Source organism: Paraburkholderia sp. A1BS-2L, assembly GCF_051125205.1.
Lineage (GTDB): Bacteria > Pseudomonadota > Gammaproteobacteria > Burkholderiales > Burkholderiaceae > Paraburkholderia.
Map to the genome: position 1 here is coordinate 1,313,989 of NZ_CP120428.1, position 57,102 is coordinate 1,371,090.

Annotated in this window: 50 protein-coding genes and 1 pseudogene (2 of these 51 cut by a window edge); 37 read left to right on the top strand and 14 right to left on the bottom strand. The window is 64.5% G+C overall.

Annotation, left to right across the window (positions count from 1 at the left end; translation table 11 throughout):
- From folD to fixL, 3 genes are all read right to left on the bottom strand, one after another.
- On the bottom strand, positions 1–752 hold the 5' portion of the coding sequence (folD, locus tag P5W98_RS05895) for a bifunctional methylenetetrahydrofolate dehydrogenase/methenyltetrahydrofolate cyclohydrolase FolD (protein WP_434718473.1). The gene continues 103 nt to the left of window position 1, outside the view; only the first 752 of its 855 coding nucleotides appear in the window; its start codon is at positions 750–752; its stop codon lies off the left edge, out of view.
- Positions 753–1,028: 276 nt separating this feature from the next.
- Entirely contained in the window at positions 1,029–1,679 is a 651-nt protein-coding gene (gene fixJ, locus P5W98_RS05900; RefSeq protein ID WP_129561776.1) for an oxygen response regulator transcription factor FixJ, read from the bottom strand.
- Positions 1,676–4,192 carry an oxygen sensor histidine kinase FixL gene (gene fixL / locus P5W98_RS05905; protein WP_434718474.1) on the bottom strand — a complete coding sequence of 839 codons (2,517 nt, stop codon included), beginning with the start codon at positions 4,190–4,192 and terminating at the stop codon, positions 1,676–1,678. The genes fixJ and fixL overlap by 4 nt, the downstream gene beginning before the upstream one ends.
- 296 nt (positions 4,193–4,488) lie before the next feature.
- Here fixL and aceE point away from each other — a divergent pair, with 296 nt between their 5' ends.
- From aceE to lpdA, 3 genes are all read left to right on the top strand, one after another.
- Positions 4,489–7,185 (top strand): pyruvate dehydrogenase (acetyl-transferring), homodimeric type, encoded by a 2,697-nt coding sequence (aceE, locus tag P5W98_RS05910; RefSeq protein ID WP_421023698.1) that lies wholly within the window; start codon positions 4,489–4,491, stop codon positions 7,183–7,185.
- Positions 7,186–7,265: 80 nt separating this feature from the next.
- Positions 7,266–8,912: a dihydrolipoyllysine-residue acetyltransferase gene (gene aceF, locus P5W98_RS05915; RefSeq protein WP_434718475.1), complete on the top strand. Its 1,647-nt coding sequence runs from the start codon at positions 7,266–7,268 to the stop codon at positions 8,910–8,912.
- 101 nt (positions 8,913–9,013) lie between these two features.
- Positions 9,014–10,789 carry a dihydrolipoyl dehydrogenase gene (gene lpdA, locus P5W98_RS05920; protein ID WP_434718476.1) on the top strand — a complete coding sequence of 592 codons (1,776 nt, stop codon included), beginning with the start codon at positions 9,014–9,016 and terminating at the stop codon, positions 10,787–10,789.
- 232 nt (positions 10,790–11,021) lie between these two features.
- On the opposite strand, the gene P5W98_RS05925 is transcribed toward lpdA, so the two are convergent.
- Positions 11,022–11,597 (bottom strand): phasin family protein, encoded by a 576-nt coding sequence (locus tag P5W98_RS05925; protein WP_421023701.1) that lies wholly within the window; start codon positions 11,595–11,597, stop codon positions 11,022–11,024.
- 735 nt (positions 11,598–12,332) lie between these two features.
- On the opposite strand from P5W98_RS05925, the gene pbpG reads away from it, so the two are divergent.
- Positions 12,333–13,514, top strand: coding sequence for a D-alanyl-D-alanine endopeptidase (gene pbpG / locus P5W98_RS05930; protein ID WP_434718477.1), 1,182 nt, complete (start codon positions 12,333–12,335; stop codon positions 13,512–13,514).
- Between the two features lie 185 nt (positions 13,515–13,699).
- Here pbpG and P5W98_RS05935 read toward each other — a convergent pair whose 3' ends face one another.
- Positions 13,700–14,503 carry an IclR family transcriptional regulator gene (locus tag P5W98_RS05935; protein WP_035531082.1) on the bottom strand — a complete coding sequence of 268 codons (804 nt, stop codon included), beginning with the start codon at positions 14,501–14,503 and terminating at the stop codon, positions 13,700–13,702.
- Positions 14,504–14,738: 235 nt separating this feature from the next.
- On the opposite strand from P5W98_RS05935, the gene P5W98_RS05940 reads away from it, so the two are divergent.
- The 12 genes from P5W98_RS05940 to iscX all read left to right on the top strand — a co-directional run bounded on the left by P5W98_RS05940 (position 14,739) and on the right by iscX (position 24,394).
- Entirely contained in the window at positions 14,739–15,461 is a 723-nt protein-coding gene (locus tag P5W98_RS05940) for a (Fe-S)-binding protein (RefSeq protein WP_434718478.1), read from the top strand.
- Positions 15,462–15,577: 116 nt separating this feature from the next.
- Positions 15,578–17,014: a lactate utilization protein B gene (locus tag P5W98_RS05945; protein ID WP_434718479.1), complete on the top strand. Its 1,437-nt coding sequence runs from the start codon at positions 15,578–15,580 to the stop codon at positions 17,012–17,014.
- Positions 17,015–17,181: 167 nt separating this feature from the next.
- Positions 17,182–17,430, top strand: coding sequence for a hypothetical protein (locus tag P5W98_RS05950; protein ID WP_421023705.1), 249 nt, complete (start codon positions 17,182–17,184; stop codon positions 17,428–17,430).
- 126 nt (positions 17,431–17,556) lie between these two features.
- Complete coding sequence (locus tag P5W98_RS05955) at positions 17,557–18,039, top strand: low molecular weight protein-tyrosine-phosphatase (RefSeq protein WP_421023706.1); 483 nt, start codon at positions 17,557–17,559, stop codon at positions 18,037–18,039.
- A 152-nt stretch (positions 18,040–18,191) separates the two neighbouring features.
- Entirely contained in the window at positions 18,192–18,725 is a 534-nt protein-coding gene (gene iscR / locus P5W98_RS05960; protein ID WP_421079360.1) for a Fe-S cluster assembly transcriptional regulator IscR, read from the top strand.
- Positions 18,726–18,797: 72 nt separating this feature from the next.
- Complete coding sequence (locus P5W98_RS05965; protein WP_421023707.1) at positions 18,798–20,021, top strand: IscS subfamily cysteine desulfurase; 1,224 nt, start codon at positions 18,798–18,800, stop codon at positions 20,019–20,021.
- Positions 20,022–20,116: 95 nt separating this feature from the next.
- Positions 20,117–20,521 (top strand): Fe-S cluster assembly scaffold IscU, encoded by a 405-nt coding sequence (iscU, locus tag P5W98_RS05970; RefSeq protein ID WP_028216879.1) that lies wholly within the window; start codon positions 20,117–20,119, stop codon positions 20,519–20,521.
- A gap of 169 nt (positions 20,522–20,690) precedes the next feature.
- The gene (gene iscA / locus P5W98_RS05975) at positions 20,691–21,014 is read left to right on the top strand and encodes an iron-sulfur cluster assembly protein IscA (protein WP_421023708.1); all 324 of its coding nucleotides are present in this window, start codon (positions 20,691–20,693) and stop codon (positions 21,012–21,014) included.
- Positions 21,015–21,121: 107 nt separating this feature from the next.
- Positions 21,122–21,658: a Fe-S protein assembly co-chaperone HscB gene (gene hscB / locus P5W98_RS05980; protein ID WP_213296298.1), complete on the top strand. Its 537-nt coding sequence runs from the start codon at positions 21,122–21,124 to the stop codon at positions 21,656–21,658.
- A 128-nt stretch (positions 21,659–21,786) separates the two neighbouring features.
- On the top strand, positions 21,787–23,658 hold the full coding sequence (gene hscA, locus P5W98_RS05985; protein ID WP_421079361.1) for a Fe-S protein assembly chaperone HscA: 1,872 nt from the start codon (positions 21,787–21,789) through the stop codon (positions 23,656–23,658).
- A gap of 170 nt (positions 23,659–23,828) precedes the next feature.
- Positions 23,829–24,170 carry an ISC system 2Fe-2S type ferredoxin gene (gene fdx, locus P5W98_RS05990; protein WP_035531100.1) on the top strand — a complete coding sequence of 114 codons (342 nt, stop codon included), beginning with the start codon at positions 23,829–23,831 and terminating at the stop codon, positions 24,168–24,170.
- 26 nt (positions 24,171–24,196) lie between these two features.
- Positions 24,197–24,394: a Fe-S cluster assembly protein IscX gene (gene iscX / locus P5W98_RS05995; RefSeq protein WP_421023710.1), complete on the top strand. Its 198-nt coding sequence runs from the start codon at positions 24,197–24,199 to the stop codon at positions 24,392–24,394.
- Between the two features lie 86 nt (positions 24,395–24,480).
- Here iscX and P5W98_RS06000 read toward each other — a convergent pair whose 3' ends face one another.
- From P5W98_RS06000 to P5W98_RS06020, 5 genes are all read right to left on the bottom strand, one after another.
- Positions 24,481–25,218: a glycine zipper 2TM domain-containing protein gene (locus P5W98_RS06000; RefSeq protein ID WP_421079362.1), complete on the bottom strand. Its 738-nt coding sequence runs from the start codon at positions 25,216–25,218 to the stop codon at positions 24,481–24,483.
- Positions 25,219–25,494: 276 nt separating this feature from the next.
- Complete coding sequence (gene lysS / locus P5W98_RS06005) at positions 25,495–27,030, bottom strand: lysine--tRNA ligase (protein ID WP_421079363.1); 1,536 nt, start codon at positions 27,028–27,030, stop codon at positions 25,495–25,497.
- A gap of 123 nt (positions 27,031–27,153) precedes the next feature.
- A protein-coding gene (gene prfB, locus P5W98_RS06010; RefSeq protein ID WP_129561797.1) for a peptide chain release factor 2 occupies positions 27,154–28,258 on the bottom strand; the annotation gives its coding sequence in 2 pieces (ribosomal slippage) (positions 27,154–28,176 and positions 28,178–28,258; 1,104 coding nt in all).
- Between the two features lie 105 nt (positions 28,259–28,363).
- Positions 28,364–30,070 (bottom strand): single-stranded-DNA-specific exonuclease RecJ, encoded by a 1,707-nt coding sequence (recJ, locus tag P5W98_RS06015; protein WP_434718480.1) that lies wholly within the window; start codon positions 30,068–30,070, stop codon positions 28,364–28,366.
- A gap of 57 nt (positions 30,071–30,127) precedes the next feature.
- Positions 30,128–31,282, bottom strand: coding sequence for a regulator (locus tag P5W98_RS06020; protein WP_434718481.1), 1,155 nt, complete (start codon positions 31,280–31,282; stop codon positions 30,128–30,130).
- Between the two features lie 165 nt (positions 31,283–31,447).
- On the opposite strand from P5W98_RS06020, the gene P5W98_RS06025 reads away from it, so the two are divergent.
- From P5W98_RS06025 to ftsB, 9 genes and pseudogenes are all read left to right on the top strand, one after another.
- Complete coding sequence (locus P5W98_RS06025; RefSeq protein ID WP_421023716.1) at positions 31,448–32,701, top strand: lipoprotein-releasing ABC transporter permease subunit; 1,254 nt, start codon at positions 31,448–31,450, stop codon at positions 32,699–32,701.
- The gene (lolD, locus tag P5W98_RS06030; protein WP_421023717.1) at positions 32,694–33,425 is read left to right on the top strand and encodes a lipoprotein-releasing ABC transporter ATP-binding protein LolD; all 732 of its coding nucleotides are present in this window, start codon (positions 32,694–32,696) and stop codon (positions 33,423–33,425) included. The genes P5W98_RS06025 and lolD overlap by 8 nt, the downstream gene beginning before the upstream one ends.
- Positions 33,426–33,477: 52 nt before the next feature.
- Positions 33,478–34,266, top strand: a complete 789-nt coding sequence (locus P5W98_RS06035; protein ID WP_421079364.1) for a TatD family hydrolase — start codon at positions 33,478–33,480, stop codon at positions 34,264–34,266.
- Positions 34,267–34,375: 109 nt separating this feature from the next.
- A pseudogene (locus P5W98_RS06040) lies at positions 34,376–36,953 on the top strand (DNA internalization-related competence protein ComEC/Rec2).
- An 82-nt stretch (positions 36,954–37,035) separates the two neighbouring features.
- A complete protein-coding gene (locus P5W98_RS06045; RefSeq protein ID WP_421043941.1) occupies positions 37,036–37,839 on the top strand; it encodes an alpha/beta fold hydrolase in 804 nt (267 codons plus the stop codon).
- A 177-nt stretch (positions 37,840–38,016) separates the two neighbouring features.
- On the top strand, positions 38,017–39,678 hold the full coding sequence (locus P5W98_RS06050) for a CTP synthase (protein WP_421043940.1): 1,662 nt from the start codon (positions 38,017–38,019) through the stop codon (positions 39,676–39,678).
- Positions 39,675–40,529 carry a 3-deoxy-8-phosphooctulonate synthase gene (kdsA, locus tag P5W98_RS06055; RefSeq protein WP_421023722.1) on the top strand — a complete coding sequence of 285 codons (855 nt, stop codon included), beginning with the start codon at positions 39,675–39,677 and terminating at the stop codon, positions 40,527–40,529. Before P5W98_RS06050 ends, kdsA begins: the two co-directional genes overlap by 4 nt.
- Positions 40,530–40,797: 268 nt before the next feature.
- A complete protein-coding gene (eno, locus tag P5W98_RS06060; RefSeq protein WP_028216897.1) occupies positions 40,798–42,081 on the top strand; it encodes a phosphopyruvate hydratase in 1,284 nt (427 codons plus the stop codon).
- Between the two features lie 101 nt (positions 42,082–42,182).
- Positions 42,183–42,605 carry a cell division protein FtsB gene (ftsB, locus tag P5W98_RS06065; RefSeq protein ID WP_421043939.1) on the top strand — a complete coding sequence of 141 codons (423 nt, stop codon included), beginning with the start codon at positions 42,183–42,185 and terminating at the stop codon, positions 42,603–42,605.
- 93 nt (positions 42,606–42,698) lie between these two features.
- Here the strand turns inward: ftsB and P5W98_RS06070 are convergent, their stop codons facing one another.
- From P5W98_RS06070 to P5W98_RS06080, 3 genes are all read right to left on the bottom strand, one after another.
- Positions 42,699–43,094 (bottom strand): hypothetical protein, encoded by a 396-nt coding sequence (locus P5W98_RS06070; RefSeq protein WP_421079365.1) that lies wholly within the window; start codon positions 43,092–43,094, stop codon positions 42,699–42,701.
- 132 nt (positions 43,095–43,226) lie between these two features.
- Positions 43,227–44,189, bottom strand: a complete 963-nt coding sequence (gene hslO / locus P5W98_RS06075; RefSeq protein WP_421025198.1) for an Hsp33 family molecular chaperone HslO — start codon at positions 44,187–44,189, stop codon at positions 43,227–43,229.
- Positions 44,190–44,256: 67 nt separating this feature from the next.
- On the bottom strand, positions 44,257–44,781 hold the full coding sequence (locus tag P5W98_RS06080; RefSeq protein ID WP_421079366.1) for a gamma carbonic anhydrase family protein: 525 nt from the start codon (positions 44,779–44,781) through the stop codon (positions 44,257–44,259).
- Positions 44,782–44,994: 213 nt separating this feature from the next.
- Between P5W98_RS06080 and P5W98_RS06085 the strand changes: the two genes are divergently transcribed.
- From P5W98_RS06085 to P5W98_RS06130, 10 genes are all read left to right on the top strand, one after another.
- On the top strand, positions 44,995–45,906 hold the full coding sequence (locus P5W98_RS06085) for a ferritin-like domain-containing protein (RefSeq protein ID WP_434718482.1): 912 nt from the start codon (positions 44,995–44,997) through the stop codon (positions 45,904–45,906).
- A gap of 67 nt (positions 45,907–45,973) precedes the next feature.
- Positions 45,974–46,882: an alpha/beta fold hydrolase gene (locus tag P5W98_RS06090; protein ID WP_421079368.1), complete on the top strand. Its 909-nt coding sequence runs from the start codon at positions 45,974–45,976 to the stop codon at positions 46,880–46,882.
- Positions 46,883–46,966: 84 nt separating this feature from the next.
- Complete coding sequence (locus tag P5W98_RS06095) at positions 46,967–47,797, top strand: 3',5'-nucleoside bisphosphate phosphatase (RefSeq protein ID WP_421079369.1); 831 nt, start codon at positions 46,967–46,969, stop codon at positions 47,795–47,797.
- A 206-nt stretch (positions 47,798–48,003) separates the two neighbouring features.
- Positions 48,004–48,639, top strand: coding sequence for an L-threonylcarbamoyladenylate synthase (locus P5W98_RS06100; RefSeq protein ID WP_421043934.1), 636 nt, complete (start codon positions 48,004–48,006; stop codon positions 48,637–48,639).
- Positions 48,640–48,720: 81 nt separating this feature from the next.
- Positions 48,721–49,386, top strand: coding sequence for a site-2 protease family protein (locus tag P5W98_RS06105; protein WP_421023730.1), 666 nt, complete (start codon positions 48,721–48,723; stop codon positions 49,384–49,386).
- 4 nt (positions 49,387–49,390) lie between these two features.
- Positions 49,391–50,593 carry a tryptophan--tRNA ligase gene (locus P5W98_RS06110; RefSeq protein ID WP_421023731.1) on the top strand — a complete coding sequence of 401 codons (1,203 nt, stop codon included), beginning with the start codon at positions 49,391–49,393 and terminating at the stop codon, positions 50,591–50,593.
- 12 nt (positions 50,594–50,605) lie between these two features.
- Entirely contained in the window at positions 50,606–51,301 is a 696-nt protein-coding gene (locus tag P5W98_RS06115; RefSeq protein WP_421023732.1) for a class I SAM-dependent methyltransferase, read from the top strand.
- 44 nt (positions 51,302–51,345) lie between these two features.
- Positions 51,346–52,251 carry a 4-hydroxy-tetrahydrodipicolinate synthase gene (dapA, locus tag P5W98_RS06120; protein ID WP_421023733.1) on the top strand — a complete coding sequence of 302 codons (906 nt, stop codon included), beginning with the start codon at positions 51,346–51,348 and terminating at the stop codon, positions 52,249–52,251.
- A gap of 102 nt (positions 52,252–52,353) precedes the next feature.
- Positions 52,354–53,493: an outer membrane protein assembly factor BamC gene (gene bamC, locus P5W98_RS06125; protein ID WP_421079371.1), complete on the top strand. Its 1,140-nt coding sequence runs from the start codon at positions 52,354–52,356 to the stop codon at positions 53,491–53,493.
- Between the two features lie 7 nt (positions 53,494–53,500).
- Positions 53,501–54,274, top strand: a complete 774-nt coding sequence (locus P5W98_RS06130; RefSeq protein ID WP_421079372.1) for an MBL fold metallo-hydrolase — start codon at positions 53,501–53,503, stop codon at positions 54,272–54,274.
- A gap of 121 nt (positions 54,275–54,395) precedes the next feature.
- On the opposite strand, the gene P5W98_RS06135 is transcribed toward P5W98_RS06130, so the two are convergent.
- Positions 54,396–55,094, bottom strand: a complete 699-nt coding sequence (locus P5W98_RS06135) for a Bax inhibitor-1/YccA family protein (protein ID WP_421079373.1) — start codon at positions 55,092–55,094, stop codon at positions 54,396–54,398.
- Positions 55,095–55,415: 321 nt separating this feature from the next.
- Between P5W98_RS06135 and ndk the strand changes: the two genes are divergently transcribed.
- A complete protein-coding gene (gene ndk / locus P5W98_RS06140) occupies positions 55,416–55,841 on the top strand; it encodes a nucleoside-diphosphate kinase (RefSeq protein WP_028216912.1) in 426 nt (141 codons plus the stop codon).
- 128 nt (positions 55,842–55,969) lie between these two features.
- A protein-coding gene (gene rlmN / locus P5W98_RS06145) for a 23S rRNA (adenine(2503)-C(2))-methyltransferase RlmN (RefSeq protein ID WP_421023737.1) crosses the window boundary here: on the top strand, positions 55,970–57,102 show its 5' portion. It continues 22 nt past the right edge of the window; 1,133 of the gene's 1,155 nt are visible here — the first part of the coding sequence; it begins with the start codon at positions 55,970–55,972; its stop codon lies beyond the right edge, outside the window.

The window sequence follows — 57,102 nt, forward strand, 5'->3', positions numbered from 1 at the left end:
ACGTCCTTCAGGCCCGCGAAATCGACGTCGCCGCACAGTTTGCCGTTGTCGTCTCGATTCATGCCCACGTCGATCACGGTGGCGCCCGGCTTGATCATGTCGGCGGTCACCACGTTGCGCTTGCCCACGGCGGCCACCACGATGTCCGCTTCACGCGTGTGTTTCGCGAGATCGCGCGTCTTGCTGTGGCAGACCGTGACCGTGGCGCCCTTTTCGAGCAGCAGCAGCGCCATCGGCTTGCCGACGATGTTCGAGCGGCCGATCACCACGGCGTTCGCGCCTTCGAGCGGGATCTGGTACTCCTCGAACATCTTCATCACGCCATAGGGCGTGCAGGGGCGGAACAGCGGCCGGCCGGTCAGGAGCGCGCCGGCGTTGGCCACGTGAAAACCGTCCACGTCTTTTTCCGGTGCGATCGCCTCGATCACCTTGTGGCTGTCGATGTGCTTGGGCAGCGGCAACTGCACGAGGATGCCGTGAATCTTCGGGTCGCGGTTCAGTTCGTCGATGCGTTTGAGCAGATCGGCTTCGGAGAGCGTTTCGGCGTAGCGGTCGTACGACGAACGGAGGCCGTTGTCTTCGCAGGCCTTCACCTTGTTGCGCACATAGACTTCGCTCGCGGGATTGTCGCCGACCAGCACGACCGCGAGGCCAGGCTGATGGCCGCGGGCAGTGAGGGCGGCGGCGCGCGTGGCGACGTCGGCGCGCAGTTTCTTGGAGAGGGCGAGGCCGTCGATGAGGGTGGCTGTCATGGTCGGTCGAATCGAGAGTGGGCGATGCGCGGATGCATGCCGGAGCGCGGCGGGTCGCTTGACGCTGGTTTGACGCCCGTGCGCAGGGAGAGGCGGGGCGCCGGCTGCAAAGGGCGACATTATACCCGCGCGGCGCGCGCGAACTGTCGCGGCCAGACGAAACACGGGCCGAACGAAACAGGAAGAAGCGATGGGAATGTGGTAGGGAAGGCGCCGCGCGGCGTCATGCGCCGCGCAAGATCATGCCTTCCCCGTCGCGCCGTTCTGGCAGCAGTTTTATTGCTGCTGCGCCTGTTGCGGCTTGTTGGAAAGCGCGAGACGCAGCAGGTCGGCGACCGTGTTCACGTTGAGCTTTTCCATGATGTTCGCGCGGTGCGCTTCGACGGTCTTGATGCTGATGCCCAGATCGTCGGCGATCTGCTTATTCAGGCGGCCCGCGATGATGCGCTCGAGCACCTGGTGCTCGCGCGCCGTGAGCTTGCCGAGCCGCTCGGCCGCAGCGCGCTGCTGCTGCACGTTGGTGCTTTCGCTGCGGGCCTTCTCCAGCATGCGCTCGACGAGCTTGCGCAGTTCGGCTTCGTCGAACGGCTTCTCGATGAAGTCCATCGCGCCCTTCTTCATGGTGGAGACGGCCATCGGCACGTCGCCGTGGCCGGTCACGAAGATGATCGGCAACGAGGCGTTTTCGGCGATCAGGCGCTCCTGCAGCTCGAGTCCGCTCATGCCCTGCATGCGCACGTCCAGAATCAGGCAGGCGATTTGTCCGGCTTGCTGCGCCGGCTGGTACGCATCGAGGAACTCTTCCGCGCTCGTGAAGCACTGCACGCGGTAGCCATTCGCTTCGAGCAGCCAGCGCAGGGAGTCTCGTACGGCTTCATCGTCGTCGACAACAAAGACGGTTTCCTGAGTGGTGACTGGGCTGTTCATGGCTCTCCCGTAACGGTTTGTGTAGTCGGCTCGTCGGATCCGTCGCGCGAGGAACGGTCCGTTTCGCCGATGGGCAGACTGCAATGGAATGTGGCGCCGCTGATGTGGCCGTCGGCTTCGACGTTGTTGACCACCCAAAGACGCCCGCGATGCGATTCGATGATCGAACGGCAGATATTCAGCCCCATGCCCATGCCATCGGACTTGGTGCTGTAGAAAGGTTCGAAGAGACGCTCGGCGGTAGCCTCGTCGACGCCCGGGCCCTGATCGACCACGCTAATGCAGACGTTGCCGCCGTCGCGCTTCACGATCACGCGGATCACCGGATCGACCGCATTCGGGCGCGCCTCGGCCATAGCTTCGGCGGCGTTCTTCAGAAGATTGACGAGCACCTGCTCGATGAGCACCGGATCGACGTAGATCACGGGCATGCGCGAGCGCATGTCGGTCACGATGCGGATGCGGCGCTTGCGCGCCTCGATTTCGGCGAGCCCCACGGCGTCGGCGACAATGTCGGCTACGCGCGTGGCCTGGCGCTTGGGCTCGCTGCGCTTCACGAATTCGCGGATGCGCTTGATGATCATGCCCGCGCGCACCGCCTGCTGCGCGGTCTTTTCGAGCACGGGCAAGAGGTTGTCGGGCGCGGCGCGCCCTGACTTCACGAGCGCGACGGTGCCCGAGGCATAGTTGTTGATGGCGGCGAGCGGCTGGTTCAGCTCGTGCGCGAGCGACGAGGCCATTTCGCCCATCGTCATGAGGCGGCTCGTGAACTGCAGCTTCTCGTCTTGCTGGCGGGCCAGTTCCTGGGCCTGCTTGCGCGTGGTGATGTCGGTCGCGATCTGCATCTGCGCGAGGTGGCCGTCTACCCACTGGATGTACTGGCGCCGCACCTCGAACCACTTCTGGATGCTCTCGACATAGACTTCCTGGGCATCGGCGGCGCTTTCGGTGAGCGCGGTGGCGGGCAGGCCCGCGTAGGCGTCCACCATGTCGATCGAATCCGACGACGCTGCAGCCGAATCGAAGCCGCCGCCGCCGGCCAGTTCTAGATGGCCGTCCGGGCGGATGCCGAAGAGGTGGCGGTAGTAGCGGTTTGCGAACAGCAACTCGGCTTCGTCGGCGGCGAGCACCGAGACGGCGGCGTCGAGGCTCTCCAGCACCGTGGTGAAGCGCTCGTGCGCGGCGGCGAGTTCCTCGCGCGCGCGCTTGGGCTCGGTGATGTCGGTCATCGACGACATCCAGCCGGTCTGGCGGCCCGAGCTATCGATGAGCGGCGAGACATAGAGGCGCGCATGGAACTGCGAGCCGTCCTTGCGGCGCACGCGCAGCTCGAACCCCGAGGAGGGCGCCTTGCCACGCAGCGTCATGTCGAGCTGGCGCTGCATTTCAGGGTAGGCGTCGCGCGGCCAGTAGGGAAACGGCGCATGCTTGCCCACGAGGTCGCTTTCGTCCCAGCCGGTCATGCGGCAAAAGGCGGGGTTCACGTGCGTGATCCGCCCGTGCATGTCGAGCACGCGCATGCCGATCAGCACCGAATTTTCCATCGCGCGCCGGAAGAATGCTTCCGCGTACAGCGCCTGCTGCGCTTCGAAGCGCTGGCGCGTATGCTTCCAGAGACTCCACAGGCTCCACAGGACGAAGCACGAAAGTCCCGCAACCAGCCACACGAGCGTATTGTTCGTGAAGTTGGTCATCTGCGGATACGAGTACACGCGCACGGAGACGCCCTGGCCCGGCGGGTCGAGCGGCAGGTCGTAGTAGACGTCGTGCGGCAGGCGCGGGCGCGTCGAGGTGGTGGCGAGCTCGCGGTTGTTCGCGTCGATGAGCGAAATCTTGTACTTGGCGGACAGCTCAGGGGGGATGTCGTGCTTGAGGATCCCTTCGACCGAGAACACGGCGGCCACCGAACCGAGGAACTCGCGGTCGCGGTAAACCGGCGTCTGCAACGTGATATAGCCGTTGCCCACGTCGTCGTAGATGAGCGGCGAGTAGACCTGGCGGCGCGTCGAGCGGGCTTCGGTGAAGGCGGCCTTCACGGCCTCGTCCATCTGCGCGTCGTTGGGCTTGGCCAGGCGCTGGCCGAACACCGGCATGGCCGTGTTGGGCCAGCGCGGCTCCTGCTGGCTCGTATACCAGTTCAGATAGAGGATCTCGGGGTGACCCTGCATGATGTCCGTGGTGGACGTCTGGAAGTACTGCGGGTCGTTGTGGCCGGCAACCAGGTCGCGCTGGAGCGCCTGCAATTGCTCCTGCGCGCCCGTCATGGAGAGGCGGATCTGCTGCTGGGCCCAGGCGACGTTGCGGTAAAGCGTGTCTTCCTGCTGTTGCTGCTCGCGGCGGTTCAGGCTCCACAAGATCAGGCTCATGACGATCAGGAATACGAGGATCGACAGGAGCGGCGTCAGCAAATAGGAATTCGACCACCAGGGTCCGTGGTGCCAGCGGGACGGCGATGACTCGCCGGGCGAACCGGGCGGTCGCGCCGAGCGTGCGAAAAGCCGTTCGGTCAACATGGCAAGGATTGTAGCTCAGCGTAAGAGTTCCAAACGCCGTGAAAAAAGCAGCAATTCGCCGATAAACGGGTGCGAACTGGCGGATATCGGCGAAAGGGCACGAACGATTCAGCTTGCGACGCAGCAATTTTCCACATTATAAAAATCAATCTCGCAATTCGAAAAATTCCTTGCATGAAGCGAGATGCGGTAATTACAATCGCCCGCAATGCTGATGCGGAGGGTCCTGTCACGTCGCGAGGGTCGTCATCCGCATGGTCCGATCAACAGCGTTCCCCTACATCCAGGAGACGAGTATGTCCGCTGTACCCGACGAAGTCCTGAAATACATTGCCACCGAAAAGGACGAAGATCCTCAGGAAACCGCCGAATGGCTGGAGGCGCTGGACGGCGTCATCTCCACCATTGGACCCGACCGCGCTCACTATCTGATCGAGAAGCAGATCGAATTCGCCCGCGTGCATGGCGAGCATCTGCCGTTCTCGGCCAACACGCCGTACATCAACACGATTCCCGTTGCCAACCAGGCCAAGAACCCCGGCGACCAGGACATCGAACACCGCATTCGCTCGTACACGCGCTGGAACGCCATCGCCATGGTGCTGCGCGCGGGCAAGAACACGAACGTGGGCGGCCACATCGCCTCGTTCGCTTCCGCCGCGACGCTCTACGACGTCGGCTACAACCACTTCTGGCGTGCTCCGTCGCCGGAACATGGCGGCGACCTCGTTTTCGTGCAGGGCCACTCGTCGCCGGGCGTCTACTCGCGCGCGTTCCTGCTCGGCCGCCTGTCCGAGAACCAGCTCGACAACTTCCGCCAGGAAGTGGGCGGCCAGGGCATCTCGTCGTACCCGCACCCGTGGCTGATGCCGGACTTCTGGCAGTTCCCGACCGTCTCGATGGGCCTCGGCCCGATCATGGCGATCTACCAGGCACGCTTCATGAAGTACCTGCAGGCGCGCGGCATTGCGAAGACCGACGGCCGCAAGGTCTGGGCCTTCCTCGGCGACGGTGAAACGGACGAGCCGGAATCGCTCGGCGCGATTGGCATGGCCGGCCGCGAGCGTCTGGACAACCTCGTGTTCGTCATCAACTGCAACCTGCAGCGTCTCGACGGCCCGGTGCGCGGCAACGGCAAGATCATTCAGGAACTCGAAAGCGAGTTCCGCGGCGCCGGCTGGAACGTCATCAAGGTCATCTGGGGCAGCCGCTGGGACGCGCTCTTCGCGCGCGACAAGTCGGGCGCGCTGATGCGCCGCATGATGGAAGTCGTCGACGGCGAGTACCAGACGTACAAGTCGGAGTCGGGCGCCTATGTGCGCGAGCACTTCTTCAACACGCCTGAACTGAAGGCGCTGGTCGCCGACTGGTCCGATGACGACATCTGGAACCTGAACCGTGGCGGCCACGATCCGCACAAGATCTACGCGGCATTCCACCAGGCACAGCACGCGAAGGGCCAGCCGACCCTGATCCTCGCCAAGACGATCAAGGGCTATGGCATGGGCGAAGCCGGCCAGGCCATGAACATCACCCACCAGCAGAAGAAGATGCAGGTGGACCAGCTCAAGAAGTTCCGCGACCAGTTCCGTCTGCCGATCACGGACGAGCAGCTCGTCGACGTGCCGTACCTCAAGTTCGAGGAAGGCTCGAAGGAGCTCGAGTACATGCGCCAGAAGCGCATGGACCTCGGCGGCTATCTGCCCGCGCGCCGCCAGAAGGCGGAATCGCTGCCGGTGCCGGCGCTCGAAGCGTTCGATCCGCTGCTCAAGGGCACGGGCGAAGGCCGTGAAATCTCCACGACCATGGCGTTCGTGCGTATCCTCAACATCCTGCTCAAGGACAAGGCGCTCGGCAAGCGCGTCGTGCCGATCGTGCCGGACGAGTCGCGTACCTTCGGTATGGAAGGCCTGTTCCGCCAGATCGGCATCTGGAATCAGGATGGCCAGAAGTACGTGCCGGAAGATGCTGACCAGCTGATGTTCTACAAGGAATCGCAGACGGGCCAGATTCTCCAGGAAGGCATCAACGAAGCCGGCGGCATGTGCGACTGGATCGCAGCCGCGACGTCGTACTCGACGCACGGCGAGATCATGGTGCCGTTCTACATCTTCTACTCGATGTTCGGCCTCCAGCGCATTGGCGATCTGGTGTGGGCGGCGGGCGACATGCGTTCGCGCGGCTTCCTGCTGGGCGGCACCGCGGGCCGCACGACGCTCAACGGCGAAGGCCTGCAGCACGAAGACGGCCACTCGCTCCTGTGGGCGGCATCGGTGCCGAACTGCGTCACCTATGACCCGACGTTCGGCTACGAACTGGCCGTGATCATGCAGGACGGCCTGCGCCGTATGGTCCAGGAACAGGAAGACGTGTTCTATTACATCACCGTGATGAACGAGAACTACGAGCATCCGGCGATCCCGCAGGGCGAAAACGTTGCGGCCGATATCCTCAAGGGCATGTACTCGTTCCGCAAGGGCGACGCGAAGGCCAAGGGTCCGCGCGTTCAACTGATGGGCGCGGGCACGATCTTCAACGAAGTGATCGCGGCCGCCGACCTGCTCAAGAACGACTGGGGCGTCGAGGCCGACCTCTGGAGCGTGCCGAGCTTCACGGAACTCGCTCGCGAAGGCCACGAAGTCGAGCGCTGGAACCTGCTGCACCCGAGCGAGCCGCGCCGCGAGTCGCACGTCGAGAAGCTGCTCAAGGGCACGGAAGGCCCGGTCATCGCATCGACCGACTACGTGCGCGCACTGGTCGACCAGATCCGTGGCCTCGTGCCGCGCAAGTTCGTGGTGCTCGGCACCGACGGCTTCGGCCGCTCGGATACGCGTGAGAATCTGCGTCACTTCTTCGAAGTCGATCGTTACTGGACGACGGTCGCAGCGCTCAACGCGCTCGCGGACGAAGGCAAGATCGAGCGCAAGGTCGTCGCCGACGCCATTGCGAAGTACAAGCTCGACCCGTCCAAACCCAACCCGATGACTGTCTAACACATCATCCCCCTGTGCATGGCATGAGCGTCTCCTCGAAGCGAGGAGGCGCGTCGTATGCGGCCCCGGAGACACTAACAATGAGTCAAACGATCGAAGTCAAGGTGCCGGACATCGGCGATTACAAGGACATTCCTGTGATCGAGGTGCTGGTGAAGGCGGGCGATACCGTCGAAAAAGAGCAGTCGCTGATCACGCTGGAATCGGATAAGGCGACCATGGATGTGCCGAGCCCGGCTTCGGGCACGGTCAAGGAAGTGAAGGTCAAGCAGGGCGACAACGTGTCGGAAGGCACGCTCGTGCTCTTGCTGGACGGCGCTGCCGCGGTTGCGGCTGCAGCGCCTGCCGCTGCCCCCGCTGCTGCGCCCGCAGCCCCTGCTGCACCCGCTGCGCAGGCAGCCGCGCCCGCTGCGAGCGGCGGCGCGCAAAGCGTCAAGGTCCCCGACATCGGCGACTACAAGGATGTGCCGGTCATCGAGATCGGCGTGAAGGTCGGCGACCGCGTCGAGAAGGAGCAGTCGCTCGTCACGCTCGAGTCGGACAAGGCGACCATGGACGTGCCGAGCCCGGTGTCCGGCGTCGTCAAGTCGATTCTGGTCAAGGTCGGCGACAACGTGTCGGAAGGCACGGAAATCGTCGTGGTGGAAGCTGAAGGCGCAGCGGCTCCCGCCGCCGCACCGGCTGCGAAACCGGTCGAAGTGCCGTCGGACGCGCCCCAGGCCGTGCCGGCCAAGGCCGCTCCTGCAGCGCCGTCGGCGCTCGCGCAGGCGCCGATCATCCCGGCAGGCGAAGGCGGTTCGCGCCGTCCGAGCCACGCATCGCCGTCGGTGCGCAAGTTCGCACGTGATCTGGGCGTGGACGTTGCACGTGTCACGGGCACGGGTCCGAAGGGCCGCATCACCCAGGACGACGTCACCGCGTTCGTGAAGGGCGTGATGACGGGTGCGCTCGCGGCGCCTGCTGCCGCGGCAGCACCTGCCGGCGGCGGCGCTGGCCTGAACCTGCTGCCGTGGCCGAAGGTCGACTTCACGAAGTTCGGCCCGATCGACACGCAGCCGCTGTCGCGCATCAAGAAGATCTCGGGCGCGAACCTGCACCGCAACTGGGTCATGATCCCGCACGTCACGAACAACGACGAAGCGGACATCACCGACCTCGAAGCGTTGCGCGTGCAGCTGAACAAGGAAAACGAGAAGGCGGGCGTTAAGTTCACGATGCTCGCGTTCGTCATCAAGGCCTGCGTCGCCGCGCTCAAGAAGTTCCCGACATTCAACGCGAGCCTCGACGGCGACAACCTCGTCTTCAAGCAGTACTACCACATCGGTTTTGCCGCCGACACGCCGAACGGCCTCGTCGTCCCGGTGATCCGCGACGCGGACAAGAAGGGCCTCGTCGACATCGCCAAGGAAATGGCCGAGCTCTCGAAGCTCGCGCGCGAAGGCAAGCTCAAGCCGGACCAGATGCAAGGCGGCTGCTTCTCGATCTCGTCGCTCGGCGGCATCGGTGGCACGCACTTCACGCCGATCATCAACGCACCGGAAGTGGCGATCCTCGGTCTGTCGAAGAGCGCGATGAAGCCGGTGTGGGACGGCAAGCAGTTCGTGCCGCGCCTCACGCTGCCGTTGTCGCTCTCGTACGATCACCGCGTGATCGACGGCGCAGCTGCCGCGCGCTTCAATGCGTACCTTGGCGCGATCCTCGGCGACTTCCGCCGCGTGATTCTGTAAAACCGCTTCATTGACCGGCTGACGCCGCCACGTCGCACGCGCAGTGTCCATGCGCGTGCGCGGCACGGCGAGCGCGGCCGGTCGTTCCAATAGGGGACACCATGAGTCTCGTCGAAGTGAAAGTGCCGGATATCGGCGACTTCAAGGACATCGACGTCATCGAAGTCAACATCAAGGCCGGCGATGTGATCGAGAAGGAGCAGACGCTGCTCTCGCTCGAGTCGGACAAGGCCACGATGGAAGTGCCCAGCGACGTCGCGGGCACCGTAAAGGAAGTGAAGATCAAGGCTGGCGACAAGGCGTCGCAAGGCACCGTGATCGCACTGGTCGAAGTGTCGGCTGCTGCTGCCGCGCCTGCGCCGGCTGCCGCACCGAAGGCCGAAGCGGCTAGGGCTGCCGAGGCCCCGAAGGCTGCCGAAGTTTCGAAAACCGCCGCGCCGCAAGCCGGCAGCTTTGGCGGCAGTGCCGATGTCGAATGCGACATGCTCGTGCTCGGCGCCGGCCCCGGCGGCTATTCGGCAGCGTTCCGTTCGGCCGACCTCGGCATGAAGACCGTGCTGGTCGAGCGTTATTCGACGCTTGGCGGCGTGTGCCTGAACGTGGGCTGCATCCCGTCGAAGGCGCTGCTGCACACGGCGCTCGTGATCGACGAAGCCGCTGCGCTCGAATCGCACGGCATCTCGTTCGGCAAGCCGCAGATCGACCTCGACCGCCTGCGCGACTTCAAGTCGGGCGTCGTCAAGAAGCTCACGGGTGGTCTCGCCGGCATGGCGAAGGCACGCAAGGTCGAAGTCGTGACCGGCGTGGGCACCTTCCTCGATCCGTACCACATGGAAGTGGCGGGCGAGAGCGGCAAGAAAATCGTCAAGTTCAAGCAGGCGATCATTGCCGCGGGCTCGCAAGCCGTCAAGCTGCCTTTCATTCCCGAAGATCCACGCGTGGTCGATTCGACCGGCGCGCTCGAGCTGCGCCAGATCCCGCAGAAGATGCTGGTGATCGGCGGCGGCATCATCGGCCTCGAAATGGCGACCGTCTACTCGACGCTCGGCGCGCAGATCGACGTCGTCGAAATGCTCGACGGCCTGATGGCCGGTGCCGACCGCGATCTCGTGAAGGTCTGGGAGAAGTACAACGCGAAGCGCTTCGCGAATGTCATGCTCAAGACCAAGACGACGGGCGCCGAGGCGAAGGACGATGGCATCTACGTCACCTTCGAGGGTGAGAAGGCGCCCGCCGAGCCGCAGCGCTACGACCTCGTGCTGGTCGCCGTGGGCCGCTCGCCCAACGGCAAGAAGATCGGCGCGGACAAGGCCGGCATTGCCGTGACGGATCGCGGCTTCATCGAGGTCGACAAGCAGCAGCGCACCAACGTGCCGCACATCTTCGCGATCGGCGACATCGTCGGTCAGCCGATGCTCGCGCACAAGGCCGTGCATGAAGGCCACGTGGCAGCGGAAGCGGCGCACGGCGAGAAGGCATACTTCGACGCCATGCAGATTCCGTCGGTGGCCTACACCGATCCGGAAGTGGCTTGGGCCGGCAAGACGGAAGAGCAGTGCAAGGCCGAAGGCATCAAGTACGGCAAGGCAGTGTTCCCGTGGGCCGCTTCGGGCCGCGCGATCGCCAACGGCCGCGACGAGGGCTTCACCAAGCTGATCTTCGACGAAGAGACGCATCGCGTGATCGGTGGCGGTATCGTCGGCCTGAACGCGGGCGACCTCATCAGCGAGGTCTGCCTCGCGGTGGAAATGGGCGCGGATGCGACCGACATCGGCAAGACCATCCACCCGCACCCGACGCTGGGCGAGTCGGTGGGCATGGCCGCCGAACTGTATGAAGGCGTCTGTACGGACCTACCGCCGCAAAAGAAGAAGTAAGTTTGCCGCGAGCATGAAAAAACGGCGCACTCCGCGAGGAGTGCGCCGTTTTTATTGGCTCGCCATAACGACTGTGTCCGGCTGCGAGAGGCGCTGGAGCCAAAAACGCAGGAGCCAAAAAAATTCCCGGCCTTCCAGCGACCGGGCAAGCGGCATGCCGGACCGGAGCGCCGGGTCCGGCACTGGGCGCGGCTTATACGACCTGCAGCGCGCCCAGGCCGATGCGTAACACTCAGGCCGGCTTCTTGGGCGCAGCGGCGGCAGCCGAGCGCGAAGCTTGTGCGGCTGCCTTGCTGGCTGCTGCGGAGGCGGCGTTGAAGTTGCTTTCGGCCATTTCGACCGCTTGCTTGGTGGCCTTGTGGACCGTTTCGTAGGTCGTGTTCGCAGCGTTGATCGCCGACTTGATCACGGCAACCGCGGTTTCCGAACCGGCCGGTGCGTTTTTGGCGACATTGTCGACGAGCGACTGGACCTTGCGGTTCTGTTCTTCGTAGTGCGCTTCAGCAACCTTCGCGAACTCGGCTTGCGTGGCCGAAGCGATTTCGTACACGTGACGGCCGTACGAGAGCAGCTTTTCGGCGAGCGGCTGAGCGAAGCTCGACTGCACGGCGAAGAACTCTTGCGCATCTTTTGCCGACAGCGCGCGCTGGGCGTGTTCCTGGGATTCCGCGAGGTTCGAGCGAACAGCCTGAAGGTTCAATTCGACGAGCTTTTCCACGCCTTCGAATGCCTTGCCGGTGAGGCCGAACAGCGTTTCGAGGTTGGCTTTCTGGGCAGCGGCGAATTGCTCAGGGGTCAGCAGACTCATGGTTACGCTCCTGGATGTTTGGCGGCCTCGTTCGTGGGCCGCCTGAAGTAAGTGGCAAGACTCTTGGGGAATCTGCACGGCGCTTTGGTGCGTCGCAGCATTGATCTCGATTTTAGGTCGCCGGAGATGAATGTCAAGAACTTTTGGTGCGACGCACAATTACATTAAACTTTTGTTAAACAACTACTTATGCGTGCGGCATGAGGCGTATTTGTCAAGTTTGACGAATTGCGGCATAGCGTCCGCTAACTGGCTGCGGCGAGGCTTTGCCCGACAATGTCAAGCATATGTGCGCTCAATCTGGCAAGATTCAGGATGACGGTGTGCATCGGAAATGGCGTGCGCCGCATGATTCATCGAAGGTCGATGCGGGATTGCGCCTCACGCGTCCACCAAACTCCTTCATGGAACGTTAAAGATCCATTGCTGTCGAACGCGCGTCGCGCGATTCGGCGACATCGGCGTTAGAGAGTCGTCCTCGGTATTACTCCCACATAAAGTTTGCATAGCGCGTGCCGTCAATGTAGGCAACAGAAGACGTTGTCGGCGCCAGGCGCAGCAGGGTGTGGCTGCCCGGGCGATTGTCTTTCTCCATTGAGTGCTCGAAGTACATTGGTCATCTCAATCAAAAGTCAGACTTCGGTTTAACGAGTAGCCATAAGTGCTTCAATTTGCGAATTTTTCGTGGTTTTACTACACTTGGCGAACGATCCCGCCGCTCCATCCAGAACACCAATGAAATCCGACAAGCTCCTGTCGTTCAAGCTGGTGCCTTCATCGGTTGTCAGTACCGCGCTGTCGGTGGCTGTCTCCGTGGTCATCAGTGCAACGCTCATAGTGCCCGAGGGCGCTTTTGCTGCGTCGCAGAACACCGCTGCGGCCTCGACGGCCAAGGCAAAGAAAACTAGCAAGACAAGCAAGAAGAGCACAAGCAGCGCGAAGGTCGCCAAAAAAACGGCCGCACCCAGCGTTGCCGCAGCGCAGGAGAGCGATGCGCGTCCGGCAGTAAAGAAGCGCCGCGTCAGCTACACCATGAACGGCCGCCATCACTCGGCGGTGCGCCGCGTGGCGTTCGAGCCGCGTCAGCCGACGGTGGGCCAGGCGTTCGGTCTCCATGAAACGCCCGATTCGCTGATGCTGCGCTCGGGCGTTGCCTACGTGGTGGACCAGAACTCGCTGGAACCGCTCTTCGACAAGAATTCGCATGCCGTGGTGCCGATCGCCTCGATCACCAAGCTCATGACCGCGATGGTCGTGCTCGACTCGAAGGCGTCGCTTACCGAGTCGATTGAAGTCACGGACGAAGACCGCGATTACGAGAAGAACACCGGCTCGCGCCTCTCGGTGGGTTCGGTGCTTTCGCGCGAAGACATGCTGCATATCGCGCTGATGGCGTCGGAAAACCGCGCTGCGGCGGCGCTTTCGCGCTACTACCCGGGCGGGCGGCCGGCGTTCATCGCCGCCATGAATGCGAAGGCGAAGCAACTCGGCATGACCGACACGCACTTCGAGAATTCCACCGGGCTGTCGAGCCACAATGTTTCGACCGCGCGCGATCTCGTGAAGATGGTGAACGCGGCTTACCAGTATCCGCTCATTCGCCAGTTCTCGACCGACCGCAGCTATGACGTGTACACGGGCAAGCGCAATCTTGCCTACAACAGCACGAACGCGCTCATCCGCAATCCGTCGTGGGACATCGGCCTGCAGAAGACCGGCTTCATCAACGAAGCGGGCGAGTGCCTCGTGATGCAAACGACGGTCCATGGCCGTCCGGTCATCATGGTGTTGCTCGATTCGAGCGGCAAGTATTCGCGTTTCGCAGACGCGACCCGCGTGCGCACGTGGATCGACAACGGCGGCGCTGACCAGCAGCCGCACATCACGAGTGCGGATGCGGGAGGCGCGGGTACCTGATCAGCGCCGCTGCGCCGCTTTCCGTTGCACCAGTACAAGCGCCCCGCAATCGCGGGGCGTTGTCGTTTGGGCTGAGTTCTTCGATTGAAAAGCGGGAAAAAGAGAAGCGCCGGATGTGCCGGCGCTTCGGGGGAGCTTCGATGCGATTGCGCGAAACGGGTTCGTGCTCGAGGCGATCTGGTCGCTCAGGCTGCGGTCTGCACGCTGCCTTCCGCCGGCTCCGGGTGGTAACCGAGCGATTCGGAAATCAGGAGCGCCGTCTTGCTCAGTTGCCCAAGCCACGAGTCCTGAAGGCGGTCCGCAGGCGCCGAAAGCGACAGCCCGGCAACGAGCTTGCCGGTATCGTCGTAAATGCCCGCTGCGATGCAGCGCACACCCAGTTCCAGTTCCTCGTTGTCGCGTGCGCAAGATTGCTGGCGCACGTGAGCGAGTTCGCGCTCCAGGCGGCCGAGGTCGGTGATGCTGTTGCGGGTGTGACCCGAAAGGCCCGTGCGCGTGGCGTAAGCGCGAACGCGATTGGCTTCGTCGGCGGCAAGGAAGAGTTTGCCAACCGAAGTGAGGTGCAGCGGCGCGCGGCCGCCAATCGCCCGTACCACCTGCATGCCTGAACGTTCGGAATAAGCTCGCTCGATATAGACAATCTCGTCGCCCTGGCGCACCGAGAGGTTCACGGTCTGGCCAGTGAGACGGTGCAGTTCGCGCATGGGCGTGAGCGCGGCGTCGCGTACCGAGAGGCGCGCCTTCACGAGATTGCCCAGCTCCAGCAGTCGCATGCCCAGCCGGTACGTGCCAGGGTCCGAGCGGTCGACGAGCCGGCAGCTCACCATGTCGTTGAGAATGCGGTGCGCGGTGGACGGATGCAGTTCGGTGCGTTGCGCAAGATCCTTCAGGCTGACCGGGTCGGTGTGTGCGGCGAGCGCGTCGAGGAGGCGCATCATGCGCTCGATCACCTGAATCGAGGTCTTCGGATCCGGATTGGTGTCGGTCATGGGGGGCAAATTCCAGGGGCGGATTCGTATGGCGAGTATAAGAAACTCGGCACGGCAGCGAGCATTGTATCTCGTATTGTGAAAAAAGACAGCGGTTGGCGGGATGGTGTTCCGCTGCGGCGGCCGCATTCACGCCTGTGCCAGGCCTGCCGGGTCATCGATCCTGGAGCACTCCGGCGTTGGTGGCAGCGGCGAAACGTCGGATAATCGGGGACGGTTTTCACCAGGAGTTCCCATGCGAGTCGGTTTGTTCGTCACCTGTCTTGTCGACACCATGCGTCCCGAAATCGGCTTTTCGGCGCTCAAGTTGCTCGAGGAAGCAGGCTATGAGGTGGACGTCCCGCCCGCGCAGACCTGCTGCGGGCAACCGGCCTACAACTCGGGCGAGCGGCCGCTCGCGCGCGACCTCGCGGAAAAGACGCTGCGCGAATTCGAGCAGTACGACTATGTGGTGATTCCGTCGGGCTCCTGTGGCGGGATGATTCGCGCGCATTACGGCGATCTCTTTCGCGATGACCCCGAGTTGATGGCGCGCTACGGCAAGCTGCGCGAACGCGTCTACGAATTGACGGATTTCCTCATGAACGTTGCGAAAGTCACGCTGCCCGAAGGCGAATTCCGCGGGCCGGTGACCTACCACGACTCGTGCTCTGGTCTGCGTGAACTGGGCGTGAAGGCACAGCCGCGCGTGTTGCTCGCGCAGCGCGGCGTGGCTGTGCAGGAGATGAAGGACTGCGAGCATTGCTGCGGTTTTGGCGGCACCTTTGCGCTCAAGTATGGGGCGATCTCCACGGCCATCGTGGACGAAAAATGCATCAACGTGCAGGCGAGCGGAGCGGGTGCCGTGGTGCTCGGCGACCTCGGCTGCATACTGAACATCGAAGGGCGTTTGCGCCGCACCGGCGATGTCAGCACCCGGGTTTTGCACATCGCCCAGGTACTCGCCGGCGACGTTTGAGACGCCGCTCGCCAGCCGGGGCCTCGGGGCATCAAAGACTCAAGAGGCCCGGAGAATCCGCCTGAATCCGACCGCACACGACGGCACACGAACGCACTTACGTCCGACTTCACGCCATGCAAGTTCAATCGATGCAATTCAAGGCGCGCGCCGGCCAGAAGCTGGCCGATCAGCGTCTGCAGCAGAACCTCAAGAAGCTCTCGACCAAGTTCGTTTCCGCGCGTGCGGAAGCGATCACGGCAATCGACTTTCCGGCCACGCGCGCGGCGCTCAAGGCGCGCCGCAATCGTGCGCTGGAGAATCTCGATGTCTGGATCGAGCAGTTCGAAGCCGAGGCGAGCCGGCGCGGCGTGACGGTCCTGTTTGCCGAGACGTCGCGCGATGCGGCGAAGCTCGTCGCTGAAATCGCGCGCAAGCACGAGGTGCGCAAGGTCATCAAGACGAAGTCGATGGTCTCCGAGGAAATGCAGCTCAACACGGTGCTCGCGGAGATGGGGGTGCAATCCATCGAAACGGACCTCGGCGAATACATTCTGCAGATCAACAACAACGAGCCGCCGAGCCACATCATTGCGCCCGTCGTTCACAAGGACAAGGACGAGATCGCCGACCTGTTCGCGAAGACCCATCACAGGCCGCGCCTCACGGAAATTCCCGACATGACGCGCGAGGCGCGCGAGATGTTGCGGCCGCACTTCCTTTCGGCGGACATGGGCGTGACGGGCGGCAACTTCCTCATCGCGGAGACGGGCTCGGTCGTGCTCGTGACGAACGAGGGCAACGAAGGCATGTGCACCGTCATGCCGCGCGTGCATGTGGCGGTCACCGGCATCGAAAAAGTCTTGCCGACGCTCGAAGACCTTGCCACCGCAATGCGCCTGCTGCCGCGCTCGGCCACGGGACAGGCCACCTCGAACTATTTTTCCGTTCTCACGGGCCCGCGCGGGGTGGATGACCAGGACGGTCCCGAGCATATGTATGTCGTGCTCGTCGATGGCGGGCGCACCGGCCTCATCGGCGGCGAGTTTCAGGAGATGCTGCGCTGCATCCGCTGTGGCGCCTGCATGAACCATTGCCCGGTCTATCAGAAGGTGGGTGGGCACGCGTACGGCTGGGTCTATCCGGGGCCGATGGGGTCGGTGCTCACGCCAAGCTACGTGGGCATCGACAAGGCACTCGATCTGCCGCAGGCCGCCACGCTTTGCGGCGAGTGCAACAGCGTCTGTCCGGTGGGCATCCCGCTCTCGGACCTGCTGCGCAAGCTGCGCGAGAAACAGACCGAACGGCGCCTGCGCCCGTGGCACGAACGCGCGGCGCTGGCGGTGTGGGGCTGGTTTGCGCTGAATCCCGGCGCTTATGCGCTGCTCACGAAGCTCGGTGTGCGCGTGCTGGAGCGTATGGGCGGCCAGGCGCAGCTCATTCGCAAGTTGCCGTTCGCGCGCGGCTGGACCGACGGACGCGACATGCCGGCTCCGGTCGGGCGCACGTTCCGCGAACTCTACGCCGCGCGGCACACGCATCTGGATGCGACCGGGCGTACACGGAAGACGTGACGAAGCACTCCCAGCCGGTCCACCCGCACCTGGCGGCGCACTGTTTAGCCTGAGACAATAGTGTGTTCATTTTTGCCGGGTTTTTCCTGATTGCGATCATCTATATCATTTCGACTGGCGATAGTGCGTCTGAGCCTGTCGCTCCACAGTCGAGAGAGAGTCGCATCATGAGAAAGAAAATAATGGTGTATTGGCCGTTGGCGCTGATCGTGCCACTTGCGGCGATCGCATGGGTCCATGCATGGAATACCGCCGAGCAGCAGTTTCCGCTGGCAGCCGATCAGGTGAGTGCCGAGTTGGCGCGCGCAGTTTCATATGGGCTGGTTGGCAGCGCGGGCGAGGTGACTACGCCCGTCAAGGCGCCAGTCAAGGCAATCCGCGACGTCGTGCCGTTGCCGCGGACCAACGCGATCTAAGCTGCCGGGGCCCGGGCGATGGCGCACGCTACGCCCAGCGCACATCGTCGACACTTTGTATAATTGAAAATTCGCCCGCGCTGCAGTGGCTTGTTGCAAACCGTTGGCCGCCTCACATCCGACTCGATGAAAAAGGTTTCCGTCTGCTTCGTTTGTCTCGGCAACATCTGCCGCTCGCCCACGGCTGAAGCCGTGATGCGGCGCCTTGTCGACGAGGCGGGTTTGAGCGCGCACGTGTCGGTCGATTCGGCGGGCACGGGCGATTGGCATATCGGCCAGGCGCCCGACGAACGCGCCCAGCAAGCCGGGGCCAGGCGCGGATACGATCTGGCGCCGCTGCGCGCCCGCCAGATCGCGGCGGAAGACTTTCGCACGTTCGACTTGATCGTCGCGATGGACGACGCCAATGTGACGGCACTCGAGCAAGTGGCGCCGTCTGCCGGACGCGACAAGATCCGGCTGCTGATGGAATTCGCGCCGCAGTTGCAGGCGCGCGTGGTCGCCGACCCGTATTTTGGGGGCGCCGCCGGGTTCGAGACGGTGCTCGACCAGTGCGAAACGGCGTGTTCGGGCCTGCTGGCGGCCTTGCGCCCTCAACTGGCGGACTGAGATGAGCGTGCGGCGTACTCCCGTGCAGGTTTGCGCCGTTTTCCCTTTTCGTCATGCGCCTAATAACCCGAATGGTGGCGCGGATACTTGACTAAACTAGTCATGTATTTATACTTGACGAAAATTGTCGAGAATTGCGGTTCCCCTACATCATGAGACTCACCACCAAAGGCCGTTTCGCCGTCACGGCGATGATCGACCTGGCCCTGCGCCAGGAGCAGGGCCCGGTGACGCTTGCGGGTATCAGTCAGCGCCAGCATATCTCGCTGTCGTACCTGGAACAGTTGTTCGGCAAGCTGCGCCGTCATGAAATCGTCGAATCGGTCCGTGGGCCGGGCGGCGGCTATAACCTCGCGCGCCGCGCGGAGGACGTCACGGTCGCGGACATCATCATCGCCGTGGACGAGCCGCTCGACGCGACCCAATGTGGCGGCAAGGGCGCCTGCGAGGGCACCAAGCAGCACGACGGCCACTGCATGACGCACGAGCTCTGGTCGACGCTGAACCAGAAGATGGTCGAGTACCTCGATTCGGTTTCGCTGAAGGATCTGGTGGATAAGCAGCGCGCCCGCGAAGGCGCCGCGCCCACGGTCCTGCGCGACCGCCGCACCGAGGCGTCGGCGATGGAGCCGGTGCGCACGGTGCCGCTCGGGCCGAATTCCATATTCAACATGGCCGGTTCCTGATCCCGTATTGCGGATCCCGACCACGGCCAGCGCAATACACAGAGCAGCAGACAGAATCCCCCGGAGCGATAGATGAATAACGACATTCCCCACCTGCCCATTTATATGGACTACAGCGCGACGACGCCTGTCGACCCGCGCGTGGTGGACAAGATGATTCCGTATCTGCGCGAGCAGTTCGGCAATCCGGCGTCGCGCAGCCACGCCTATGGTTGGGACGCGGAGCGTGCCGTCGAGGAAGCGCGCGAGAACGTCGCGGCGCTTGTTAATGCCGACCCGCGCGAAATCATCTGGACCTCCGGCGCGACCGAGTCGGACAACCTCGCGATCAAGGGCGCCGCGCACTTCTACAAGAGCAAGGGCAAGCACATCATCACGGTGAAGACCGAGCACAAGGCCGTGCTCGATACCTGCCGCGAGCTCGAGCGCGAAGGCTACGAAGTCACGTACCTGAACGTCAAGGAAGATGGCCTGATCGATCTGGACGACTTCAAGGCCGCGATCCGCCCCGACACGATCCTCGTTTCCGTGATGCACGTGAACAACGAGATCGGCGTGATCCAGGACATCGAGACGATCGGCGAAATCTGCCGCGAGAAGGGCATCATTTTCCACGTCGATGCCGCACAATCCACCGGTAAGGCGCCCATCGACCTGCAAAAGCTGAAGGTCGACCTGATGTCATTCTCGGCGCACAAGACCTACGGCCCGAAGGGCATCGGCGCGCTGTACGTGCGCCGCAAGCCGCGCGTGCGCATCGAAGCGCAGATGCACGGCGGCGGCCATGAGCGCGGCATGCGCTCGGGCACCCTGGCCACGCACCAGATCGTCGGCATGGGCGAGGCGTTCCGCATCGCACGTGAAGAAATGGCCACGGAAAACGAGCGCGTTCGCATGCTGCGCGATCGTCTGCTCAAGGGCCTTTCGGAAATCGAAGAGACCTACGTGAACGGCGACATGGAAAAGCGTGTCCCGCACAACCTGAACATCAGCTTCAACTTCGTCGAAGGCGAGTCGCTGATCATGGCGGTCAAGGACGTGGCGGTGTCGTCGGGTTCGGCGTGCACCTCGGCGTCGCTCGAGCCGTCGTATGTGCTGCGCGCGCTAGGCCGCAACGACGAACTCGCACACAGCTCGATTCGCTTCACGGTGGGCCGCTTCACGACCGAGCAGGACGTCGACTACGTGATCAACCTGCTGCAGACGAAGATCGCCAAGCTGCGCGAGCTCTCGCCGCTGTGGGAAATGCACCAGGACGGCATCGATTTGTCGACCATCCAGTGGGCGGCGCACTAAGGCGCATTCAGGCGCATCGAACATCGACCCGGCCGCAGCGCAATCGGCAGACCACTGCATGCAGCGCGGCAAACACGAATTGAAGGAGTGTGATCATGGCATATAGCGACAAGGTTCTGGACCACTACGAAAACCCGCGCAACGTCGGCTCGTTCGCGAAGGACGACGACGCAGTCGGCACCGGCATGGTCGGCGCGCCCGCATGCGGCGACGTCATGAAGCTGCAGATCCGCGTGGGCGCGGACGGCGTGATCGAAGACGCGAAGTTCAAGACCTACGGCTGTGGCTCGGCCATCGCTTCGAGCTCGCTCGTGACCGAGTGGGTGAAGGGCAAGACGCTCGATCAGGCCCTCGACATCAAGAACACGCAGATCGCCGAAGAACTGGCGCTGCCGCCGGTGAAGATCCACTGCTCGATTCTCGCGGAAGACGCGATCAAGGCAGCGGTGGCCGACTACCGTCAGCGTCATACGACGGAAGCCAAGGCGGACGCGGCTTAAGGCTCGCGACAGCGTGCGCCGGGTTCGGCGCACGAGCGGGCGGGGCGGTGGCAAGCCGGTGAGCTAGCCGCTGCGGAATAAACGAATTTGGACGCAGGCGAGCCTGCGCCGCGTCGGGACGAAGCAGGCGCAAGCCTGAAGCGAGCGACGCGGGAAGCGGTGAAACGTTATGGCAATCACGTTGACAGAAAAAGCGGCACAGCACGTGCAGAAGTACCTGACCCGTCGCGGCAAGGGCGTGGGCCTGCGTCTTGGCGTGCGCACGACGGGCTGCTCGGGCCTTGCGTACAAGCTCGAATATGTCGACGAGCTCGCGCCCGAGGACAACGTGTTCGAAAGCCATGGCGTGAAGGTCATCGTGGACCCGAAGAGCCTTGCCTATATCGACGGCACGGAGCTGGACTTCGTGCGCGAAGGTCTGAACGAGGGCTTCAAGTTCAAAAACCCGAACGTGAAGGACGAGTGCGGCTGCGGCGAGTCCTTCCGCATTTGAGCGCGCGTATTGCGGTGAAAAGGCGGCCTGTGCCGCCTTTTTGATTTTTTGATGCGGCGAGCGATATCGCCGGATCTTCACGACAGCACCCCAAAACGTTCATTTCGATGGCCTCGCTTTCTTCGCTCTCCGATAGCCATTTCGTATTGTTCGGCCTGCCCGAGCAGTTCGCGCTCGACGCCGACGCGCTCGCTCACGCTTACCGCGCCGTGCAGGCGCAGGTGCACCCCGACCGTTTCGCCGCGGCCGGCGAGGCGCAAAAGCGCGTGGCGATGCAGTGGGCCACGCGCGCGAACGAGGCGTACCAGACGCTGCGCGATCCGCTCAAGCGCGCGACTTATCTGCTGCATTTGCGCGGCATCGAAGTTGGCGCTGAGAACAATACGGCCATGGAGCCGGCGTTCCTGATGCAGCAGATGGAATGGCGCGAGGCGATCGAGGATGCGGTGGGCGCGAAGAATGTCGACGCGCTCGATGCGCTCGCGGCCGAACTGCGCGACGACGAGCGCGTGCGTCTCGCGAAGCTGGGCGCGTTGCTTGACAGCGGCTCGAATCAGCCGGCGGCGGAAGCGGTGCGCCAGTTGATGTTCGTCGAGCGCGTGGCGGCCGAAGTCGATTCGCAGATCGAACGGCTGGAGAGTTAGGCGGGGCCGCCCAGGCGCCCCATGGGCGCGTGGAAAAAGCGTAGGAAACGGATACAGCACAGGGCTGTCGATTCATCGTCGAAAAGATCGACCAGACGATGCCAGGCGGCCCGCAACAGATCACACAGATGGCATTACTGCAAATTTCCGAACCCGGCATGGCGCCGGCGCCGCATCAGCGGCGGCTCGCCGTCGGCATCGACCTCGGCACGACGAACTCGCTGGTCGCCGCGGTGCGCAGCGGCGTGCCCGACGTGCTGCCTGACGAAGACGGCCACGTGCTGCTGCCGTCGGTCGTGCGCTATCTCACGAACGGCGGCCGCCGCATCGGCCGCTCGGCCAAGGCCGAGGCGGCGAGCGACCCGCGCAACACGATCGTCTCGGTCAAGCGCTTCATGGGTCGCGGCAAGGCCGACGTGGAAGGCGCGGCGAACGCGCCGTACGAATTCGTCGACGCACCGGGCATGGTGCAGATCCAGACCGTCGACGGCGTGAAAAGTCCCGTCGAGGTCTCGGCGGAAATTCTTGCCACATTGCGCCAGCGCGCCGAAGACACGCTCGGCGACGAACTCGTCGGCGCGGTCATCACGGTGCCGGCATACTTCGATGAAGCGCAGCGCCAGGCCACCAAGGACGCTGCGCGCCTCGCTGGCCTGAACGTGTTGCGCCTGCTGAACGAGCCGACCGCTGCTGCGATCGCCTATGGCCTCGACAACGGCGCTGAAGGGCTCTACGCGGTCTACGACCTGGGCGGCGGCACCTTCGACCTGTCGATCCTCAAGCTCACGAAGGGCGTATTCGAAGTGCTCGCGGCGGGCGGCGATTCCGCGCTCGGCGGCGACGACTTCGATCAGGCGCTCTTCGCCTGGATGCTGGAGCAGTCCGGCATCGAGCGCGCGGCGCTCAAGCCTGAAGACGTGCGCTTGCTGCTCGACCGCGCGCGCGACGCGAAAGAAGCGCTCTCGTCGGCGCCCGAGGCGCGCATTGAAGTCACGCTCTCTAACGGCAAGCCGATCACGCTGACGATCGACGAGCCGCAGTTCGAGGCGCTCACGCAGGCGCTCGTGCAACGCACCCTCACGCCCACGAGGAAGGCGCTGCGCGACGCCAAGGTGACCGCGGCCGAAGTGAAGGGCGTGGTGCTGGTGGGCGGCGCGACGCGCATGCCGGTGATTCGCCGCGCCGTCGAGCAGTACTTCGGCCAGGCGCCGCTCACGAATCTGGATCCCGATCAGGTGGTCGCACTCGGTGCGGCGATCCAGGCCGACCTGCTCGCCGGCAACCGCGGCGGTGAGGACGACTGGCTGCTGCTCGACGTGATCCCGCTGTCGCTCGGCGTGGAGACGATGGGCGGCCTCGTCGAGAAGATCATTCCGCGCAACTCGACCATCCCGGTGGCGCGCGCGCAGGACTTCACGACCTTCAAGGACGGCCAGACCGCGATGGCGATCCACGTGGTGCAGGGCGAGCGCGAGCTCACCTCCGACTGCCGCTCGCTTGCACGCTTCGAGCTGCGCGGCATTCCGCCGATGGCGGCGGGCGCGGCGCGCATCCGCGTGACCTACCAGGTGGACGCCGACGGTCTCTTGTCCGTGTTCGCGCGCGAGCAGCTTTCGGGCGTGGAGGCGTCGGTGGTGGTGAAGCCGTCCTACGGCCTGGCCGACGACGACATCGCAAAGATGCTCGAGGACAGCTTCAAGACCGCCGACATCGACATGCGCGCTCGCGCGCTGCGCGAGGCGCAGGTCGAGGCGCAACGCGTGATCGAGGCGACGAACTCCGCCCTGGCCGCCGACGGCGAGCTGCTTGACGAAGCCGAGCGCGCGCAGCTCGATGCGCTGATCGCAGCGCTCGCGCAAATCGTGCAGGGCGAGGACACCGACGCAATCGAAGTGGCGACCAAGTCGCTCGCCGAAGGCACGGACGAGTTTGCCGCACGGCGCATGGACAAGGGCATCAAGCGCGCGCTCGCGGGCAAGAAGCTCGACGAAATTGGTTAAAGGTTGATTGGGCGCGCGCCGGCCAACGCACCGGGAAGCAAGATGTAAAGCGCGCGCCGCGTGCGTGCTTTCCCGATGCAGCCAGGCGCGCGACCTCAGTAGAATGGGCGATGACACCGTCGGCAGGCGGGTCGCGCCCGATACAGAAGTTATTGGATACGGAAATCACAATGCCTCAAATCGTGGTGCTGCCCCATGTCGAACTGTGTCCGGAGGGCGCGGTCATCGACGCCAAGCCGGGTGAGAGTGTGTGCGATGCGCTGCTCGAGCACGGCATCGAGATCGAACATGCTTGCGAGAAGTCGTGCGCCTGCACGACCTGTCACGTGATCGTGCGCGAAGGTTTCGATGCGCTCGAGCCGTCGGAGGAAACCGAAGACGACCTGCTCGACAAGGCGTGGGGTCTGGAGCCCACTTCGCGGCTGTCGTGCCAGGCCCTCGTGCCCGCCGAAGATGACCTCGTGATCGAGATTCCGCGTTACTCGATCAACCACGCGAAGGAAAACCACTAATCCATCGGAGAGAGGAGCGCGCTGCCATGAAATGGACCGATACGCAGGACATCGCAATGGCGTTGACGGATACGCATCCCGAGATCGACCCGCAGTACGTGCGCTTCACCGATCTGCATCGCTGGATCACCGAGCTCGAAGGTTTCGACGACGCTCCCGAGCGCTCGAATGAGAAGATCCTGGAGGCCATTCAGGCGGCCTGGATCGAAGAAGCGGGTTACTGATCCGATTCGTGCAGCAAAAAGGCGATTCACCGTGAAGGTGAATCGCCTTTTTCGTTTCAGGAGCGGGGCGCGAAGTTACGCGTTCATCATCCTGCCGCGAGCGTGCCGTGTTCGACGCGCACGCGCTGGCCTTGCTGGAACGGCGGCGCTTCGTGATACGTGAAGTAGCGCGTCTTGCCGTTGTCCATGCGCACGCGCACCGAGTAGCTCGTGGTGCTGCGCAGATGTTTTTCCACCGAATTGCCGGCGAGGCCGCCGCCGAGCGCGCCCAGCAGCGTCATGGCCGTGCGGCCGTTGCCGGCGCCGAACTGATTGCCGACCACGCCACCCGCGACTGCGCCGCCCACCGCGCCGATGCCGGTGCCATGACCTTCCTGACGCGACTCGGAGATGCCCTCGACCACGCCGCACGAGGCGCACGCGGCCTGCTGGGGTGGCGCTTCCTGGGCGTATTGCTGCGGCTGCTGGGCGTACTGGGCCGGCGGAGCGGCCGTTGCCGCCGGCTGTTGCCGGGCCACTGGCGCAGGCTGCGGCTCAGCAGCGGCGTTTTGCTCGTTCTGTGCGGCATTCTGCGCCGCGTTCTGCGTGATTTGCGCGCTGGTCGCGGGCCGGGTCGAGTCGAGCACCGGCTGCGATGCCATCATCTCGGTCTGGCCGGTCTGGCTTTGCGCGTTCTGTTCAGTCGTGCTCGATGCCTTGGGGAAGACGCCGGTGATGGCCGCCGTGGCCGCGAGGCTGGCAACAATGACAGCCGCCGCCGCAGTGGCGACGAGCGGGTGGATACGGCGGTTCGGTGTGGTCGGTTTCGGATCAGGATTGTTCATGAGTGGCTCCGTCTTGGGCAGAGTTACCTTTGTTTGAACAAGTTTGGGCCAATTCGATCGTTCGAACGTTTCAATTTGTAACCTGACTTGTGCGAGCACAAGTCGAAACAGGGATCGAACGAAGGCAGGGGGGCGTGTCGCCCCGCACGATACGGGTTTTCCGCCTATGTATCTGGCGCGCCCGGCAGTGGGGCGGGCACATTTACTGCCGGTTACAAATGCAAACGGGGCGCATACGGCCTGAGCCGCATGCGCCCCGTTCGGCACGTGTGAGGCTTAGTCTTCGCGGCGCAGATGCGGGAAGAGAATCACATCGCGGATGCTGGCGCTATCGGTAAGCAGCATGATCAGGCGGTCGATGCCGATGCCGCAGCCGCCCGTCGGGGGCATGCCGTACTCGAGCGCGCGAATGTAGTCGGCGTCGTAGTACATCGCTTCCTCGTCGCCGGCATCCTTTTGCTCGACCTGCTTCTTGAAGCGTGCGGCCTGGTCTTCCGGATCGTTGAGCTCTGAGAAGCCGTTGGCGATTTCGCGGCCCGTGATGAAGAGCTCGAAGCGTTCGGTGATGCCCGGCGTCGAATCGGAGGCGCGCGCGAGCGGCGAGACTTCGACCGGGTAGTCGATGATGAAGGTCGGCTCCCACAGTTGCGACTCGGCAGTTTCTTCGAAGAGCGCAAGCTGGAGCGAGCCCACGCCCGCGTTCAGGAACGCAGGCTGGTTCGTGTCCACGCCGAACTTCTTGAGTTCCGTGCGCAGGAAGTCCGCGTCGGCGAGCTGCTCGTTCGTGTACTGCGGCGCGTACTTCTGGATCGCCTGGGTGATCGTCAGGCGATGGAACGGCTTCGAAAGATCGAGCTCGCGGCCCTGGTACGTGAGCACGGCGTTGCCGCGCGCATCCACGGCGGCCTGGCGGATCAGCTGTTCCGTGAAGTCCATGAGCCACGTGTAATCCGTGTACGCGGCGTAGAACTCCATCATCGTGAATTCCGGATTGTGACGCGGCGAAACGCCTTCGTTACGGAAGTTCCGGTTGATCTCGAACACGCGCTCGAAGCCGCCGACGACGAGGCGCTTCAGATAGAGCTCGGGCGCGATGCGCATGAACATCTGCATGTCGAGCGCGTTGTGGTGCGTGACGAACGGCTTGGCCGCCGCACCGCCCGGGATCGGGTGCAGCATGGGCGTTTCGACTTCCATGAAACCGGCGTCGGCCATGAAACGGCGCACCGACGAGATCGCCTTGGTGCGCGCCACGAAGGTTTCGCGCGCTTCGGGCGTGACGATCAGGTCGACATAGCGCTGGCGATAGCGCATTTCCTGGTCAGACAGGCCATGGAACTTGTCCGGCAGCGGGCGCAGCGACTTCGAGAGCAGGCGCAGTTCCGTGCAGCGGACCGAGAGCTCGCCCTTGTTGGTGCGAAACAGCACGCCCTTGGCCGCGACGATGTCGCCGAGATCCCACTTCTTGAACGCGTCGTAGGTGGTTTCGCCCACGTCGGCTGGCGTGATGAAGAACTGGATCTGGCCCGAGCCGTCGCGCACCGTCGCGAAGCTCGCCTTGCCCATCACGCGCTTGAGCATCATGCGGCCGGCGATCGATACTTCGAGGGCTTGCGCTTCGAGCGCGTCCTTGTCGGTGTCGGAGTAGGTGCGCTGCAGGTCGGCGGCGTGGTGGGTGGGGCGGAAGTCGTTCGGATAGGCGACACCCGCTTCGCGCAGCGCGCGCAGCTTTTCGCGGCGCTCGGCGATGATCTGGTTGTCGTCGACTTCGGGCGCGGCGCTGGCCGCGTTCGGCTGGGTCGGTTCGGTCATGGTGGCTCGGGTTCTTGGATTCGCGGTTTGTGTCCGCAGAAGATACGGGCAGATGTTTCGGTTTGCGGCCCGGGCGGAGTGCCTCACGGGCCGCGGCGCGGCAGAAGAGGGCGGCGCCCGGGCTTACACGCCCTGTTTCAGGCTTGCGCTGATGAAAGCGTCGAGATCGCCGTCGAGCACGGCCTTGGTGTTGCTGATTTCGACGTTCGTGCGCAGATCCTTGATGCGGCTGTTGTCGAGCACGTAGGAGCGGATCTGGTGGCCCCAGCCCACATCCGACTTGCCCGCTTCGAGCTTGTCCTGCTCCGACTGGCGCTTGCGCATTTCGGCTTCGTACAGGCGCGACTTCAGCATGGCCATGGCTTCGGCGCGGTTGCGGTGCTGCGAGCGGTCGTTCTGGCACTGCACGACGATGCCCGACGGGATGTGCGTGATACGCACGGCGGAGTCGGTCTTGTTGATGTGCTGACCGCCCGCGCCCGAAGCGCGGTACGTGTCGATTCGCAGGTCGGCCGGATTGACTTCGATCTCGAACGAATCGTCGATTTCCGGATACACGAACACCGACGAGAACGACGTGTGGCGTCCGCCCGACGAATCGAACGGCGACTTGCGCACGAGGCGGTGAATGCCGGTTTCGGTGCGCAGGAAGCCGTAGGCGTATTCGCCTTCGACCTTGATCGTTGCGCTCTTGATGCCGGCCACGTCGCCTTCGGACTCTTCGAGCACCTCGGTCTTGAAGCCCTTGCGCTCGCAGTAGCGCACATACTGGCGCAGCAGCATCGAAGCCCAGTCGCAGGCCTCGGTGCCGCCCGCGCCCGCCTGGATGTCGATGAACGCGTTGTTCGGGTCGGCCGGGTTCGCGAACATGCGGCGGAACTCGACGTCGGCGACGCGCGCTTCGATCGCCTGAGCATCGGTTTCGATGGCGACGAGCGTGTCTTCATCGCCTTCCTCGCGGGCCATCTCGAAGAGGTCCTGGGTGTCGCGCGTGTCGTTCTCGATGCCGTCGAGCACGTGCACCACGCCTTCGAGCAGCTTCTTTTCCTTGCCGAGACCCTGTGCGTGTTTGGAGTCGTTCCAGACGTTAGGGTCTTCGAGTTCGCTGTTGACTTCGACGAGCCGTCGGGCTTTTACGTCGTAGTCAAAGATACCCCCGTAGCTCGCCTGCGCGCGTGCGCAGGTCCGCCAAAAGGGCTTCGATCGCGTTGAGACGTTCCGCTTCCATTTGTGTCGTGATCCGGCGTGTAAAACATCAAATTATAGCTGATTGGACATGCATAAAGGGCGCGGCGGACGGTGCGCAGCGCCGGGTTCGCGCCCCATGCGCCCCTCAGAGCGCCGCGTGCTCCACCACGAGCTGCACGCGCGAGACGCCGTTCCACGTGTCGCGCACGAGCCGGTAGGCGACGGTCGTATGCTGCGGCAGCGTCTCGGTGTGGTTGAACCAGATCGCGTTGAAGCGCTGGCGCCCGCGCAGCAGTTGGAGTTTGAGATGCTTGTCCTTCACGAGCGCCTGCGAGGCCACCTCGAATTCACCCGAGAAAACGGGTGCCGGAAATCCTTGGCCCCAGACGGCCGCGTCGAGCATTTCGACGAAATCGGGCGTGAACCACGCGTCCTCGAGCTCGCCATCGGTCTCCACCGTGCGCGCGAGCGCCTCGGCGGAGAGCCATTCGCGGCCCACGCGCTCGAACGCGGCGGCAAAGCGCGGCACGTCGGCGGCGGCGATTGTCATGCCCGCGGCCATCGCGTGGCCGCCGAACTTGTGGATCAGGCCGGGCTCGCGCTTGCTGATGAGGTCGATTGCGTCGCGCAGATGGAAGCCGGGGATCGATCGGCCCGAGCCCTTCACGAGCTCGCCGTTGTCGTCGGCGGGCGCGAACGTGAACGAGGGGCGGTGGAACTTCTCCTTGAGCCGCCCGGCGACGATGCCGATCACGCCCTGATGCCAGCCCTCGTTGAAGAGCGTGAGCGTGGCGTTGTCCTGCGGATCGACGCTGGCGAGATCGGCGAGCGCCTGCTGCTGCATGCCCGCTTCGATTTCGCGGCGCTCGCGGTTCATCGTATCGAGTTGCTGGGCGAGTTCCCAGGCGCGGCCCACGTCGTCGGTGGTCAGGCATTCGATGCCGAGCGACATGTCGGAGAGGCGGCCAGCCGCGTTCAGGCGCGGCCCGAGCGCGAAGCCCAGGTCGAAGCCCGAAGCGCTTTTCGCGTCGCGGCCCGCAGCGCGAAACAGCGCGGCGATGCCGGGCTGCATGCGGCCGTTGCGGATGCGCTGCAAACCCTGTGCGACGAGCACGCGGTTGTTGCAGTCGAGCTTGACGACGTCGGCGACGGTGCCGAGCGCGACCAGATCGAGCAGGCCATCCAGACGCGGCTCGGGACGCGTTTCATCGAACCAGCCGCGCTGACGCAGTTCGGCGCGCAAGGCGAGCAGCGTATAGAACATGACGCCCACGCCCGCGATGCACTTGCTCTCGAACGTACAGCCCGGCTGGTTCGGGTTGACGATGGCGCGTGCGTCGGGGAGCGTGTCGCCGGGCAGATGGTGGTCGGTCACGAGCACTTCGATGCCGAGCGCGTTGGCGGCCTCCACGCCGTCCACGCTGGCGATGCCGTTATCCACCGTGATCAGGACATCAGGTGGCCCGCCCTTGCGCTGGGCCGCGAGCGCGACGATCTCGGGCGTGAGGCCATAGCCATACTCGAAACGGTTCGGCACCAGATAGTCGATTTGCGCGCCGAGCATGCGCAGGCCGCGCACGGCCACGGCGCAGGCGGTCGCGCCGTCACAGTCGTAGTCGGCGACCACGAGCATGCGGCACTGCGCTTCGAGCGCGTCGGCGAGCAGAGTCGCGGCGTCGTCGAGCCCCTTCATGCCGGCGGGCGGGAGTAGCCGGTTGAGGCCGGTTTCGATCTCGTCGGGCTGACAAACGCCGCGTGCGGCATAGAGCCGGGCGAGCACCGGGTGCAGGCCGTGACGGACCAGAGCTTCGGTATCGGCGGGGGAGCAGGCGCGGGTGACGATTCGGGTCATGCGTGAGAGGTCATGTAAGAAGCGCGTGTAAGAAACACGTGTAAGAAACGCTGGATGTTATTCGACGAACAGCGACGCGAACTCGCGGCGTCGCCAGAATTTGCGCAGGTCGCCGCGCGTGGCCGTGAGCGTGACCGAACCGGTGTCGCCGCACAGCGTGAAGCCGAGTTCGGCCAGCTCGCCGGCCTGGAGGGCGGCGAGCGCGGGCGCGAACCAGTCGCGCTCGAGCTTCGCGAACGCGGCGTTCCAGCCGCCCCAGTCCTGCTGGATATAGGCGGCGGAGAACGGGTCGAGTTCGACGAGCGTGACGTTGTCCGGCAACGCGTCGCCAGCCGATGCAGGCGCGGCAGTCAGCGCGCGGAACGTCTCGGGCGCCGCGCCGAGTTCCGCGCCGGCGGCGAGCGCTAGCCCGCGCGTGGCCGCCGCGTCCGAGCGCACGCGCGCGAACGCCCGCTTGACCGGGTGCAGCGCGCCTTGCGCGTGGAACCAGATCGAGTTGACGGCGGGCAGGCCGCGCGCCTCGCGCGCTTCGTTCACGGGGTGTTCGAACCAGGCCATCTGCACCTCGTTCTGCACCTTCATCCATGCACGCGAGCGCTGGCCCGAGCGCGCCTCGTGAGGCAGCCAGATCTCGATGTTGCGCCCGCTCGCGCGCAGCGGCGACGCGCCCGCGAGCGTGCCGAACTGATCGCTCGACAGATACCAGCGCTGGGGCGTGGGCGCTTCGACGCGCACGCCGAGTTCCTCGATGAGCGGTCGGGCCACGGCGTAGAGCGCTGCGGCATCGGCGTCGGCGAGTTCGAGCGAAGCCGGGTCGATCAGCACCAGATGGTCGTGGGCGATGCGCACGTGCACGGGCTGGATGCAGGCCCAGGTGGCGTCGCCGGGCGTGCCGCCGTCGGCGAGCAGCATCCACGGGGCGAGCGGGGCTTCGTCGTCGGCGCTGCTCACACCGTTCTTGTCCGCTGTGTCGGCTGCTTTATCGGCCGCCCGGGGTGCGGCCGCGCCGAACGCGCGCGCGATCCATCGCTCGTGCGGGAGCGTGCGCTGAAAATCCTCGCCGATCACCTGCTCGCCCAGCGTCGCGCGCGCGACCAGTTTCGAGAGTGCCGGGAATTCGAGGCCAGCGAGGGCGGTTGAGGCTGCCGCCGCGGATGGCAGCGCGAACGGCACGAGGAGATGGAGTCGGTCGACGGGCATGATGGTGCGCATTGTACTTCGGCGCCGTTGGCGCCGCGGCGGCGTAAAGTCCGTGAGACGTCTCGAGTGTGGCAAACTTCGCGGTTGACCGCCGGTTTGCTGCGGCGCGTAAACTTGATCCAGCAGCTTGCGGGCCGGCGCGCCCCACGCGCAACGAAGACGCACGAAAGGATTCGCTTGAAACTTCCCTACGAATGGCAAATTGGCTGGCGCTACACGCGCGCCGGCAAGCGCACGACCGGCAACGGCTTTATTTCGTTCATCGCGCTCATTTCGATGTCGGGCATTGCGCTTGGCGTGGCGGCGCTCATCGTCGTGCTCTCGGTGATGAACGGCTTTCAGCGCGACGTGCGCGACCGCATGCTCTCGGTGCTGGCGCACATCGAAATTTTTTCGCCGACCGGCGCTATGCCCGACTGGCAGCTCACCGCCAAAGAGGCAAAGAGCAATCCCGAGGTGATCGGTGCCGCGCCCTATGTGGATGCCCAGGCGCTGCTCACGCGCGGCGAGAGCCTGAGCGGCGTCGCGCTGCGTGGCGTCGAGCCATCCGAAGAGCCGCAGGTGTCCGACATCGGCAAGGAAATGAAGGCGGGCAGCCTGAACGACCTCACGCCAGGGGGCTTCAACATCGTGCTCGGCGGTGACCTTGCCGCGAGTCTCGGCGTGACGAAGGGCGACAAGGTCACGCTGGTTGCGCCCGAAGGCAGCATTACGCCGGCGGGCATGCTGCCGCGCCTGAAGCAGTTCACGGTGGTCGGCGTGTTCGAGTCGGGGCATTACGAGTACGACAGCTCGCTTGCGCTCATCAATATCCGCGACGCCGAAGTGCTCTATCGCCTCTCCGCGCCGAGCGGCGTCCGTCTGCGCCTGAAGGACATGCAGCGCGCGCCCGCGGTGGCGCGCCAGCTCGTGCATACGCTCTCGGGCGACCTTTATATCCGCGACTGGACGCAGCAGAACAAGACCTGGTTCTCGGCCGTGCAGATCGAAAAACGCATGATGTTCATCATTCTCACGCTCATCATCGCAGTGGCGGCGTTCAATCTCGTGTCGTCGCTCGTGATGACCGTCACCAACAAGCAGGCCGACATCGCGATCCTGCGCACGCTCGGCGCGCAGCCCGGCTCGATCATGAAGATATTCTTCGTGCAGGGCGTGACGATCGGCTTCGCGGGCACCGCCATCGGCATCGCGCTCGGCTGCCTGATCGCGTGGAGCATTCCATGGAGCGTGCCGATGATCGAGCATTTGCTCGGCGTGCAGTTCCTGCCGCCTTCGGTTTATTTCATCAGCGAGCTGCCTTCGGAACTCGTCGCCTCCGACGTGATCCGCATCGGCTCGATTGCGTTCGTGCTGTCCGCGCTTGCGACGCTCTATCCCAGCTGGCGCGCGGCCAAGGTTCGTCCGGCGGAGGCGCTGCGTTATGAGTGAACGTCAATCGATTCTCGCCACGGCGGGCGACTATCCGTACGTGCTCGAAGGGCACGGCGTGTCCAAGGTGTTCGGGCAGGGCGCGCTGGCCGTGAACGTGCTGCACGACACCGAGATCTCGGTGAAGCGCGGCGAGAAACTCGCGATCGTGGGCGCGTCCGGCTCGGGCAAGAGCACGCTGTTGCACGTGCTGGGCGGTCTCGACGAGCCGGGCACCGGCAACGTCAAGCTGCTCGGCAAGCCGTTCACGGCGCTTTCCGAGCGCGATCGCAACGACCTGCGCAATCGCGCGCTGGGCTTCGTCTATCAATTCCATCATCTGCTGCCCGAGTTTTCGGCGCTCGATAACGTGGCGATGCCGCTGCGCATTCGCCGCATGACGCAGGACGACGCGCGCCGCGAAGCGCTCGAGATGCTCGATCGCGTGGGCCTCGCGCATCGCGCGCGGCATCGCCCCGGCGAGCTCTCGGGCGGCGAGCGCCAGCGCGTGGCGATCGCGCGCGCGCTGGTGACGCGGCCCGCCTGTGTCCTCGCGGACGAGCCGACCGGCAATCTCGACGGCAGCACGGCGGAGACGGTGTTCAACCTGATGCTCGAATTGTCCGATCAATTCCAGACGAGCTTTGTGATCGTCACGCACGACCCCGACCTCGCGGCCCGCTGCGACCGCATCGTGCGGCTGCGCGACGGCACCCTGCACGAGGAGCCGGTCGTGCAGGCTTGACGCCCGTGCGTCGCTTGTGCGTAGCAGGAGCGCGTTTGCCAGGTGGATTTTTATGTGGGTAGATACGCATTGCCATCTAGATGCCAGCGAGTTCGACGCCGACCGCGACGCCATGGCGTCGGCCGCGCGCGCGTCGGGCGTCGCACGCATCGTGATCCCCGCCATCGCGCGCGAGAACTTCGCGACCGTGCGCGCGCTTGCGCATCGCACGCCGGGCGCGGTCTACGCGCTCGGGATTCATCCGCTCTATACGCCGCGCGCTCGCGACGAGGATGTCGACGCGCTGCGCGCCGAGGTCGAGGCGAGTCTTGACGATCCGCGCTTCGTCGGTATTGGCGAGATCGGCCTCGACTACTTCGTGCCCGGTCTCGACGACGCGCGCCAACAATACTTCTATGACGCGCAGCTGCGTCTTGCCCGCGAGTTCGACTTGCCCGCGATCTGCCACGTGCGCAAGTCGCAGGATCAGGTGCTCAAGGGCCTGCGCCGCCAAGGCGTGCGTCGTGGCATCGCGCATGCGTTCAACGGCAGCTTCCAGCAGGCGAATGCATTTATCGAGCACGGCATGCATCTGGGCTTCGGCGGCAACGTGACCTTCGAGCGGGCCTTGCAGATCCGGCGCCTCGCGGCGCAATTGCCGATCGAGGCGATCGTCATGGAAACCGATGCGCCCGACATCTCGCCGTCCTGGCTCTATCGGGCGCGCAACACGCCTGACCAGGTGCCGCGCATCGGCGCCGTGCTTGCCGAATTGCGCGGCATGACGCCCGAAGAAATCGCCCTTGGCACAACGGCCAACGCTGTGGCGGCGCTGCCCCGGCTCGCACTTTCGTCTGCATAATTCCTTCGAGGATGGCGCGTTTTATCGCACGATAAAGCGGCTGCATCGGGTGGCGAGCGCAACTCATGCGGCTTGTGCTTGCGCGCCACCCTGAATCGAAGGAGGCGCGATGCGTGCAATGTGGTGCGGATTCGCGCTCGGAGTGATCGTGCTGCAACGCCAGGCGGCATTGCCGGGGTGGGGCGCGTGGCTCGCGTTGGTGGTGCTGGCAGTGCTTGCGGCGCTGGGGGCGATGTGGATGCTGGGCGATGCGCCGGGCGGCCTGCGGAGGTTCGCCGGTTGGATGGCCGTGGGCACGGCCTCGGCCTGCGCAGGCTTCGGCTATGCTGCCTGGCGCAGCCGAGCTGCGGCTCGCCGAAGCGTTGCCGGTGGCCTGGCAGGCACGCGATATCGAGGTGACCGGACATGTCGCTCGCATGCTCGCGCACGACGCAGGCAGGGCAAGCTTCGTGTTTGCCGTGGAGTCGTGGTCCGCCCGCGCCGCTGGTGCGAAGCTGCCGCAACGCATACAACTCACGTGGATGGCGCGCGACGCGCCGTTGCCCCGCATCGAACCCGGCGAACGCTGGCGCCTGAGCGTGCGGCTCAAGCGTCCTCACGGCGAAGGCAACTTCGGGTTGCGCGACACGGAAACCACCTTGCTCTCGCGGGGTGTGCGCGCGACAGGCTACGTCAGCAACTCCGAGCATGCGCGGCGGCTGGCAGTAGATGCACGGGGCGTTGGCGTGCGCATCGAGCGGGTGCGCGAGGCGGTGCGTGCGCGCATCGACGCCATGCTCGCCGATGCGCCGCATCGCGGCATCGTCGTGGCGCTGGCGACCGGCGCGCAGGATGCGGTGAGCGACGCCGACTGACGGCTGCTGCGCAATACCGGCACGAGCCATCTCGTGGCGATTTCTGGGCTGCATCTAACGTTCGTCGCCGGCTTGTCCGGCTGGATCGTGGGCGCGCTCTGGCGGCGTGCGCGCTGGCGTGGCGTCGAAGCGCCGCTGCTCGTGCCGGCACAGAAAATGGCCGTTGCGGGCGCGCTCTGCGTGGCGACGGCCTACGCTGCGCTGGCCGGATTCAACGTCCCCGTGCAGCGCGCGCTGTGGATGCTCATGGTCACGGCCGCGGCGCTCTGGAGTTCGCGCGAACTGGCGCGCGGCCATGTGCTCGCGTGGGCACTCGGTCTTGTGTTGCTGCGCGATCCGTGGGCGGTCACAGCGGCTGGATTCTGGCTTTCCTTCGGTGCCGTGGCGGCCATCCTGTTCGCGGCGAGCGGGGTGCCGCGCGTGCGGCGAATCGACGATATCGAACTTTCGCCGGAAGAAGCCGATCCGATGCGCGAGAGGACGGAGCAGCCAGAAGCGAATCGTTCGCCACGCCTGGGTGCGTGCCTCCATGCAGTCATTAGTTACGAGCGCTGGCGTCGAATCGCGCGCAGCCTCTGGACCAAGGTGCGGGACGGAGCACGCGTTCAGTGGGCGGTCACCCTTGCACTCGCGCCGCTCACTGCGTATTGGTTCATGCAGATCCCGCTGATTGGGCCACTGGCGAACGCTTTTGCAATTCCGTGGGTCAGCCTGTTCGTGACGCCCACCGTGCTGGCTGGCGTCGTGCTGCCTGCACCACTCGATGCCTTCGCGCTGCGCGCGGCGCATTCGTTGATCGAGGCGCTCGCCACCGCGCTCGCCACGCTGGAAGGGTGGCCGTGGGCCGTGTTGCGCCTGCCCCAGCCCGGCTACTGGGCGCTGGGTTGTGCGGCGGTCGGCGTCGCATGGTGTCTCGCGCCGCGCGGCTGGCCGTTGCGCTGGCTCGCGCCATTCACCTGGTTGCCGCTTCTTGTGCCTCCGCCGAGCGGGCCGCCGTCAGGCACGTTTCGCCTGAGCGCGCTCGACATCGGGCAGGGGACGGCAGTGCTCGTCGAGACCGCGCGGCACACGCTTCTCTTTGATGCCGGCCCTGGGCCGGAATCCACGCATGCAGGCGAGCGGATCGTCGTGCCTTATCTGCAGGCGCATGGCGTGATGCGGCTCGACGCGCTCATGGTGAGCCACGACGATTCCGATCACTCGGGCGGCGCGCAGGCCGTACTCGATGCCATGCCGGTGCATCAGTTCGTCGCGGGTATTCTGCCCGATCATCCACTTTGGGCGAGCGCGCGCCGCGCGGGCGCCGACGCCGTGCAATGCGCCGCCGGCCAGCGCTGGCAGTGGGATGGCGTCACGTTCGAGGTGCTCTGGCCAAGCGCCGGACCGCTCTCCGGCAAACCCAATGCGCATTGCTGCGTGCTGCGCATCTCCACGGCGCCTGGGCGCGGCACCGAGGGTGATACGGAAAGCCGCTCCGTCTCCGCTTTGCTCGCCGCCGACATCGAGGCACCCACCGAGCGCACGCTCGTCGCGCGCGACCCCAGCCGTCTGCAGGCCCAGGTGCTGGTCGTGCCGCACCACGGGAGCAAGACCTCGTCGACCGAGCCGTTCCTCGATTCTGTCGGGCCGCGCGTCGCCATTTTTCAGGTAGCCTATTTGAACCGGTTTCACCATCCGCACCCGGGGGTGTTCGCGCGCTACGAGTCGCGCCACATCGTGCTGGCGCGCAGCGACACCGATGGCGCGGCTCGAATCGAAGCGGCGCCCGGCGCGCTTGGCGTCGAGCGCTTTCGCGATACGCAGCGGCGTTACTGGATGGACAAGGGCGAATGAGGCGCGTGCAAGGGCAGGGAAGTCCGGTGAAGCAGCATCAGCAAATCCAGCAACAGAACTGAGGACCGGAGACAACAGGGCATTGAAGAACGTCATCCACTTTTCGCACGCGAACGGCTTTCCGGCTTCGACCTATCGCACGCTCTTCGCGGAGCTCGGCGACACCCACGAACTGCGCTATATCGAGCGCATCGGCCACGACGCGCGCTACCCCGTGACGCGCGACTGGCCGCATCTCGTCGATCAACTGATCGAGGACATCGGGCGCCGTTACGAAAATCCGGTCTGGCTGGTCGGCCATTCGCTCGGCGGCTATCTCTCGCTGATGGCGGCGCTCAGGAAGCCGCACTGGGTGAGGGGCGTGGTGATGCTCGACTCGCCGGTGATCGCGGGCTGGCGCAGCAGCATGCTCAGATTCTCGCAATGGACCGGACTCGACGAGCGCCTCTCTCCGGCCGCCGTCACGCGCACGCGCCGCACCAGTTGGGCGAACCGCGAAGAGGCCTGGCGCCATTTTCATTCGAAGCCCGCGTTCGCGCGCTGGGACGAGCGCGTACTGTCCGACTATATCGACTTCGGCATTCCTCAGACCTCGGCCGACGGCACGCGCACGCTCGCGTTCGACCGCCGCACCGAGTACCTGATCTACCGAACCTTGCCGCACACCTTCGGCACGCGGCTCGCGCATGGCTCACCCGTACCGGTCAGCTTTATCGGCGGAACGCGCTCGAAGGAGGTGCGCCAGGTCGGGCTGGCGGCCACGCAGCGCATTGCCGGCGAGCGATTCGAATGGATCGAGGGCAGCCACCTCTACCCGATGGAGCGGCCGATCGAGACGGCGCGCGCAGTGCAGCGCATGCTCTACGCAATGGCCAACGGCAACTGAGCTGCATGGTTTCGCGCGGGCACGCCTGGCGGCGGGTCCGGCAAACATCGCGGCAAGCATTGGAAGGGGCGCAATCAGTCCTTCATGGCCGCGCGTCGCCCGATAAAGAGCTCACGCAAAATTCAGGGTTAGCCCTTGCTTTACGGTATAATCCGTTTTTCCCGCGAGCATCCAGCGATGACCAAATATGTTTTCGTCACCGGCGGCGTAGTTTCTTCCCTTGGCAAGGGTATTGCCGCCGCCTCCCTCGCCGCGATCCTCGAATCGCGCGGTCTGAAAGTCACCCTCCTCAAGCTCGATCCCTACATCAACGTCGACCCCGGCACGATGAGCCCGTTTCAGCACGGCGAAGTGTTCGTGACGGAAGACGGAGCGGAAACCGACCTCGACCTCGGCCACTATGAGCGCTTCATCAGCACGAAGATGCGCAAGGCCAACAACTTCACCACGGGCCAGATCTACGAATCGGTGATCCGCAAGGAGCGCCGCGGCGACTATCTGGGCAAGACCGTGCAGGTCATCCCGCACATCACCAACGAAATCCAGGCGTTCATCGAGCGCGGCGCGGCTTCGGCCACCTGTGGCGAGCCGGACGTGGCGATCGTCGAAGTGGGCGGCACGGTGGGCGACATCGAATCGCTGCCGTTCCTCGAGGCCGCGCGCCAGATGAGCCTGCGTCTCGGCCGCAACAGCGCGTGCTTCGTGCACCTTACGCTGGTGCCGTTCATCGCCACGGCTGGCGAGCTCAAGACCAAGCCCACGCAGCACAGCGTGCAGAAGCTGCGCGAAATCGGCATCTATCCGAACGTGCTGCTGTGCCGCGCCGACCGCCGCATTCCCGACGACGAACGCGCGAAGATCTCGATGTTCTCGAACGTGCCCGAAGACGCCGTGATTTCGGTGTGGGACGCGGACAGCATCTACAAGATTCCGCAGATGCTGCACGACCAGGGCCTCGACTCGATCGTCTGCGACGCGCTGAAGCTTTCGGCACGTCCCGCGAATCTGGCGGTGTGGTCGGAGATGGTGGAGAAGCTCGAGAATCCGCAGCATGAAGTCACGATCGGCATGGTCGGCAAGTATGTCGATCTGACCGAGTCGTACAAGTCGCTCATCGAAGCACTGCGCCACGCGTCGATCAAGACCTCGACGAAGGTGAACATCGAATACATCGATTCCGAGCAGATCGACGAAGAGGGCGTTGAAAGCCTCAAGCATCTCGACGCGATTCTCGTGCCGGGCGGTTTCGGCCGTCGCGGCACCGAAGGCAAGATCAAGGCCATTCAGTACGCCCGTGAAGCGAAGGTGCCGTATCTGGGCATCTGCCTCGGCATGCAGCTCGCCGTGATCGAATTCGCGCGCGACGTGGTGGGCCTGAAGCACGCGAACAGCACCGAGTTCGATCCGGACACGCCGGACCGCGTGGTCGCGCTCATCACCGAATGGAAGGACCGCGAAGGCAAGGTCGAGCAGCGCAGCGAAGACTCGGATCTCGGCGGCACCATGCGCCTCGGTTCCCAGCGTTGCCCGATCAAGCCAGGCACGCTTGCATCGGAGATTTATGGCAAGGACGTGAACGAGCGTCACCGTCACCGTTATGAAGTCAATAACGGCTACGTGCCCAAGCTCGAAGCCGGCGGCCTTATCATCAGCGCCCGTACGCCAACCGAGGACCTGCCGGAGATGATGGAGCTGCCGCGCGACATGCACCCGTGGTTCGTGGGCGTTCAGTTCCACCCGGAATTCACGTCCACGCCGCGCGACGGCCATCCGCTGTTCAAGGCCTATGTCGAAGCGGCGGTCGCCCACCAGCAGGCGCACGCTGAGGAGAAAGCATGAACCTGTGCGGTTTCGAGGTCGGTCTCGACAAGCCGTTCTTCCTGATCGCGGGCACTTGTGTCGTCGAATCCGAGCAGATGACGATCGACACGGCGGGCCGCCTGAAGGAAATCACCGCGAAGCTCGGCATTCCGTTCATCTACAAGTCGTCCTACGACAAGGCCAATCGCTCGAGCGGCAAGTCGTTTCGCGGCCTCGGGATGGACGAGGGTCTGCGCATCCTCTCTGAAGTGAAGCGCCAGCTCGGCCTGCCCGTGCTGACCGACGTGCATACGGAAGAAGAGATCGGACCGGTGGCATCGGTCGTGGACGTCCTGCAGACGCCCGCGTTCCTGTGCCGCCAGACCGACTTCATCCATGCGTGCGCGCGCTCCGGCAAGCCGGTGAACATCAAGAAAGGCCAGTTCCTCGCGCCGCACGACATGAAGAACGTGATCGACAAGGCGCGCGATGCGGCGCGTGAGGCAGGTCTTTCCGAAGACCGCTTCATGGCGTGCGAGCGAGGCGTCTCGTTCGGCTACAACAATCTCGTGTCGGACATGCGCTCGCTCGCGATCATGCGCGAGACCGGCGCGCCGGTCGTGTTCGATGCGACCCACTCGGTGCAGTTGCCGGGCGGACAGGGCACGAGTTCGGGCGGTCAGCGCGAATTCGTGCCGGTGCTTGCACGCGCGGCCATGGCCACGGGCATCGCGGGTGTCTTCATGGAGACCCATCCGAAGCCCGCCGAGGCGAAATCGGACGGCCCCAATGCCGTGCCGCTCAATCGCATGGCTGATCTGCTCGAAACGCTCGTCACGCTCGACCAGGCGGTCAAGCGCGCACCGTTGCTCGAGAGCGATTTCAACTGATCGCCGGATCAAGCAGCACGCAAGCAATATGCAGTACGCGCCGCTTCGATTGCATGGGCGGCGCGATGGAGGAGCAAAGCGGCGCAAGACCGGCTGTGCAGCAAATGCATAGCCGGCGCGCTGCGGCAAGTTGAACCTGACGACCGCGCAGCCTGTCCCATATGACGGTGTACCCCGAAAGCGCATAGAAGCTGTGCCTCGCGGGTCCGTGTCCATGCATCAGGCGGCTCCGGTCGCGCAAGAAATACAGTCAATTTCTGAGGAAACCATGAGTGCAATCGTAGATATCATCGGTCGCGAGATCCTGGATTCGCGCGGCAATCCTACCGTCGAATGCGACGTGCTCCTCGAGTCGGGCACGATGGGCCGCGCGGCAGTGCCGTCGGGCGCATCGACGGGCTCGCGCGAAGCGATCGAGCTGCGCGACGGCGAAGCCGGCCGCTATAACGGCAAGGGCGTGCTGAAGGCGGTCGAGCACATCAACACCGAAATTTCGGAAGCGATCATGGGCCTCGACGCTTCGGAGCAGGCCTTCCTCGACAAGACCCTGCTGGAGCTCGACGGCACCGACAACAAGTCGCGTCTTGGCGCGAACGCGATGCTGGCCGTTTCGATGGCCGTCGCGAAGGCTGCCGCTGAAGAAGCCGGCCTGCCGCTGTACCGCTACTTCGGCGGCTCGGGCGCGATGCAACTGCCGGTCCCGATGATGAACATCGTCAACGGCGGCGCACACGCGAACAACAGCCTCGACATTCAAGAATTCATGATCGTGCCGGTGAGCCAGCCGACCTTCCGTGAAGCGCTGCGTTGCGGCGCGGAAGTGTTCCACGCGCTCAAGAAGATCCTCTCGGATCGCGGCATGAGCACGGCAGTGGGCGACGAAGGCGGCTTCGCGCCGAACTTCGGCAGCAACGACGAGTGCCTCTCGACCATCCTGCAAGCCATCGAGAAGGCCGGCTACCGCGCCGGCGAAGACGTGCTGCTCGCGCTCGACTGCGCAGCGAGCGAGTTCTACCACGACGGCAAGTACCAGCTCGCGGGCGAAGGCCTGCAACTGTCGTCGGCGGAATTCGCCGACTACCTCGCGACGCTCGCCGACAAGTTCCCGATCGTCTCGATCGAAGACGGCATGCACGAGTCCGACTGGGCCGGCTGGAAGCTGCTGACCGACAAGCTCGGCAAGAAGGTCCAGCTCGTGGGCGACGACCTGTTCGTCACCAACACGCGCATCCTGAAGGAAGGTATCGAGAAGGGCATCGCCAACTCGATCCTCATCAAGATCAACCAGATCGGCACGCTGACGGAAACCTTCGCGGCGATCGAAATGGCCAAGCGCGCGGGCTACACGGCCGTGATCTCGCACCGCTCGGGCGAAACCGAAGACTCGACGATCGCCGACATCGCCGTGGGCCTGAACGCCGGCCAGATCAAGACCGGCTCGCTTTCGCGCAGCGATCGCATCTCGAAGTACAACCAGCTGCTGCGCATCGAGGAAGATCTCGGTGATATCGCCAGCTACCCGGGCAAGTCGGCGTTCTATAACCTCCGTTAAGCGGACCCGCTCCCGGCAGCAGCCTTGCTGTCCTTCTTCGTAATCCCTTTCCGCCGCCCTGCGTCACGCGCAGGGCGGCGTGTATTTATCCGGCACCTTACATGCGGCTTGTTACTGTCGTCCTGATTCTCCTGCTCGCGCTGATTCAGTATCCGCTCTGGTGGGGCCATGGCGGCTGGCTGCGTGTGCATGAACTGCGCGAGCAGCTTGCCAAACAGCAGAAGCAGAACGACGAAGAGAAACTGCGCAACGAACGCATCGCGGGCGAGGTGCAGGATCTCCAGAGCGGCACGGCGGCTGTCGAGGAGCGCGCGCGCTACGAGATGGGCATGGTCAAGGACGGCGAGGTGTTCGTGCAGTTCGTTTCGCCCAACCAGCCGTCGTCCGCCACGCCGACCGGCTCGTCGAACGTTTCCACGCGCGGCGAGATGTCAGCGGCGCCGGTCAAGGTGGTGCCCAACCCGGTGTCGCGCGTGCCGGAGAAGCGGCACGGGCATAGCAAGGATGCAAAGAAGGCAGGCTAGATCTCGCCCTCGAGGGGCAAAAAAGCGCGGCTTCCGTTTGTTGGAAGCCGCGCTTTTTTTATTTCGTGCAGGGTGGGGGATGGGGCGGCATGCTTACCAGCCCCAGCCCGGGTAGCCATAGCCGATACCCGTGCCCCAGCCGCTCCCCCAACCGCCGCTGTAATAGCTGCCATAGACGCTGACAGGCGGCGCATAGGCGCGCGACCAGGCTTGCGCGGCGGCTGCGGCGGTGGCCGCCTGATCCGATTCGGAGAGCGCCTGACGGTCGATCGCATCATAGCGGGCGCGCTCTTCGGGCGTGAGCTGCGGTGTGGTCTGCAAGGCGTCGGCCTGATTCGCGGGCAGGCGGCTGTAGATCGGCGAAGGTCCGGGCGGATCCAGCGTGCAGCCGCTCATGAGCGTGACACCCGCAGCGATCGCGAGCATCGTCTTTGTGCGCGGCAAGCCCCGTGCGCACGATTGCCATGCGAAGGACTTGTTCGAGTTCATTGCTTTTCCTCCATCTGTCGGATGCCTAAGCAACGCTGCCGATGAGCGGGTCCAGTTTCGGCTCAGGGTTGCTGCCGTGCGCCGGCCGCGCAGGCAAGCCAGCGGGCCGGCGTGCCCGCACGCCGAAATCGATCAGTGGCGCCGGTCCTCGGCGGGGGCGACACCTTCTGAGAGCCCGGGCGTGGCGAAAAGTTGCGCCACGTCGACGGGGTCGAACTCGTAGCGCTGATTGCAATAGTCGCAGTGAATTTCGACGTGGCCCCGCTCCTCGATCACGCCGTCGACCTCCTCGCGGCCCAGCATCTTGAGCATGGCGCCCACTTTTTCGCGCGAGCAGCTGCACAGAAAGCGTGTGGACACGGGCTCGAAGTGGTTCACGTTCTCTTGCCAGAAGAGGCGGCGAAACAGCGTTTCGGGCTCCTGCTCGAGCAACTCTTCGCGCGTGAGCGTGCCGCCGAGCGTGCAGACGCGCTCCCACGTGTCGGCGTCGAGTTCGTGCGGGTGTGGCACGATGCCGCCATCGCCGGGGAGCTTCTGCAGCAGCATGCCCACCGCGCGGTCGTCGTTTGCACCTAGCCACAGGCGCGTGTCGAGCTGCTCGGAGTGATGCATGTAGTGCTCGAGCACTTCCGCGATGGACCCAAGCGGGCCGTTCTCGCCATTCAGCGGCACGATGCCCTGGTAGGGCTGCTGGCCCGGCTGTTTGTTGGCCGGATCGAGCGTGATCACGCAACGGCCCTGGCCGCTCACGTTGATGAGATCGGCGAGCGTCGTGCCAACGGCCAGCGCAGCCAAGTCCTTGGCTTCGACGCCTTCTGCGAGCCGCGCGGTCGCGCGCATCGAGAGGTCGGAGCTGCACTGCACGACCAGCATGCGCACGGGGCCATCGCCGAGGATCTGCATGATCAGCGTACCGTCGAACTTCAGGTTGGCCGAGAGCAGGGCGCAGGCCGCCATCATTTCGCCCAGCACGGTGCGCACGGGCGCCGGGTACTGGCGGCGCGTCAGCACCTCTTGCCACGTGTTGCGCAACGAGACAATCTCGCCGCGCACGGGGGCTGCGCTGAACATGAATTTTTGCAACTGGTCGTTCACAATCTTTTCCTTCATTTGATTCTTGGCTAGCGCGTCCCGCGAGTCGCGGCGGCGAGGCGAGCCGCCTTTAGCCGATCCGCACGAGCTGCGCCTTGAAATACTCGCGGCGCTCCGCGTAGACATCCGCGTTGCGCTTGAGACCCGCAATGTCGGCCTCGGTCAGCTCACGCACGACCTTGGCCGGCGCGCCAAGGATGAGCGAGTTATCGGGGAACACCTTGCCTTCCGTTACCACGGCGCCGGCGCCAACCAGACAGTTGCGGCCGATCACCGCACCATTCAAGACCACGGCCTGAATGCCGATGAGCGCGCCTTCCTTGACCGTGCAGCCGTGCAGCATGGCCTGGTGCCCGACCGTCACATTGGCTTCGAGCGTAAGCGGGAAGCCAGGGTCGGTGTGCAGTACCGCGCCTTCCTGAACATTGCTGCGCGCGCCCACCTTGATTGGCTCGTTGTCGCCGCGCAGGGTCGCGCCAAACCAGACGCTCGACTCCTCGGCGAGTTCGACCTTGCCGATGACGGTGGCGTTGTCGGCGACAAATACGCTCTCGTGAATGGTGGGCGCTGCTTCGCCAAGCTTGTAGATGGCCACGGTGTTACGTCTCCTTTTATCTGCTGGGGGCGGCTGTGGCACGCGCTCAAGGGCGCTGCGGGCCGGGTGAATCGCGTATTGTAAACGGTTGCGTCCGTGCGCTCTCGCCGCCCCTCAATCGCGCGGGGTGGCGTGCCTGACGCGCTTGCAGTGTGCCGGCCGCGCATCCGGTGGTTTTTGTCGATTTTTGTCCCGATTCTGGTCTTTTTTGCGATGAGTTCCGTGTTTTCCGAAGCCGTCAACTCGACTGATGGCGCCCAGAGCCGCGCCAACTGGCGCGCCGCCGCGCTCGACGCCCTGCGCGAGCGCGATTCGCTTGCCAAAGCTGAAGCCGTTGGCGCACTCCATGCCGAGGTGCTGCGCGCCGCGCCCCAAGGCGCCGTGCACTGGGACGCGACGCGAACGCTCGTGGCGCCCTCAGATCTCCCGGGCCGCCCGGCACGCCCGGAACTGGTCGAGCCGCGCAGCTTACAGCGCCGCAGCATGAGCACGCCGCAAGGGCGCGTCGTGCTGCTGCACGCGCTGGCGCATATCGAATTCAATGCGATCAATCTCGCGCTCGACGCCGTATGGCGCTTCGCCAACCTGCCCGACGCCTTCTATGCTGACTGGCTGAGAGTGGCGGCCGAGGAGGCGTATCACTTCTCGCTGCTGCGCCAGCGGCTGGCGGACTACGGCCACGTCTACGGCGATTTCCCGGCGCACAACGGCCTCTGGGAAATGTGCGAACGCACGAGCGACGACGTGCTCGCGCGCATGGCACTGGTGCCGCGCGTGCTGGAGGCGCGCGGCCTCGACGCCTCGCCGCCCATCCGCGCGCGCCTGAAACAGGCCGGCGACGACGAATCCGCCGCGATCCTCGACATCATCCTGCGCGACGAAGTCGAGCACGTACGCATCGGCAATCACTGGTTCCGTTATCTGTGCGAGACGCGCGGTCTCGATCCCCACGCGGCATGGCTCGCGCTCGCCGCGCAGTACAACGCGCCGCGCATGCGCGGGCCGTTCAATTTCGAGGCGCGCCGCGCGGCGGGCTTCGATCAGGCCGAACTCGACACGCTGACGGCGCAGGATGCCGCTGCGGCGAGCGAATCCGCCGCCCGCAGCGGCACAGAGGAAAAGTGAAAGGGCGCTGGCCCATCTGTCAGATGGTACCGATATAATCGAACGATCATTCGTTTATGCGCGTGCAATGAATCTTTCCCGATCCGAATTCGTCGACGTGAACGGCATCCGCCTGCACGTGCGTCGCTGGGGCGCCGAAGACGCGCCCACGCTCTTCATGCTGCATGGCTGGATGGACGTGGCCGCCTCGTTCCAGTTCGTCGTCGATGCGCTCGGCGGCAACTGGCAGGTGATCGCGCCGGATATGCGCGGCTTCGGCCTGTCCGACTGGCCGGCGGCGCAGCAGGGCGCGGGCGGCTACTGGTTCCACGATTACCTCGCCGACCTGGACGCGCTGCTCGATCATTACGCGCCTGAAGCACAAGCGGGCGAGGTGAACCTGGTCGGGCACAGCCTTGGCGCGAATGTCGTGTGCTTCTACGCTGGCGTGCGGCCCGAACGTGTGCGGCGCGTGGTCGACCTGGAAGGCTTCGGCATGCCGGCGACCGTGTCCGCGCAGGCGCCGGGCCGCGTGCGCCAATGGCTCGACGAAATGCGTGTGCCGCCGCAATTGCGCCCCTACGCCACGCTCGACGATGTGGCCGCGCGGCTCGTGAAGACGAACCCGCGCCTCGTGCCGGCGCGCGCGCGTTTCCTCGCCCAGCACTGGTCGAAGCCTGTCGTCGGCGAGCATGGCGAAGGCGGCTACATGCTGCTCGGCGATCCCGCGCACAAGATGGTCAATCCAGTGCTGTACCGCCTCGAAGAGGTCATGGCGGTCTGGGCATGCGTGCGCGCGAAGGTGCTGCATGTCGAAGCCACGCAGTCGGAGACGCTGGCGCGCCTCGCGGGCAAGGTGCCCATCGATGTCTTCAAGAAGCGCTTCGAGGCCTTTCCAGACTGGCGAGAGCGCTTCATCGACGACGCGGGCCATATGGTCCATCACGATCAGCCGGAAGCGGTCGCCCATCTCATCGAGGCCTTCTGCGCAGGCTAGCCCGGTTCCGCAGTCTCGAACCGTCTTCGCCGCATTGCAGTAAAATGGATCGTTATTATTTTCAAGCCTGTTTTTAAGCCTGCGATGAACGCCGACCTCCATTGTCACTCCACTGTCTCCGACGGCCAGCTGGCTCCGGCTGCCGTTGCGCAGCTGGCGCAGGCGGGCGGCGTGGCATTGTGGGCGCTCACCGATCACGACGAGCTGGGCGGCCAGCGCGAGGCGCGAGCCGCCGCCGAGGCGCTCGGCATGCGCTATCTCAACGGCGTCGAGATTTCGGTCACGTGGGCGTCGCGCACAGTGCACATCGTCGGCCTGCATGTCGATCCCGAATGCGCGGCGCTCGTCGACGGACTCGCTCGCACGCGCGATGGCCGAGCCGCGCGCGCCGAGGCGATTGGCGAGCGTCTGGAAGCGCTAGGCATCCCGGACGCCTACGAAGGCGCGCTTCAATACGTCTCGAATCCCGATCTGATTTCACGTACCCATTTCGCCCGTTTTCTTGTCGACTCGGGCCGCGCGCAGCACACTCAGGACGCGTTTTCGCGCTGGCTGGGCGAGGGCAAGCCGGGCTATGTCGCGCATCGCTGGGCCAAACTCGCGGATGCCGTCGCGTGGATCAAGGCCGCGGGCGGCGAGGCCGTGGTCGCTCACCCTGGCCGCTACCACTACACGCTGCTCGAATTCGACACGTTCTTTGGCGAATTCATCGACCTCGGCGGCAAGGCCATCGAAGTCGTCACGGGCAGCCATACGCCCGACCAGTACGGCGAATACGCCGCCGTTGCGCGCCGCTTCGGCTTCGAGGCGTCGCGCGGCTCGGACTTTCACGCCCCCGGCGAGGAGGCGATCATGCCGGGCTCGCTGCCGCCTCTGCCTTCCGATCTCAAGCCTGTCTGGGAGCGATGGCTCTAGGCCGCGCGCGCAGCGTGGCCCATCTCCGCCGTTCTTGCGTCACTGCGCGGTTCGCCGTTTTTCGCGCGGTTATTCGCGTAGTTCCTCGCGCAGTTCTTCGTTTTCGTGCCGTCCGGTTGGTTTTGCTGTTTGTGCAATTGCATCACCATGGCGCGACGCGTTGCCTGTTCCGTCCTGTCTCCGTTAGCTGATAGCTGATTACTGCCATGTCACAGTTTTTTCGGCTTCACCCAGAAAATCCGCAGCCGCGCCTCGTCAAGCAGGCCGTGCAGATCATCCGCGATGGCGGGGTGATCGCGCTGCCCACCGATTCGAGCTACGCGCTCGCGGCACGCATCGACGACAAGCAGGCCGCCGAGCGTCTGCGCCGCATTCGCGCGCTCAACGAAAAGGCGCTGCTCTCGCTGATGGTGCGCGATCTTTCCGAGCTCGCTAATTTCGCGATGGTGGATAACCGCCAATACCGGCTCATCAAGTCGGTGACGCCCGGGCCCTACGTATTCGTGCTGGAAGCGACCAAGGAAGTCCCGCGACGGCTCTCGCACCCCTCGCGCAAGACCATCGGGCTGCGCGTGCCGGGTCATGCGATTCCGCTCGCGATTCTCGAGGAACTGGGCGAGCCGCTGCTCGCCTCGACATTGATCCTGCCGCCCGACACCGAGCCGCTCAACGACCCTGACGAAATCCGCGAGCGCCTCGAAAAGCAGCTCGATCTCGTGATTGACGGTGGGGCGTGTCCGCGCGAGTCGTCCACCGTCATCGACCTCACCGGCGACGAGCCCGTGCTCGTGCGAGCGGGGCTCGGCGATCTTGCGCCGTTCGGCCTGAAGGAGCCAGCTTGATGCGCGCGGCCTGCGTGCGCGTCGGCGCATTGGCTCCGGCATTGGTTCCGCATTGACAGCGCGTTGTTACAATACGCCGCCATGGACGCCAACATTATTCAGACGCTCGTCGTCTACGCCTTGCCGGTGATCTTCGCGATCACGCTGCATGAAGCCGCCCACGGATACGTCGCTCGTCTGCTCGGCGACAATACCGCCTATGTGCTGGGCCGCGTGTCGCTCAATCCGATGCGCCATATCGATCCGGTCGGCACGATCGCGATGCCGCTCATCCTCTATTTCCTGACGAGCGGCGCGTTCGTGTTCGGCTATGCCAAGCCGGTGCCGATTTCGTTTGGCAATCTGCGCAATCCCCGCTGGGGCACGCTGTGGGTCGCCGCCGCGGGGCCAGCCTGCAACTTCGTGCAGGCGCTCATTTGGGGCGTGGTCGGCGTGGGGCTGGCCGTGTTCGGCGTCGAGGAGCCGTTCTTCACGCGTATGGCGGCTGCCGGCGTGGGCGTGAATCTGGTGCTCGGCGTGCTGAATCTCTTTCCGCTGCCGCCGCTCGACGGCGGGCGGGTGCTCGCGGCGCTGCTGCCCACGCGCGCGAGCATTGCGCTCTCGCGCCTCGAGCCCTATGGTTTCATCATCGTGATGGCGCTCCTCGTGAGCGGCGTCTTTACGCGCTTCTGGCTGCGCCCGCTCGTGTCGCTCGGCTACGACGCGGTGACGGCTATCCTTACCCCTCTTGTATCGCTTCTCTCATAACATCATGTTCCCTGACCGTATCTTCTCCGGCATGCGGCCCACCGGGTCGCTGCACCTCGGCCACTATCACGGCGTGCTGAAAAACTGGGTGCGGCTTCAGTCCGAGTACCCGTGTTTCTTCTGCGTGGTCGACTGGCATGCGCTCACGACGCACTATGAAACGCCCGAGGTCATCGAGAAAAACGTGTGGGACGTGCTGATCGACTGGCTGGCTTCCGGCATCGATCCGAACCAGTCGACGCTGTTCATCCAGAGCCGCGTGCCCGAGCACGCGGAGCTCGCGCTGCTGCTCGGCATGAGCACGCCGCTGTCCTGGCTCGAGCGCGTGCCGACGTACAAGGAGCAGATCGAGAAGCTGCGCGACAAGGATCTCGGCACCTACGGCTTCCTCGGCTATCCCGTGCTGATGGCCGCCGACATCCTGCTGTACCGTGCCTCGCTCGTGCCGGTGGGCGAGGACCAGGTGCCGCACGTCGAAATGGCGCGCGAAATGGCGCGGCGCTTCAACTACATGTACGGCCGCGAACCGGGTTTCGAGGACAAGGCCAACGAAGCCGCGAAGAAGCTCGGCGGCAAGCGCTCGAAGCTCTATCACGAATTGCGCAATGCCTGGCAGCAGGAAGGCAACGAAGAGTCGCTCGAACAGGCGCGCGCGCTGCTGTCCGAGTCGCAGAGCCTCTCGATGAGCGATCGCGAACGCCTGTTCGGCTATCTCGAAGGCGAGCGCAAGATCATCCTGCCGGAGCCGCAGGTGCTGCTGACCGAGGCGTCGCGCATGCCGGGCCTCGACGGCCAGAAAATGTCGAAGTCGTACGGCAATACGATCGGCCTGCGCGAAGACGCCGAGTCGATCACGAAGAAGGTCCGCACCATGCCGACCGACCCCGCTCGCGTGCGCCGCACCGATCCGGGCGATCCGGACAAGTGCCCGGTGTGGCAGCTGCATCAGGTCTACACCGATGCGCAGACCCACGACTGGGTGCAGAAGGGCTGCCGCTCGGCGGGCATTGGTTGTATCGAGTGCAAGCAGCCGGTGATCGAAGGCATCCTGCGCGAGCAGCAGCCGATGCTCGAGCGCGCCCAGAAGTACATGGACGATCCGTCGCTGTTGCGCGCGATCGTCGCTGATGGTTGCGACAAGGCGCGCAAGTTCGCCAACGAGACCATGCGCGACGTGCGTGAGGCAATGGGCCTCTCGTATAACTAAGAGCCGATTGCGATGACGCTCGCTTCTGGCGGCAGCGCGCCGCTGGCACCCACGGGGCAGGCCCATGGGGGACTGTCCGAGCCCTCGGGCTGGGTGCGCCAGTGGGCGCACCTGATCGCGCCGGGCGGCTCGGTGCTCGACGTCGCCTCGGGCGGGGGGCGTCATGCGCGCTGGCTCGCGGTCCGCGGACATTCCGTGGTGGCGCTTGACCGCGACGCCGCGGCGCTCGCGACGATGCGCGGCGTGGCAGGCATCGCCACGCTCGAGTGCGACCTCGAAGGCGCGCCCTGGCCGCTGCCAGCCGGCGCGCGTTTCGCGGCCATCGTCGTGACGAATTATCTGCATCGTCCGCTCATGCCGCGTCTCATCGACGCACTCGCGCCGGGCGGCGTGCTGATCTACGAAACCTTCGCGCAAGGCAACGAGACGGTCGGCAAACCTTCGAATCCGGCATTCCTGCTGGCGCCGGGCGAGTTGCTGGCGGTTTGCTCGCGCACGCTGCGTGTGATCGCTTATCAGGACGGATTTCTCCCACAACCCCGTGAGGCGTTTGTTCAACGCATTTGCGCTGTGCGTGAGACGCGCGCGGCGCACCCCCCGGCGGTGGAAAACCTTGCCAGTCCCAACGAGGCGGATACAGTCGAAAGAACCGGTAATGGCGCAGCGACTCAGGTACTACCCCTGGTTCGTTACGATCTGACCGGCTAATCCGCTACAATCGCGGTTTAACGTACTCATTTTTTTGAAGTTTCATGGCTAACGGAACTCAGGACGGCATCACGTTGCGCGGCAGCATTCCCGCGATCGTCACTCCCATGCACGAAGACGGCAGCCTCGATCTGCCGGCGTTTCGCAAACTGATCGACTGGCACGTGGAAGAGGGGACGGATGCCATCGTCGTTGTCGGCACGAGCGGCGAGTCCGCCACGCTCGACGTCGAAGAGCACATCCTGATGGTCAAGACGGCGGTTGAGCATACTGCCGGCCGCTTGCCGATCATCGCCGGCGCTGGCGGCAATTCCACGGCTGAGGCGATCGAGCTCACGAAGCTTGCCAGGGATGTCGGCGCGCAAGCGTCGCTCCAGGTCGTGCCCTACTACAACAAGCCGACCCAGGAGGGCATGTACCGCCATTTCGCGAAGATCGCGGAAGCGGTGGACCTGCCGGTGCTGCTGTACAACGTGCCGGGCCGCACGGTCGCGGACATGTCGAACGAGACGATCCTGCGCCTCGCACAGGTGCCGGGCATCGTCGGCGTGAAGGAAGCCACGGGCAACATTGACCGCGCCGCGCATCTCATCAAGCATGCGCCGGAAGGCTTCATGATCTTCAGCGGCGACGATCCCACCGCGATCGCGCTCATGCTGCTCGGCGGCCACGGCAATATTTCGGTGACCGCGAACGTCGCGCCGCGCCAGATGAGCGAGCTGTGCCGCGCCGCGCTCGAAGGCGACGCGAAGACTGCACGAGCGATCCATCTGAAGCTGCTGTCGCTGCACAAGAATCTGTTCATCGAATCGAACCCGATTCCGGTGAAGTGGGCGCTGCAGGAGCTCGGCCGCATCGAAGGCGGCATCCGTCTGCCGCTCACGCCGCTCGACGAGCGCTACCACGACGTGGTGCGCACCGCGCTGCGCGAAGTGGGTCTGATCGGCTAACCGGCTCGGGTTCTTTCCAGCCGAAAACGCCGTATTTTCAACTGACGCCGCCACGAATTCCGGCAGGTCAAGGCTTAGCGTTACCGTATTACGAAGGTCCACATGAAACGTTCCGTTCTTTCTCTCCACGCCACCCGTATGGCGGTGCTGGCGCTCGCACTCGGCTCGCTCGCGGGCTGCGAGTCGCTGAACGATATGTTCGCGTCGGATCGCGTCAACTATAAGGACACGCCAAGCGCGCCGGCACTGGCGGTGCCGCAGGATCTGTCCACGGTGCCGAGCGACCAGAAGTATGTCGCGCCGCCGCCCACCGTGGCGCTCGGCGGCGCAGCGCAGCGTACTGTCACGAGCGCGGGCAATGCCACGCTCGGCGTGCCGAATGCGCAGGATCCGCTCGGCATGCACGTCGAGCGTGACGGTGACCGCCGCTGGCTCGTGATCGACGGCCGCACGCCCGACGACGTCTGGCCGCAACTGCAGGAATTCTGGACCGACAACGGCTTCACGCTCACGACCGATTCGCCGGCCACGGGCATCATGACGACGGACTGGGCCGAAAACCGCGCCAATATTCCGGACGACTGGTTCCGTCGCACCATCGGCCGTGTGGTCGACTTCGCCTATTCGTCGGGTACGCGCGACAAGTTCCGTACGCTGGTCACGCGCGGCGCAAACGGCCAGACCGACATTTCGATCACGCACAGCGCGATGGAAGAAGTGCTGACCGGTCAGGACAAGACCTCGTCGAGATGGGTGGAGCGTCCGCGCGATCCGGCCCTCGAAGCCGCATTCCTCGCGAAGGTCATGCAGAAGTTCGGCTTGAACGATGCGCAGTCCAAGCAGCTGCTGACCGATGCGCGTCCGTCGTCCGCGGCGGCCAAGGTCGCGTCCGGTTCGGACGGGGCCACGCTCGATCTGCCCGAGGCATTCGACACTGCGTGGTTGCGTGTGGGTCTCGCGCTCGATCGGACCAATTTCACGGTCGACAATCGCGATCGCGCGAAGGGCATCTACTACGTGCGCTACGCGGACTCCATGCAGGAGCTCAAGGGTGACGGCCTGCTCGGCAAGTTGTTCTACAACCCCAAGAAGGCCGCAAAGAATCAGGGGCCCGAGTATATGATTTCGGTGCGCTCGAACGGCAATTCGACCCAGGTCGCGGTGCTCTCCACGAACGGCCAGGTGGATACGTCGGCGGATGCGCAGCGCATCGTGACGGCGCTTCATTCCCAGTTGAACTGATCCCGCCGTGCGCTTTGCAAGCCTCGGCAGCGGTAGCGAGGGCAATGCACTGGTCGTGGAAGCGGGCTGCGGCGCAACGCCCACGCGCGTGCTGCTGGACTGCGGATTCTCAGCGAAGGAAGTCGAGCGGCGGCTAGCCCGAGCGGGCCTGGCTGCCGATACGCTGAGTGCGATTCTCATCACCCACGAGCATAGCGATCACATCGGCAGCGCGCTGACTTTGGCGCGCCGCTGGTCGATTCCGCTCTACATGAGTTGGGGCACGGCGCAGGCAGTCGGCGCCGACGATGCCGGCCTCGAGCTCAACGTTCTCTGGAGCGATGGGGTGGTCGAAATCGGCGAGCTAGGCGTGCTGCCGTACACCGTGCCGCACGATGCGCGCGAACCGCTGCAGTTCGTCTTCAATGATGGTGCGAATCGGCTCGGGGTGTTGACCGACGTTGGCGAGTCGACGCCGCACATCCACGCCGTGCTGAGCGGCTGCGACGCGCTCGTGCTCGAATGCAACCACGATCCGGAGATGCTCGCGGCGAGCCGTTATCCGGCGTCGCTCAAGGCGCGCATTGGTGGCTCCCACGGCCACCTGAACAATGAGTCCGCGGGCGGCATTCTCGCGGCGCTCGATCGATCGAAGCTGCGCCATCTGGTTGCGGCGCACCTGAGCCAGCAGAACAACACACCTGAACTCGCGCGCGCCGCCATGGCTGCCGTGCTGGGCAATGCGGCCACCGAAATCGGGGTTGCGACGCAAGGCGAAGGCTTCGACTGGCTCGCTCTCTGAACTCTGGTCTCAAGCTGTCCAAGGCCCAAGGCGAATATTCGCGGACGAAAAAAAGCCCATGATGCGAATCATGGGCTTTTGCTTGCGCACGAGGGCCGGAACGGAGCCGACCCCGCGCGGTTCAGTTACGGTTACCGCCGAAAATGCCGAGGATCGCGAGCAAATTCGTGAACACATTGTAGAGATCCAGATAGATCGCGAGCGTGGCCGTGATGTAGTTGGTCTCGCCGCCGTTCACGACGCGCTGCACGTCAAACAGCATATAGGCCGAGAAGATCACGATGGCCAGCACGGACACCGTGAGCATCAGCGCCGGCAGGTGCAGGAACATGTTCGCGATGCCGGCGAGCAGGATCACGATTACGCCCATGAACAGCCACTTGCCGAGGCCCGAGAAATCGCGCTTGCTGACAGTCGCGATGGTGGCCATGGCTGCGAAGATCACGCCGGTGCCGCCGAACGCGAGCATGATGAGCGACGCGCCGTTGGACATGCCGAGGATGAACGACAGCAGCCGCGAGAGCATCAGGCCCATGAAGAACGTGAAGCCCAGCAACACGAACACGCCAAGCGAACTGTTCTTGGTGCGCTCGATGGCGAAGATGAAGCCGAATGCGATTGCGAGGAACGCGAGCAGGCTCATCGTGGGGCTGGTGGCGGCGAACAGCGAGAAACCCGTGTAGACGCCCAGCCACGCGCCGAACACCGTCGGCACCATCGACAGCGCGAGCAGCCAGTAGGTGTTGCGCAGTACGCGGTTGCGGGTCTCGGCGGAGACAACGGTGCCGCCGCGGCCGAAGTTGTAGGGATACTCGTTCATGCTTTCTCCTTGCGTGAGAGGCGTGGCAGGCGGCGTGCGACAGTTGCGCGATCCGCTCACTCTTAAGATATGCGTGGTGTCCCGGAGTTTCAACGGGGGCTGCATGCAGTTCTTCTACGGTAGATTTGCGGCCGTAGTTTTGTTACATCGGGAGCGTAGCCTCCCATGCTTAATTGGCGCTGAAAGGTCGGCCTGGGCGGCTTTTGCGCCGGCTGGGCCTCGCCCACTAACCTAACGGGGTTCAATCGCAATCATACATGGGAACATGCTACAATTGCGGATTCATTTGAATCTGTAACCTCTTAATTTTCTGGAGTTTTTATGGCGCTCGAACGCACCCTGTCGATTATCAAGCCGGACGCAGTGGCAAAGAACGTGATCGGCCAGATCTACAGCCGCTTCGAAAACGCTGGTCTGAAGATCGTTGCCTCGCGCATGGTCCACCTCTCGCGCGCCGACGCTGAGAAGTTCTATGCTGTTCATGCCGAGCGTCCGTTCTTCAAGGACCTCGTCGAGTTCATGATCTCGGGCCCGGTGCAGATCCAGGTCCTGGAAGGTGAGAACGCAATTCTGAAGAACCGCGACCTGATGGGCGCGACCGATCCGAAGAAGGCGGAAAAGGGCACGATCCGCGCCGACTTCGCGGACAGCATCGACGCCAACGCAGTTCACGGCTCGGACGCTGTTGAAACGGCGCGCGTCGAAATCGCGTTCTTCTTCCCCGAAGTCAACGTTTACTCGCGCTAAGCAACCAAGGCGCGATAGCAGTTCAAGCAGCATAAGGTCGCGAACGGCGATGTCGTTCACTGTCCGGTGCCGGGTTCTCTCGAATCCGGCGGTGAACGCGCTCTCGCACTGAAATGGCAGGATTCGACATGACGAGCAGTTCCACCGTCAACCTTCTCGATCTCGACGCTCAAGGGCTGGTCGCATATTGCGAGAGCCTGGGCGAGAAGCCGTTTCGCGCCAAACAGCTTCAGCGCTGGATTCATCAATACAATGCCGCCGACTTCGACGGCATGACGGATCTGGCCAAATCCCTGCGCGAGAAGCTCAAAGGGCGCGCCTCGATCGGCATGCCCGGTATTATTTCCGACAACGTTTCCTCCGACGGCACGCGCAAGTGGCTCGTGGACGTCGGCAACGGCAACGCGGTCGAGACCGTGTTCATCCCCGAAGAAACGCGCGGCACGCTGTGCGTGTCGTCACAAGCGGGATGTGCGGTGAATTGCCGTTTTTGCTCCACCGGCAAGCAGGGGTTCTCACGTAATCTCACCACTGCCGAGATCATCGGCCAATTGCGCATGGCGGAGTTCGCCCTGCGCGCCTCGCTTCTGGGCGAGGCAGGCGGCCGTGCGACCGGCGGTGAGGGCAAGGGTGAACGCGTCATCACCAACGTCGTGATGATGGGCATGGGCGAGCCGCTCCTGAATTACGATGCGGTCGTGCCCGCGATGCGCCTGATGCTCGACGACAACGCTTACGGCCTGTCGCGTCGGCGCGTTACGCTTTCGACCTCGGGCGTCGTGCCCATGATGGACCGCCTTGGCGCCGACCTGCCGGTCGCGCTCGCGGTGTCGCTGCACGCGCCCAACGACGCGCTGCGCGACGAGCTTGTGCCGCTGAACCGCAAGTACCCGCTGCGCGAGCTGATGGCCGCTTGCCAGCGCTACTTGAAGGTGGCGCCGCGCGACTTCATCACGTTCGAGTACTGCATGCTCGACGGCGTTAACGACACGGAAGAGCACGCACGACAGTTGCTCGCAGTAACGCGTGACGTGCCGTGCAAATTCAATCTGATCCCGTTCAATCCGTTCCCCGAGTCGGGCCTGCTGCGCTCGAAGCCGGATCAGATCAAGCGTTTCGCGCAGATTCTGATGGATGCGGGCGTTGTCACAACCGTGCGCAAGACGCGCGGCGACGACATCGACGCGGCCTGTGGCCAGCTCGCGGGCGAGGTCAAGGACCGGACGCGCCTCGCCGAGCGCAGTGCGCGAAAGGTAATCGA

Excerpts from the sequence above, each read along its gene's own strand:
- fixJ (WP_129561776.1), bottom strand. The coding sequence starts at position 1,679 with ATGAACAGCCCAGTCACCACTCAGGAAACCGTCTTTGTTGTCGACGAC.
- fixL (WP_434718474.1), bottom strand. The coding sequence starts at position 4,192 with ATGTTGACCGAACGGCTTTTCGCACGCTCGGCGCGACCGCCCGGTTCG.
- aceE (WP_421023698.1), top strand. The coding sequence starts at position 4,489 with ATGTCCGCTGTACCCGACGAAGTCCTGAAATACATTGCCACCGAAAAG.
- aceF (WP_434718475.1), top strand. The coding sequence starts at position 7,266 with ATGAGTCAAACGATCGAAGTCAAGGTGCCGGACATCGGCGATTACAAG.
- lpdA (WP_434718476.1), top strand. The coding sequence starts at position 9,014 with ATGAGTCTCGTCGAAGTGAAAGTGCCGGATATCGGCGACTTCAAGGAC.
- P5W98_RS05925 (WP_421023701.1), bottom strand. The coding sequence starts at position 11,597 with ATGAGTCTGCTGACCCCTGAGCAATTCGCCGCTGCCCAGAAAGCCAAC.
- pbpG (WP_434718477.1), top strand. The coding sequence starts at position 12,333 with ATGAAATCCGACAAGCTCCTGTCGTTCAAGCTGGTGCCTTCATCGGTT.
- P5W98_RS05935 (WP_035531082.1), bottom strand. The coding sequence starts at position 14,503 with ATGACCGACACCAATCCGGATCCGAAGACCTCGATTCAGGTGATCGAG.
- P5W98_RS05940 (WP_434718478.1), top strand. The coding sequence starts at position 14,739 with ATGCGAGTCGGTTTGTTCGTCACCTGTCTTGTCGACACCATGCGTCCC.
- P5W98_RS05945 (WP_434718479.1), top strand. The coding sequence starts at position 15,578 with ATGCAAGTTCAATCGATGCAATTCAAGGCGCGCGCCGGCCAGAAGCTG.
- P5W98_RS05950 (WP_421023705.1), top strand. The coding sequence starts at position 17,182 with ATGAGAAAGAAAATAATGGTGTATTGGCCGTTGGCGCTGATCGTGCCA.
- P5W98_RS05955 (WP_421023706.1), top strand. The coding sequence starts at position 17,557 with ATGAAAAAGGTTTCCGTCTGCTTCGTTTGTCTCGGCAACATCTGCCGC.
- iscR (WP_421079360.1), top strand. The coding sequence starts at position 18,192 with ATGAGACTCACCACCAAAGGCCGTTTCGCCGTCACGGCGATGATCGAC.
- P5W98_RS05965 (WP_421023707.1), top strand. The coding sequence starts at position 18,798 with ATGAATAACGACATTCCCCACCTGCCCATTTATATGGACTACAGCGCG.
- iscU (WP_028216879.1), top strand. The coding sequence starts at position 20,117 with ATGGCATATAGCGACAAGGTTCTGGACCACTACGAAAACCCGCGCAAC.
- iscA (WP_421023708.1), top strand. The coding sequence starts at position 20,691 with ATGGCAATCACGTTGACAGAAAAAGCGGCACAGCACGTGCAGAAGTAC.
- hscB (WP_213296298.1), top strand. The coding sequence starts at position 21,122 with ATGGCCTCGCTTTCTTCGCTCTCCGATAGCCATTTCGTATTGTTCGGC.
- hscA (WP_421079361.1), top strand. The coding sequence starts at position 21,787 with ATGGCATTACTGCAAATTTCCGAACCCGGCATGGCGCCGGCGCCGCAT.
- fdx (WP_035531100.1), top strand. The coding sequence starts at position 23,829 with ATGCCTCAAATCGTGGTGCTGCCCCATGTCGAACTGTGTCCGGAGGGC.
- iscX (WP_421023710.1), top strand. The coding sequence starts at position 24,197 with ATGAAATGGACCGATACGCAGGACATCGCAATGGCGTTGACGGATACG.
- P5W98_RS06000 (WP_421079362.1), bottom strand. The coding sequence starts at position 25,218 with ATGAACAATCCTGATCCGAAACCGACCACACCGAACCGCCGTATCCAC.
- lysS (WP_421079363.1), bottom strand. The coding sequence starts at position 27,030 with ATGACCGAACCGACCCAGCCGAACGCGGCCAGCGCCGCGCCCGAAGTC.
- recJ (WP_434718480.1), bottom strand. The coding sequence starts at position 30,070 with ATGACCCGAATCGTCACCCGCGCCTGCTCCCCCGCCGATACCGAAGCT.
- P5W98_RS06020 (WP_434718481.1), bottom strand. The coding sequence starts at position 31,282 with ATGCGCACCATCATGCCCGTCGACCGACTCCATCTCCTCGTGCCGTTC.
- lolD (WP_421023717.1), top strand. The coding sequence starts at position 32,694 with ATGAGTGAACGTCAATCGATTCTCGCCACGGCGGGCGACTATCCGTAC.
- P5W98_RS06035 (WP_421079364.1), top strand. The coding sequence starts at position 33,478 with ATGTGGGTAGATACGCATTGCCATCTAGATGCCAGCGAGTTCGACGCC.
- P5W98_RS06050 (WP_421043940.1), top strand. The coding sequence starts at position 38,017 with ATGACCAAATATGTTTTCGTCACCGGCGGCGTAGTTTCTTCCCTTGGC.
- kdsA (WP_421023722.1), top strand. The coding sequence starts at position 39,675 with ATGAACCTGTGCGGTTTCGAGGTCGGTCTCGACAAGCCGTTCTTCCTG.
- eno (WP_028216897.1), top strand. The coding sequence starts at position 40,798 with ATGAGTGCAATCGTAGATATCATCGGTCGCGAGATCCTGGATTCGCGC.
- ftsB (WP_421043939.1), top strand. The coding sequence starts at position 42,183 with ATGCGGCTTGTTACTGTCGTCCTGATTCTCCTGCTCGCGCTGATTCAG.
- P5W98_RS06070 (WP_421079365.1), bottom strand. The coding sequence starts at position 43,094 with ATGAACTCGAACAAGTCCTTCGCATGGCAATCGTGCGCACGGGGCTTG.
- P5W98_RS06085 (WP_434718482.1), top strand. The coding sequence starts at position 44,995 with ATGAGTTCCGTGTTTTCCGAAGCCGTCAACTCGACTGATGGCGCCCAG.
- P5W98_RS06090 (WP_421079368.1), top strand. The coding sequence starts at position 45,974 with ATGAATCTTTCCCGATCCGAATTCGTCGACGTGAACGGCATCCGCCTG.
- P5W98_RS06095 (WP_421079369.1), top strand. The coding sequence starts at position 46,967 with ATGAACGCCGACCTCCATTGTCACTCCACTGTCTCCGACGGCCAGCTG.
- P5W98_RS06100 (WP_421043934.1), top strand. The coding sequence starts at position 48,004 with ATGTCACAGTTTTTTCGGCTTCACCCAGAAAATCCGCAGCCGCGCCTC.
- P5W98_RS06105 (WP_421023730.1), top strand. The coding sequence starts at position 48,721 with ATGGACGCCAACATTATTCAGACGCTCGTCGTCTACGCCTTGCCGGTG.
- P5W98_RS06110 (WP_421023731.1), top strand. The coding sequence starts at position 49,391 with ATGTTCCCTGACCGTATCTTCTCCGGCATGCGGCCCACCGGGTCGCTG.
- P5W98_RS06115 (WP_421023732.1), top strand. The coding sequence starts at position 50,606 with ATGACGCTCGCTTCTGGCGGCAGCGCGCCGCTGGCACCCACGGGGCAG.
- dapA (WP_421023733.1), top strand. The coding sequence starts at position 51,346 with ATGGCTAACGGAACTCAGGACGGCATCACGTTGCGCGGCAGCATTCCC.
- bamC (WP_421079371.1), top strand. The coding sequence starts at position 52,354 with ATGAAACGTTCCGTTCTTTCTCTCCACGCCACCCGTATGGCGGTGCTG.
- P5W98_RS06135 (WP_421079373.1), bottom strand. The coding sequence starts at position 55,094 with ATGAACGAGTATCCCTACAACTTCGGCCGCGGCGGCACCGTTGTCTCC.
- ndk (WP_028216912.1), top strand. The coding sequence starts at position 55,416 with ATGGCGCTCGAACGCACCCTGTCGATTATCAAGCCGGACGCAGTGGCA.